At 62.3% G+C, this 46,691-nt stretch carries 38 protein-coding genes and 6 pseudogenes (1 of these 44 cut by a window edge); 26 read left to right on the top strand and 18 right to left on the bottom strand.

What is annotated here, in order from left to right; genetic code table 11:
- The coding region (locus tag VSR34_RS14525) for a hypothetical protein (protein WP_342962754.1) at positions 1–198 on the top strand (198 nt) is incomplete at its 5' end.
- Positions 199–607: 409 nt separating this feature from the next.
- Here the strand turns inward: VSR34_RS14525 and VSR34_RS14520 are convergent.
- Together VSR34_RS14520 and VSR34_RS14515 are read right to left on the bottom strand one after the other, a co-directional pair.
- Positions 608–1,933, bottom strand: coding sequence for an epoxide hydrolase family protein (locus VSR34_RS14520; protein WP_028210850.1), 1,326 nt, complete (start codon positions 1,931–1,933; stop codon positions 608–610).
- A gap of 465 nt (positions 1,934–2,398) precedes the next feature.
- Positions 2,399–2,563, bottom strand: a pseudogene (locus VSR34_RS14515) (integrase); the annotation flags it as partial.
- A 142-nt stretch (positions 2,564–2,705) separates the two neighbouring features.
- Between VSR34_RS14515 and VSR34_RS14510 the strand changes: the two are divergent.
- Complete coding sequence (locus VSR34_RS14510; protein WP_028210852.1) at positions 2,706–3,296, top strand: TetR/AcrR family transcriptional regulator; 591 nt, start codon at positions 2,706–2,708, stop codon at positions 3,294–3,296.
- On the top strand, positions 3,293–4,204 hold the full coding sequence (locus tag VSR34_RS14505; protein WP_342962753.1) for a haloalkane dehalogenase: 912 nt from the start codon (positions 3,293–3,295) through the stop codon (positions 4,202–4,204). The genes VSR34_RS14510 and VSR34_RS14505 overlap by 4 nt, the downstream gene beginning before the upstream one ends.
- Before the next feature lie 605 nt (positions 4,205–4,809).
- Here the strand turns inward: VSR34_RS14505 and VSR34_RS14500 are convergent.
- Entirely contained in the window at positions 4,810–5,733 is a 924-nt protein-coding gene (locus VSR34_RS14500; RefSeq protein WP_342962752.1) for an AraC family transcriptional regulator, read from the bottom strand.
- Positions 5,734–5,856: 123 nt separating this feature from the next.
- Between VSR34_RS14500 and VSR34_RS14495 the strand changes: the two genes are divergently transcribed.
- Complete coding sequence (locus VSR34_RS14495) at positions 5,857–6,408, top strand: DUF4863 family protein (protein WP_028210855.1); 552 nt, start codon at positions 5,857–5,859, stop codon at positions 6,406–6,408.
- 228 nt (positions 6,409–6,636) lie between these two features.
- Entirely contained in the window at positions 6,637–7,074 is a 438-nt protein-coding gene (locus VSR34_RS14490) for a carboxymuconolactone decarboxylase family protein (protein WP_028210856.1), read from the top strand.
- A 561-nt stretch (positions 7,075–7,635) separates the two neighbouring features.
- Here the strand turns inward: VSR34_RS14490 and VSR34_RS14485 are convergent.
- From VSR34_RS14485 to VSR34_RS14465, 5 genes are all read right to left on the bottom strand, one after another.
- On the bottom strand, positions 7,636–8,322 hold the full coding sequence (locus tag VSR34_RS14485) for a type 1 glutamine amidotransferase domain-containing protein (protein WP_028210857.1): 687 nt from the start codon (positions 8,320–8,322) through the stop codon (positions 7,636–7,638).
- 87 nt (positions 8,323–8,409) lie between these two features.
- A complete protein-coding gene (locus VSR34_RS14480; RefSeq protein ID WP_155836798.1) occupies positions 8,410–8,916 on the bottom strand; it encodes a DUF3331 domain-containing protein in 507 nt (168 codons plus the stop codon).
- An 87-nt stretch (positions 8,917–9,003) separates the two neighbouring features.
- Entirely contained in the window at positions 9,004–9,237 is a 234-nt protein-coding gene (locus tag VSR34_RS14475; RefSeq protein ID WP_018442101.1) for a 4-oxalocrotonate tautomerase family protein, read from the bottom strand.
- 36 nt (positions 9,238–9,273) lie between these two features.
- On the bottom strand, positions 9,274–9,984 hold the full coding sequence (locus tag VSR34_RS14470; RefSeq protein ID WP_028210858.1) for an SDR family oxidoreductase: 711 nt from the start codon (positions 9,982–9,984) through the stop codon (positions 9,274–9,276).
- 257 nt (positions 9,985–10,241) lie between these two features.
- Positions 10,242–10,664 (bottom strand): VOC family protein, encoded by a 423-nt coding sequence (locus tag VSR34_RS14465; RefSeq protein WP_028210859.1) that lies wholly within the window; start codon positions 10,662–10,664, stop codon positions 10,242–10,244.
- Between the two features lie 268 nt (positions 10,665–10,932).
- On the opposite strand from VSR34_RS14465, the gene VSR34_RS14460 reads away from it, so the two are divergent.
- The 5 genes from VSR34_RS14460 to VSR34_RS14440 all read left to right on the top strand — a co-directional run bounded on the left by VSR34_RS14460 (position 10,933) and on the right by VSR34_RS14440 (position 16,472).
- Positions 10,933–11,370 carry a MarR family transcriptional regulator gene (locus tag VSR34_RS14460; RefSeq protein WP_028210860.1) on the top strand — a complete coding sequence of 146 codons (438 nt, stop codon included), beginning with the start codon at positions 10,933–10,935 and terminating at the stop codon, positions 11,368–11,370.
- Positions 11,371–11,456: 86 nt separating this feature from the next.
- The gene (locus VSR34_RS14455) at positions 11,457–13,019 is read left to right on the top strand and encodes a DHA2 family efflux MFS transporter permease subunit (RefSeq protein ID WP_028210861.1); all 1,563 of its coding nucleotides are present in this window, start codon (positions 11,457–11,459) and stop codon (positions 13,017–13,019) included.
- Between the two features lie 106 nt (positions 13,020–13,125).
- On the top strand, positions 13,126–13,563 hold the full coding sequence (locus VSR34_RS14450) for a MarR family transcriptional regulator (protein ID WP_028210862.1): 438 nt from the start codon (positions 13,126–13,128) through the stop codon (positions 13,561–13,563).
- A 56-nt stretch (positions 13,564–13,619) separates the two neighbouring features.
- On the top strand, positions 13,620–15,143 hold the full coding sequence (locus tag VSR34_RS14445) for an efflux transporter outer membrane subunit (RefSeq protein ID WP_342962751.1): 1,524 nt from the start codon (positions 13,620–13,622) through the stop codon (positions 15,141–15,143).
- Positions 15,144–15,176: 33 nt separating this feature from the next.
- A complete protein-coding gene (locus VSR34_RS14440; RefSeq protein WP_028210864.1) occupies positions 15,177–16,472 on the top strand; it encodes an HlyD family efflux transporter periplasmic adaptor subunit in 1,296 nt (431 codons plus the stop codon).
- Here VSR34_RS14440 and VSR34_RS14435 read toward each other — a convergent pair.
- The 4 genes and pseudogenes from VSR34_RS14435 to VSR34_RS14420 form a co-directional block, all read right to left on the bottom strand.
- Positions 16,469–16,654, bottom strand: a pseudogene (locus VSR34_RS14435) (LysR family transcriptional regulator); the annotation flags it as partial. The gene VSR34_RS14440 and the pseudogene VSR34_RS14435 overlap by 4 nt on opposite strands.
- 115 nt (positions 16,655–16,769) lie before the next feature.
- Positions 16,770–17,069, bottom strand: coding sequence for a helix-turn-helix domain-containing protein (locus VSR34_RS14430; protein WP_342962750.1), 300 nt, complete (start codon positions 17,067–17,069; stop codon positions 16,770–16,772).
- Positions 17,070–17,095: 26 nt separating this feature from the next.
- Entirely contained in the window at positions 17,096–17,662 is a 567-nt protein-coding gene (locus VSR34_RS14425; RefSeq protein ID WP_238327695.1) for an AraC family transcriptional regulator, read from the bottom strand.
- An 18-nt stretch (positions 17,663–17,680) separates the two neighbouring features.
- Positions 17,681–20,506 carry a 2-oxoglutarate dehydrogenase E1 component gene (locus tag VSR34_RS14420; RefSeq protein ID WP_342962749.1) on the bottom strand — a complete coding sequence of 942 codons (2,826 nt, stop codon included), beginning with the start codon at positions 20,504–20,506 and terminating at the stop codon, positions 17,681–17,683.
- A gap of 309 nt (positions 20,507–20,815) precedes the next feature.
- Between VSR34_RS14420 and VSR34_RS14415 the strand changes: the two genes are divergently transcribed.
- Both VSR34_RS14415 and mug read left to right on the top strand, forming a co-directional pair.
- Complete coding sequence (locus VSR34_RS14415) at positions 20,816–21,781, top strand: GlxA family transcriptional regulator (RefSeq protein WP_028210869.1); 966 nt, start codon at positions 20,816–20,818, stop codon at positions 21,779–21,781.
- Entirely contained in the window at positions 21,774–22,340 is a 567-nt protein-coding gene (gene mug, locus VSR34_RS14410) for a G/U mismatch-specific DNA glycosylase (protein ID WP_028210870.1), read from the top strand. The genes VSR34_RS14415 and mug overlap by 8 nt, the downstream gene beginning before the upstream one ends.
- On the opposite strand, the gene VSR34_RS14405 is transcribed toward mug, so the two are convergent.
- Together VSR34_RS14405 and VSR34_RS14400 are read right to left on the bottom strand one after the other, a co-directional pair.
- Entirely contained in the window at positions 22,326–23,096 is a 771-nt protein-coding gene (locus tag VSR34_RS14405; RefSeq protein WP_342962761.1) for a LysR substrate-binding domain-containing protein, read from the bottom strand. The two genes, mug and VSR34_RS14405, sit on opposite strands and share 15 nt — an antisense overlap.
- A gap of 78 nt (positions 23,097–23,174) precedes the next feature.
- A pseudogene (locus VSR34_RS14400) lies at positions 23,175–23,330 on the bottom strand (LysR family transcriptional regulator); the annotation flags it as partial.
- A gap of 525 nt (positions 23,331–23,855) precedes the next feature.
- Between VSR34_RS14400 and VSR34_RS14395 the strand changes: the two are divergent.
- The 9 genes and pseudogenes from VSR34_RS14395 to VSR34_RS14355 all read left to right on the top strand — a co-directional run bounded on the left by VSR34_RS14395 (position 23,856) and on the right by VSR34_RS14355 (position 39,624).
- The gene (locus tag VSR34_RS14395; RefSeq protein ID WP_028210871.1) at positions 23,856–25,481 is read left to right on the top strand and encodes an MFS transporter; all 1,626 of its coding nucleotides are present in this window, start codon (positions 23,856–23,858) and stop codon (positions 25,479–25,481) included.
- A 12-nt stretch (positions 25,482–25,493) separates the two neighbouring features.
- Positions 25,494–26,582: an HlyD family secretion protein gene (locus tag VSR34_RS14390; protein ID WP_028210872.1), complete on the top strand. Its 1,089-nt coding sequence runs from the start codon at positions 25,494–25,496 to the stop codon at positions 26,580–26,582.
- A complete protein-coding gene (locus tag VSR34_RS14385; protein WP_028210873.1) occupies positions 26,579–28,102 on the top strand; it encodes an efflux transporter outer membrane subunit in 1,524 nt (507 codons plus the stop codon). The genes VSR34_RS14390 and VSR34_RS14385 overlap by 4 nt, the downstream gene beginning before the upstream one ends.
- Before the next feature lie 321 nt (positions 28,103–28,423).
- The gene (locus tag VSR34_RS14380) at positions 28,424–33,934 is read left to right on the top strand and encodes an AAA family ATPase (protein WP_342962748.1); all 5,511 of its coding nucleotides are present in this window, start codon (positions 28,424–28,426) and stop codon (positions 33,932–33,934) included.
- A gap of 264 nt (positions 33,935–34,198) precedes the next feature.
- Entirely contained in the window at positions 34,199–35,677 is a 1,479-nt protein-coding gene (locus VSR34_RS14375) for a CoA-acylating methylmalonate-semialdehyde dehydrogenase (protein ID WP_036018439.1), read from the top strand.
- Between the two features lie 149 nt (positions 35,678–35,826).
- Positions 35,827–36,006: pseudogene (locus VSR34_RS14370) on the top strand (MFS transporter); the annotation flags it as partial.
- Entirely contained in the window at positions 36,003–37,283 is a 1,281-nt protein-coding gene (locus tag VSR34_RS14365) for an MFS transporter (protein ID WP_342962747.1), read from the top strand. The pseudogene VSR34_RS14370 and the gene VSR34_RS14365, both read left to right, overlap by 4 nt.
- Positions 37,284–37,312: 29 nt before the next feature.
- On the top strand, positions 37,313–38,413 hold the full coding sequence (locus VSR34_RS14360; protein ID WP_342962746.1) for a nitronate monooxygenase: 1,101 nt from the start codon (positions 37,313–37,315) through the stop codon (positions 38,411–38,413).
- A gap of 263 nt (positions 38,414–38,676) precedes the next feature.
- Complete coding sequence (locus VSR34_RS14355) at positions 38,677–39,624, top strand: LysR substrate-binding domain-containing protein (protein WP_342962745.1); 948 nt, start codon at positions 38,677–38,679, stop codon at positions 39,622–39,624.
- Between the two features lie 46 nt (positions 39,625–39,670).
- Here VSR34_RS14355 and VSR34_RS14350 read toward each other — a convergent pair whose 3' ends face one another.
- From VSR34_RS14350 to VSR34_RS14335, 4 genes and pseudogenes are all read right to left on the bottom strand, one after another.
- Positions 39,671–40,060 (bottom strand): nuclear transport factor 2 family protein, encoded by a 390-nt coding sequence (locus tag VSR34_RS14350; protein ID WP_028210879.1) that lies wholly within the window; start codon positions 40,058–40,060, stop codon positions 39,671–39,673.
- Positions 40,038–41,066, bottom strand: a complete 1,029-nt coding sequence (locus tag VSR34_RS14345) for an LLM class oxidoreductase (protein ID WP_342962760.1) — start codon at positions 41,064–41,066, stop codon at positions 40,038–40,040. The genes VSR34_RS14350 and VSR34_RS14345 overlap by 23 nt, the downstream gene beginning before the upstream one ends.
- Positions 41,067–41,186: 120 nt before the next feature.
- Positions 41,187–41,297 (bottom strand): annotated as a pseudogene (locus VSR34_RS14340) (LysR family transcriptional regulator); the annotation flags it as partial.
- A 49-nt stretch (positions 41,298–41,346) separates the two neighbouring features.
- Positions 41,347–42,267 (bottom strand): LysR family transcriptional regulator, encoded by a 921-nt coding sequence (locus VSR34_RS14335; RefSeq protein WP_028210881.1) that lies wholly within the window; start codon positions 42,265–42,267, stop codon positions 41,347–41,349.
- Between the two features lie 142 nt (positions 42,268–42,409).
- Here VSR34_RS14335 and VSR34_RS14330 point away from each other — a divergent pair, with 142 nt between their 5' ends.
- The 5 genes and pseudogenes from VSR34_RS14330 to ilvB form a co-directional block, all read left to right on the top strand.
- The gene (locus tag VSR34_RS14330) at positions 42,410–43,639 is read left to right on the top strand and encodes an MFS transporter (RefSeq protein WP_028210882.1); all 1,230 of its coding nucleotides are present in this window, start codon (positions 42,410–42,412) and stop codon (positions 43,637–43,639) included.
- Positions 43,640–43,660: 21 nt separating this feature from the next.
- Positions 43,661–43,813 carry a hypothetical protein gene (locus VSR34_RS14325; RefSeq protein WP_342962744.1) on the top strand — a complete coding sequence of 51 codons (153 nt, stop codon included), beginning with the start codon at positions 43,661–43,663 and terminating at the stop codon, positions 43,811–43,813.
- A gap of 27 nt (positions 43,814–43,840) precedes the next feature.
- Positions 43,841–44,816, top strand: a pseudogene (locus VSR34_RS14320) (1-deoxy-D-xylulose-5-phosphate synthase N-terminal domain-containing protein).
- Positions 44,817–44,939: 123 nt separating this feature from the next.
- A complete protein-coding gene (locus VSR34_RS14315; RefSeq protein WP_028210886.1) occupies positions 44,940–45,140 on the top strand; it encodes a hypothetical protein in 201 nt (66 codons plus the stop codon).
- Positions 45,141–45,436: 296 nt separating this feature from the next.
- Positions 45,437–46,691: the 5' portion of a biosynthetic-type acetolactate synthase large subunit gene (ilvB, locus tag VSR34_RS14310; RefSeq protein ID WP_342962743.1), read on the top strand. It continues 611 nt past the right edge of the window; only the first 1,255 of its 1,866 coding nucleotides appear in the window; its start codon is at positions 45,437–45,439; its stop codon lies beyond the right edge, outside the window.

Here is a 46,691-nt window from a genome sequence, read left to right as displayed (position 1 = left end):
ATGTCATGCGCAACGCCAATCCTGCCGTCCGGTCCGCTCGGTCACGTTCCCGAAATGACCGGTCACGTTGCCGAAATCGCCGGTCACGATCCCGAAACGGCCGGTCACGTTCATCCGAAATACGCACACAGCAGAGACAACCCGACATTCGCGGTCGTGGACGTCCGAATAGCAGCAACGGAACTCAGAGCCGTCTAACAAACGTCGAACCGTGAGTGTCGGCCCAAGCCGAGTTGTACGCGTAGCAAGTCCGTCAGGTTCCAGAGTGCTCCGGCCATTTCAACGGCAGAAGTCCTCGCTCGCTGAAGAATGGTAGTGGCCGCTCTGAGACGGCGGCTAGCGAAAGCCATCAGACGAAGCAAAGAAGGCGCCGCGGTATAGGGATCGGTTGGCTCGTGGCACAGAGCACGGCATTTTAGGCAAGCGAGGTGGCATGGGCTGCTATCAACACAAGAATAGTTATCTTTCTAGATGCGTTGAAGTCATGTCTTGGTCGAGATCCTGAAAGTTGCTGCCGGCGGTTTCCTGTTCTGCCGTAAGTGGAGACCTCCGATTCATGCTCGCTGGCTGCGGGCGGCACTCGACGGCGCCGCCCGCGCCTTTGCGTTCAACGCAGCGAACGGAAGCTCACGCGAACCTCTTCCGAGAAGGCTTGCGGCTGCTCCCAGGCCGCAAAGTGTCCGCCTTTGGGGAGACGGTTGTAGTGAACCAGCTTGGGATACGCTTTCGCGGTCCAGCTTCGCGGGGCGGCATAGATCTCATCCGGAAAGACGCTGACGGCGACCGGGATGGCGACGTGCTTCGGGGCAAAAAAGTTGAGCTTGTTTTCCCAATACAGACGCGCCGAAGAAATTCCCGTGTTCGTGAGCCAATAGAGCGTGACGTTGTCGAGGATGTCGTCTCGCGTAAGCCCCTCGGACTGACCGTGAAACACGCGTGCGATGAGTGCCTGGCTGCTGGCATCGTGGTCGAGCATCCACGCCGCAAGGCCCACAGGCGAATCGTCAATCCCATACAGTGTCTGCGGACGATTTGCCATCTCCAATGCGTAGCCAAGGCCGTGCTTATAGAAATAGTCGAGTTGATCGTACGCGTGCTTCTCGTCGGCTGAGAGCACTGCTGGCGCCGGCTCGCCAAACTTGAGTGCCTCCGCAATGTTGTCCGGTACGGTAGCTGGCATGTTGGTGTGAATGCCGAGCAGTTCCGGCGGCGCCAGCAGGGCCATCTGCTCCGTGACCGCATTTCCCCAATCGCCGCCCTGCGCGACATATCGCGTGTAGCCGAGGCGCTTCATCAGTACGACCCAGGCCCGTGCGATACGAACAGGATCCCAGCCAGTCGTTGTCGGCTTGCCTGAAAACCCGTAGCCCGGGAGCGACGGAATCACTACGTCGAAGGCGTCCGATGCAGTCGCGCCATGGGCCGTCGGATTGGTCAGCGGATCGACAATCTTCAACTGCTCGATGATCGAGCCGGGCCACCCGTGCGTGACGATGATCGGCAACGCATCCTTTTCTTTCGAACGAACGTGAATGAAATGAATGTCAAGGCCATCGATCTCGGTGACGAACTGCGGCAGCGCGTTCAGCCTCGCTTCGAGTTTGCGCCAGTCATAATCTGTCACCCAATAACGTGCGAGGTTCTGCATCGTCGAGAGCTGCACGCCTTGCGACGCGTCAGTAACCGTTTCCCGCTCAGGCCACCTGGTTGCCTTGATACGCCTTTTCAACTCGCTGAGTTGGGATTCCGGCGCATGTACGCGAAGGGGACGAATAGCGGTCTTGTCACCGCCGATCGGCTGTGCAACTTCAGTGATGGCTCGATTCGTTTCTGCGAAAGCAAACTGACTCAATGAGCCCGCAACAGCGGCCGCCGCTGCTACACCAAGAAAACGACGGCGCGACGGAGTTTGGGGAAGGATATCGTTTTGCATACAAGCTCCAATCTGCAATAGGTACGAATAGCCGGGAGCGATGAATGCCGCAGCAAAGCAATATACGGGCAAACACTTTCACAATTGCCCAATTGAGCCGCCTATGCAGCCCCGCAGTTGGCGAGCCTCACATCGTTACCGCCTTGACCGACCGAAAACCGTAGTTCGCGGTAGTTGAAGCGATTGTGTGGAAGCAAGGCATTTGGGTAAACGCCTCCAACAGAAGAACACTTGTGTCCGGCGGGAACAAATCCGTCGCGTTGCTTCCAACGGGAAGCGCCAAGCGGCCCGGCTAGTTAGCGAGGCCGTCCTCGTCGCTAAACGCCAAGGTTGGGTAGGTGTTGTCGACGATCACTTCCACGCGCATATCGGCCCTTCAGTCCGACGTCGTGAACGCGCGCTCTTGGCCGGGTCCTGCCTGCTGGCGAATTCTAGCCGGCAAGCGACCGCTCGCCGACCATCATTTCATCCAACTTCTGTCTGCTCCGCCATCTCGAGGGCATCGTCGACTTCAAGGCCGAGGTAGCGCACTGTCCTTTCCAACCTGGAATGTCCGAGCAGCAGTTGCACCGCCCGCAGCTTCGTGGTCCGCCGGTAGATCAGCGAAGCCTTCGTCCGGCGCATGGTATGTGGTTCCGTACGCCGTATTGACGCGCTCGATCGTTAAATGGGCGAACATGAGCCGACGTCTCGGGTCGTCCGCAAATGCAACTTGACATCAGAATACGCACGACTATAGTTTGACTTCAATACGCACGACTGTATTGCCGACATGAGCAAACCATCATTTCGTGAAGACATTCTGAATGCAGGCCTCAAAGTCATGCTCCGGACGGGATACGAGGGGGCGAGCGTGCGCGACATCTGCGCAGCGGCGGGGGCTCCGCACGGCTCCTTCACCAATCACTTTCGCTCCAAGGAGGCATTTGCAGAAGAGGTGCTCAACCGCTACTTCGCGCATACAAAAGAGCTCGTCAAGCAAGCTTTATGCGACGTAGCCCTGACACCTCGAAAGCGGCTGCAACGGTATCTCGACATCATCAGCGGCGTTCTAGCGGACGACGATTGGAATCGCGGCTGTCTGATCGGCGACTTCAGCCTTGAGACCGTTTCACGGAGCGAACTTTTGCGCGGAAGGCTGGAGGCAATATTCCAGGAGTGGCGCGGTCCGTTTGCGTCGTGCATCGCAGAAGCTCAAGTTGAAGGCGAGATTGATTCAGCATTTGATCCGGTCGATCTCGCGGAATTTCTTCTTGCCTCATGGGAAGGTGCGATTCTCCGTATGAAGGTCGAACGTGGACCTGCCGCACTCGACCGCTTCAAGAACATCGTATTTCAGACCATATTCAAGGAGCACAAATGACAACGCTTTTTGATGTTGAACTGCCCCATGTGAATGTCCTCGGTTCCACCATGGCCTATCGGGAAGCGGGAAACCCGGATGCAGCGGTCGCGCTTTTTCTGCACGGCAACCCAACCTCGTCGTACATATGGCGGAAAATCATCCCGCTGGTTGCCCCCGTCGCGCACTGCATCGCACCGGACCTCATTGGATTCGGTCAATCGGGAAAGCCAGACATCGAGTATCGATTTGCGGATCATGTCAGATACCTGGACGCGTTTCTCGCCAACGTGGGAATCTCATCAGCATTTGTAATGGCGCAGGACTGGGGGACCGCCTTGGCCTTTCACCTTGCAGATCGGCGGCCGGAGTTCATGCGCGGGCTTGCCTTCATGGAGTTCATTTGGCCAATGCCGACATGGGATGATTTCCACCCGGATGCACGGGAGACTTTCCAGAAATTCAGGACACCGGGAGTGGGCGAGCAGATGATCCTGGAAGACAACGCTTTTGTGGAGAAGATTCTTCCCGGAGCAACGATGCGCAAACTCACGGATCAAGAGATGTCTGTTTATCGCGCACCATTCCCCACTGCCGAGTCACGCCGACCCACCTGGCGTTTTCCGAACGAGCTACCGATCGCGGGGCAACCAGCAGATGTGTACTCGACCCTGGAAACCGCACACCGTGCGCTAGCGCAGTCTTCTTACCCGAAGCTGCTTTTTACAGCGACACCGGGCGCCTTGGTATCGCCTTCTGTGACCAAACGTTTTGCAAAAAACATTAAGGATTGCAAAATTGTTGATCTTGGAGCGGGAATTCACTACTTCCAGGAAGACCATCCGGAATTAATCGGTGCCACGGTGAAAGAGTGGCTGATTGGACTGGGAGCAGATTCTTCCAGCGCGAAACAAACGCTAACGCCGTAAGGATATCATCCCATGTCGCGACCGAAAGCCGACGTGCCAGTAAGCGCCATCGCCTCCGGGCGTCCGTATGTGGATGCTCAGCGGACAACTATCACCAGTAGGTGCATGACTGGTGCAGTTTCATGACTGCGAGTTCGCTGATGCGAGAAGCTACCGCTTGGCGGTCGCGTGCCTCCACCGTCGGCAGTCCGCTACATTCCTGACGTAAATCCCAGTCCGCTTCACTGCTCTGGCCGAGTTGCGCGCGTAGCAAGTCGGTCAGGTTCCATAGTGTTCCGGCCTTTCAACGGCAGAAGTCCTCGCTCGCGGAAGAAGGGTAGTAGCAGCTGCGAGATGGATGCTTGCGAAAGCCACCAGAGCAAGCAAAGAAGGCGCCGCGGCGTAGAGATCGGTTGGCTCATGGCACATTAGTACGGCGTTTTCGGCAAGCGAGGTGGCATGGGCTGCTATCAACACAAGAACCTCGACACGATGTGTGCACCGCATTGGCTTCGAACTCAAACGGCGGACATGCGTGCCTTGAAGCGCGGCGACATGAATTTGATGTTGCCATCCCAAAGATTCTCGAAGAGGTCTGCAGGCTCACGTAGAACTGCCCGAGGAATTCAAATCTTGCTTCGCGCTCCCGAGCGAAACCGGCTGGGTCTCTGACCAAACCTTCTTTTGAAGGTCGAACTGAAGGTGGTCTCGGATGCATAGCCGACGGCCGCGGCGATGCTCGCTAGATTGTCGTTGCCCGTCTTCAAGGTGTCCATCGCAATCGTCATGCGCCAGCGGATCAGATATTCCAGTGGGGGCAATCCGACGAGATCCTTGAAGCGCTCAATGAACGCAGTCCGTGACATGCCGACTTTCGACGCCAGTTCGTCCACCTTCCACCGATGAGCAATGTCTTCATGCACCATCCTGAGCGCGGAGCCGATCCTTGGATCCGACAACGCGCCTAGCCAGCCAGTTGGCCGCGGGTTCGCGGCAAGATGCGCCCTCAGGATGTTCACCAGCACAATATTCGCGAGGCTGCCGGCCATTGCTGCTGCTCCTGGCCGGACTGATTCCGTCTCTGTCCTGATCAATTCGAGGGCTGCACTCAACGACCTGGCATCCGGGGAGGCCGCAGAAATGAGAACAAGCGGAGGCAAGGAATTGAGCAGCAGACCGCTCATTTCTCCGTCGAATTCGAACTGCCCTCCAACGCTAATCGTGCACATGTCGCCCCGTCCATAGCGAACAATCCCGTCCGCACCGCGGTGACTGGCAAACACCTTCTCCCCGTCTTGCAATTGCACGCCGGGATCGCTCGCGAAACAGTGGGGCAATCCGTCGGTGAGGAGGCAGAAGTCTCCCTCCTCCATTTTCGCGAGCTCAGTGACGCCTTCGATCCATACCCATCGAGCGCCCTTGATGACGCCCCCAAATTTCACATGGCGATAGGCGGGAAATCGCAAGGCCCATGGCCCAGCAGCCTCAAGGCGGCCCGACAGTACGCTCTTGACCTTCAGCAGAGACAGCACATCGGAAAGCGGGTCCATGGAATTTTGTACGATGCAATAGAAAATGCGGTCGATTGATTATGGATTGACCGGGCGCGGTGAGCAAGAATGGCTGCTCCAAATCGTTGCCGCCCCTCGGCGCACTTAGGAGCGATATCCACAATGTCTCAGACCCAGTCTGCAACCAGCCGGGACGAACTTGTCGCCTGTTTTATTCCCTTGCTGCAGGAGGTCCAGAACATGACCACGGGCAGTGAGGTCGAGCAATGGCTGAATACGAAATATGCCGTTGATAGCGGGTTGTACAGGGACCTGTCGCGACTGATTGCCCTCGGCGTGAAGGAGGGTTGGGCGGCCGACACTGAGGTCGCTGGTTCGCGTTATCGTCGCTCACAAATCGTCATGCCCAGCGCGGAGACGCTATTCTTCAGCGCCACAGCGGTGCTGATGGACAGCACGGATAACACCCAGAACAACCCGGAAGGCAGTTTCCGAGCCAACTATCATTTGCACCCGTATGGCGAGATCAATCTGGTGGTGCCGCTCAATGAAGGCGCGGCGCTTGCAGGTCCGAACGGGTGGTGCTATGGCGGCTGGACAGCGCCAGCACCCGGGAGCCACCACTTTCCCGAGGTCAAGGGCGGAGCGGTCATCTCGCTCACTTTTCTGCCTGCGGGCCGGATTGCCATGGATGTCAAACCACCGCAGCACTGAGACGCTCTGGATGCCCGTATGCAGGCTTGACGATCCGACGCGCCTTACGAAGAAGCCAGCCAGCAATGTTCGCGCAATTCGACACCGACCGCGTGAAATTGTGTGAAGAAATTTTGCCCCCAACAAAGTCGACAAGGAAGCACCGCGTGAGTTTTACGAGGAGTCGCCGATTAATTCGTCAGGATGCGTAATTCGTATTCCGTATTAAATATTCTCAAGGAGCACTTCATGAAACAACGTCTCGACTTTTATAAGGCCAACCCGAACGCAATCAAGGCCCTGCTCGCACTGGAAGAGCAGATCGGAAAGTCGTCGCTTGACAAGTCCCTTGTCGAACTGGTTCGCTTGCGCGCGTCGCAGATCAACGGATGCGCTTTTTGCGTGGACATGCACGCAACTGATGCGCGCAAGGGTGGGGAAACCGATCGCCGACTGGCTGCCGTGATCGTATGGCGCGAGACGCCGTTCTTCACGGACCGCGAGCGCGCCGCCCTGGAATGGACGGAAGCGGTCACGCTCGTCTCGGAAGACCACGTGCCCGAAGTGGTTTGGGAGGCCGTCAAGCCACATTTCAGCGATGAGGAGATGGTCGACCTGACGCTGCTCATTTCGGTGATCAACAGTTGGAATCGGTTTGCGATTTCCTTTCGCAAGATGCCGGCTTGAAGGGTGCGCACTAACCCAGTCTTGTTCAAGCGCCATGGGCGCTTGATTCCGACGCATCATTCACGGCAGGATTGGGGCCGCCAGTGGCCGATAATCCGCGTCGACAAGATTTCCCTGCTTCGCGCCAAGTGATCGGTGAACAGGTGACCGAATGGCGTGTTGGCAAGGCTCGCGGTGATCCGATCGTGTGGGGTAGGTGTAGGCACGACCACGCGACGAGCTGGTTCCGCGATTCGCTCGATCATTTCGGCTGACAGGGCACACGTACATTCTGCAATGTGGATGTTGCCTTTTTGCCAGTTACGGAGAGCCTCTTAAGGAGTTCGTGGAACCCCGGCGCCACCACGGCGCGACGCCTCTCCCGGTGACGATGACAGGCTGATGTCAATCGAGTCTTCGACGGGCATGCGCAGCCATGTTCAATATTCTCCTCGTTCCACTGGACGGTTCGCCCCAGAGCGTCCACGTCATCGATCTGGCCAACCGCGTGGCCGTGCCAAATACGGCAACCGGGCGGCCCCCGCGCCGGGTAGCCGCCACTTTCCGGCGCGAGGGCAGAACTCAGTGACGCTTGCTCAACATCTGCAGCAATGCCTTTGCGGCCGGCCCCGACGACGCGGGATTCTGACCGGTGAGCAGCAGCCCGTCTTCGAGCACATACGGCTGCCAGTCGGGCCCCTTCGAATAGTTGCCGCCTTTTGCCTTGAGTTCGTCTTCAACGAGGAACGGCACCACCTTGGTCAGCCCAACCGCTTCCTCTTCGCTATTCGTAAAGCCCGTCACTGACTTGCCGTTGACGAGCGGCTTGCCATCGGGACCCTTCACGTGCCGCAGTACCCCGGGCGCGTGGCAGACGAGATCGACGGGCTTGCCGGCTGCGATCGTGCGCTCGATCAGGCCAATGGAGTCCCGGTCTTCAGCGAGATCCCACATCGGCCCGTGGCCGCCGGGGTAGAAGACGGCGTCGAATGTGTCGTGGGCGACATCCTTGAGCTTCGCCGTGTTGCCCAGATCCGCCAACGCTGCCGGGTCGCCTTCGAAGCGGCGTGTCAGGTCGGTCTGAAAGTCCGGCTCGTTGCTCTTGGGGTCTAGCGGAGGTTTGCCCCCCTTGGGCGACGCGAGCACGATCTGAACGCCTGCGTCCTTGAACACGTAGTACGGTGCGGCGAGTTCCTCGAGCCAGAACCCGGTCTTGCGTCCCGTATTGCCCAGCTCGTCGTGCGAAGTCAAAACCATCAGAATCTTCATGACGTTCTCCTTGAAAGCGTTTACGCAAGGTTGTAGAGAATTCCGGTCAACGCCCATGGCGTGCCGAATCAGTCTTCTGGACTTCCATCAAGCCAAAGCAGCAAGGTGAATCATGGCGTTCACGTTCACGGGAAAGACTGGTGTGCGGGTATAGGGCCGGTAGATGATATCGCCGCGGCGGATCGCTTTGCCGCTCACTGCGCACACGCCGGCCCGGCGTGCTTTTGCGCAGACCCAGATTTGATAGCCGTAGTGGCATGACGCGGAGCACCAGCGCAGCGCAACGGTTCGGGGGGAGAGTCGGTCGAGGAGCGTGACGACGGCTGCGCTGGATACAGCGTCTGTCGCATCGCGAGCTGGCCGGATTTTGCGGCACCTTCCGTCGTAGCGGTGGGGCTCGGCAATGCGCGGGCCGGGTATGAGTTCGGCAGGGGTCGTGTTCTGTGCGTGGGGTTCCGCCGCGCACAGCCTGTCGAGCAACAGGAGTGTCTGCTCCCATGGGTCCGGGCGCGCGGCGCGTTTGTTGCCCGCCGCTGCGCCGGCGTTCGCGCTGCGATTGCGCGAGCGTGTTCGAAGTCCTTCGTCCGTGTTCATGCGAGGCCTCAGATGAAGATTGATAGCGCCACCATGCAACCGGTGCATTGGCGCGCGAAAGCCCGCTCTCGAGCGGGCCGCGCGCGTTTACTTGATGAGTCCCTTCTGTCTTCGATAGACGTCGGTAGGCAGGCCGCCCCATCCCCAGTTTTCCGTTGGCACTTCTTCGATGACGACGAAAGTCGCCTCCAGCGGTTTGTTCAGCACGTCGAGCAGGAGCTGGCTCACACCCTTGATGAGCTGGGCCTTTTCTTCCGCCGTGACGGAATCCGTGCCGGGGCGCGTCCCCTCGCGTGTAACCTGAATTGTGACGATCGGCATTTCGCTTTCCTCGATGGTGGTCGTTACAGTGCGCACTTAGTGGCCGGCGACCTGGCCGCCGTCGACGTGGAGGATTTCGCCCGTCACGAACGGTGCCGAGTCGAGATAGAGGATGGCGTTGACGATGTCGCTCATCTCGCCCATATGCCCCATCGGATGCAGCGCGCCGAGCGCGGCGTGGGTGTCGGGCGCGTGCATCGGCGACTTGATGATGCCGGGCGAGACCGCGTTGGCGCGAATGCCGCGCTTGGCATACTCGATCGCCAGCGAGCGCGTTGCAGCGGCGAGACCACCCTTGCTCAGCGAGGCCAGCACCGACGGTACGCCGTCGATTGCATGATCGACGAGCGTCGTCGTGATCGTGACGACGTGGCCGCTTTCGTGCTTTTCCATTTCTGCAATGGCGAGCTGCGTGATATGGAAGAAACCGTCGAGGTTGGTGGCCTTGATCGCAGCGTAGTCTTGCGCAGTGTATTGCGTAAACGGCTTCGCGATGAAAATGCCCGCGTTGTTGATGAGCGTATCGACACGGCCAAAGCGCGAGACCGCTGTTTCGATGACGCGGCGCGCCGTAGCCGGATCGGCGATATCGCCCGCCACCGCGACGAGATCGCTATCGTCACTCTGTTTGATGTTGCGCGACGTCGCGACCACCTTGTGGCCGAGTGCGCGGAATGCCTTGGCGGTTTCGGCGCCAATGCCTTGCGATGCGCCGGTGATCACGATGACTTTGGGGGCTTGACTCATATGAACCTCGAAGTAAGTTGGACTCTGTTTCTGATCGGGCTTGCTGCTCCGATGACGACCAATTTACGCATCCACGCCGCCCGTTTGAATACAGGACGCGGACAAACAGTTGTGAGTCGCAGGAACAAATGAGAGCAAGCGGCGGGCGACGGCGCACGGCGGGAAAGGTCATTCGAATGGCGTTTTTGTCGATTTGGATAACTGAGTAATTTTGGCAGGCCTTACCGCGTGAACTCTCATCGCGGTTGTCTGCGAAGCTAGGAGGCTTGCATGCGCGGATCGTGGTCGAATTCGAGCCTGATCCCCCCGGGCTCGTACACCATGGTATGGCGTTTCGGCCCCGGCCCGAGGTTTTCCGGCGCAAATTCGATTTTCACGCCGGGCCACGCGGACACGCGCGAAAAGATATCGTTGAGTGCTTCTTCGCTGCCTACCCGCAAGGCAAGATGATGCAGGCCCACATGGGTCTTGCGGTCGAACTCGACCAGGCGGCTCGGATCGGTCACTTGCCAGAGGGTCAACATGACGTGACCGTCCGAAACGAACGCCGCCGGATAACTGGGTCTTTCGCCGACCTGTCTCCAGCCCAGGCAATTCACGAAGAAGTCGCGCGTGAGATTCAGGTCGCGCACAGTCAGTCCGACATGATCGATGCCCAGTGTAAGTGGTTTGTCAGTCATGCTTCGATTCTCCTGAGTAAAGAGTGCGTCGATCCTGCGTTCCGCACTTCACGGATCAAAACGCTGCCGAAACAATATAGCTGTGAAGATCGGCGTCGATTATCGCTTGCCGGTCACATCACTTTTTACGCGGTGTATCGCGTTGCGCTCAGAAGGCGGTTGGGCGTTGCATCGAGGCGCCGGCCCGTCTCGTGCAGCCTCGGAAACTTCCTTGCACACATCTGCAATGTCAGATATATTCGCCATCAGATATCCAGGAGGGCAATCGATGAGCGGTCCCGTCAATGAAGATTTCGAGCGGACTCAAAAGCTGGTGTCCGTGCTCGGTCAGGCGCACCACCTGATGGCCACCGAACTCAGGGCAGGACTGAAGGACGCCGGACTGAACCTGCAGGAACGCGGCATTCTGCTGACGCTGGCCGGCGGGAGCGCGAAAACGCCGGCGGCATTGGCGAAGCTGCTTGGCGTCCACCCCGCTCGGATGACCCGTGTACTGGACAAGCTCGAAACCAGCGGGCTCGTGGAGCGCACGCGCAATGGCACCGACCGGCGCCTCGTGGACGTTTCACTGACGCGGGAGGGCCGCTCGGTCGCGGCCCGCAACGCAGACGTTGCCCCCGGCGCCTGGAGCGAGCGGCTCTCGCTCTTCTCGAAGTCGGACTTCGACGCGTTGAGCACGCTGCTTTCCAGACTGCTCCATGGCTAGGGCGGTTTTTTTTGCCCAATTATCAGACATGTCAGATAACGACCCGTGCTTGACGGGCCATTCGCATCCAGACGAGAAAACCTAACATGAATCCATCGACCAACCCAGGCGGGCCGGCCACGCTGACCGGCGCGAAATTCGCACTCGGCACTTTCGCCGTGGCGCTCGCCACCTTCATGAACGTGCTGGATTCGTCGATTGCAAACGTCGCGATTCCCACGCTCTCCGGCAACCTCGGCGTGTCGATCGACGAAGGCACGTGGGTCATCACGCTCTTCGCCGCGGCCAATGCAGTGTCCATTCCGTTGACCGGGTGGCTGACGCAGCGCGTCGGCCAGGTCAAGCTGTTCGTCTGGGCGATCCTGCTGTTCGTGCTCTCGTCGGCGGCGTGTGGTATGGCCCCGAACCTGCTGACGCTGCTCGTCGCCCGGATCGTTCAGGGCGCTGTGGCGGGGCCTCTGGTGCCCTTATCGCAAGCCTTGCTGCTCGCTTCCTTCCCGAAGGAGAAGAGTTCGAACGCGCTCGCGCTATGGGCGATGACCGCAACGGTCGGACCGATCGCGGGCCCCGCGCTCGGCGGCTGGATCACCGACAGCTACAGCTGGTCGTGGATCTTCTATATCAACGTGCCGGTCGGCCTCTTCGCCGCCGCTGTGATCTGGGCGGTCTATCGCGACCGCGAGTCGCCGGCACGTAAACTGCCCATCGACAAGGTTGGGCTGATTTCGCTCATCGCCTGGGTCGCGCCGTTGCAGATCATGCTCGACAAAGGCAAGGACCTCGACTGGTTCAGCTCGCCAGTCATCTGGGCGCTCACCATCGTCGCCGCCGTCAGCTTCGCATTTTTCCTCATCTGGGAATTGACTGAAGAAAAACCGATCGTGAATTTGCGGCTGTTCGCCAAACGCAACTTCCTCGGCGGCACGGTTGCGATTTCCGTCGCGTATGCGATCTTCTTTGCAAACCTCGTGATCCTGCCGCAGTGGATCCAGGGCTTTCTCGGCTATCGCGCGGTTGATGCGGGGCTCGTTACCGCGCCTCTGGGCATATTCGCCGTGATCCTTGCCCCCGTGATGGGCAAGGTCATGCCGCGCTCCGACCTGCGGGTGCTCGCCACCCTGGCGTTCGCCGGCTTCGCCGCCGTGTTCTTCATGCGCTCCAACTACACGACCGGCGTCGATGCGTGGACGCTGATGCTGCCGACGCTGCTCCAGGGCATTCCAACGGCGCTCTTCTTCACGCCGCTCACCGGCATCATCCTCTCGGGTCTGCGGCCCGACGAGATTCCGGCCGCCGCGGGCCTGTCCAATTTCGTGCGCATTTTCGCGGGCGCGGTCGGCACATCGCTCATGAGCAATGCCTGGAACGACCGCACGATCCTCCATCATGCGCGGCTGGCCGAGCAAACGAGCGTGGAGAATCCGGCTTTCACCGGCGCCATTGCGCACCTTCAGGCAACGCTGGGCGGCGGCATTCCCAAGGCCACGGCCTTTTACGCGAACTCGCTCAACGAGCAGGCGACGATGCTCGGGCTGAACGACATCTTCTGGATATCGGCGGTGATCTTCGTCGTCATCATCCCGCTGATCTGGGTAACGAGACCGGTCAAAGGCGCTGGCGCTGGCGCCGCAGGCGCTGGCGGACACTGAATTCTGCAGTTCAACCGGGTTCAGAGGGCAAATGAGTCTCGCGTGTTTTTTCTTGACAGTATCTGATAATGCAGATATTGTGGCGTTCAACACGGAGGATGTCTCGATGGACCATTACACGACGAGGAATTTCATGCTCACGGAGAGTGTCGGCTTCAGGATCGTCAAGGCGCGCAATCTGGTCGTCGCGGAAATGGACGCGGCGCTGAAAGACCTTGATATCACGGGCCAGCAAATGGGTATTCTGCTTTCGCTGGAGCAGGGTGTGGCCACCACGCCGTTCGAACTGTCGAAGCTGCTCGGCATCGATACGGGCCTCATGACGCGCATGCTGGACAAGCTGGAGACCAAGGGCCTGCTGGCGCGCTCGCGCGACGCAGACGACCGCCGCGTGGTCAATCTGAACCTCACTGCGAAGGGACTGGAAACGGCGGCGCAGATTCCGGAAATCGCCCCGCATGTGCTGAACGCGCGCCTGCGCAAATTCACGAAGGCGGAGTTTGCCGAACTGAACCGCCTGCTTCGCAAGTTCACGGACGACTGAACGGTGCGGCGGTAGTGCCGCACTTTTTTTTGCCAATTAATCTGACAGGTCAGAAAATGAAATCGCAGATTTATAAAGCAAGCATCGGTGCCCATACGCTGAAGCGGGGTGTATCGGCGATCGCATTGGCCACGCTGGCGGCTTGCGCCAACTACGCGGGCATCCACAGCGACAAGCAGATGGCCCAGCCGCAACAGTACGAGACGACGCAGAGCCTGCCGCAAGAGCAGGGGCACTGGCCGTCCGCCGATTGGGTCGACCAGTTCGGCGACGCGCAGCTGAAGGCGCTGATTGCGGAAGCATTGCTGGGCAGCCCTACGGTAGAGCAGGCCAAAGCGCGCGTGGCGCAGGCGCAGGCCTATAGCGAAACCGCAAAGGCAGGCACGCTGCCGCGCGTGGATGCGAGCTACACGCTCACACGCCAGCAGTACAGCAGCACGGCGCTGATTCCGCCACCGTATGCCGGCTCGTGGCAGACCGAAAACAAGGGCCTGCTCACGGCTTCCTACGATCTCGACCTGTGGGGGAAGAATCGCGAGGCGCTGCGCGCGGCCGTTTCGGAGACGGCAGCGGCCGAAGCCGACGAGGAAGTGGTCAAGCTCACGCTGGATACCTCGATCGCGCGCACCTACAACCAGCTGGCGCGGCTCTACGTCTTGCGCGACATCGCGCAGGAAGAAGTCGCGCGCCGCGAGCAGATCGACCGCATCACGGCGGGCCGCATCGCAACGGGCCTCGACACGCAGGTGGAACGCAAGACCGCGCAGGCGAACCTGGCGACAAGCCGCTCGCGGGTGAGCGCGCTCGACGGCAGCATTCTCACGACGCGCTACCAGTTGGCCGCGCTGATGGGCAAGGGCCCCGACCGCGGGCTCGCGATCACGCGCCCGACGCTCGGCGTGGGCGACGAGGTGCGTTTGCCGGACAACCTGCCCGCCGATCTCGTGAGCCGGCGCCCCGATATCGTCGCGGCGCGCTGGCGCGTGGACGCGATCACGCACGAGGTCAAGGAGGCGAAGGCCGAGTTCTATCCGGACATCAACCTGAGCGCCGCGATCGGTCTGGACGCGTTCGGCTTCGGCCGCTTCCTGAGCGCCGCGAGCCGCACGGCGTCGGTCGGCCCTGCGATCCATCTGCCGATCTTCGACGGCGGCGAACTGCGTGCGCAGCTGAAGGGCCGCTACGCCGAGTTCGACTACGCGGTGGCTGCCTATGACCAGACGCTCATCGGCGCGCTGAGCGGCGTGGCCACGGACCTGGCGCAGATCCGCTCGAGCGACGCGCAGCTCGTCGATGCTCAAGCCGCGCAGCAGGCGGCACGCGACGCCGACCAGCTCGCGCTCACGCAATACAAGGGCGGCCTGACCAGTCAGCTCACGGTGCTCAACGCCGACGTCACGGCGCTGAACGCCGACGAAACCATCGCGAACCTGAAGATGGATCGCCGCGATCAGCAGATCGCTCTGGCATCCGCGCTGGGGGGCGGCTATGTCGACATTTCAGCCGATACGGGCCGCCCCGCGGGCGTTGCCGCCCAACCCAACCCTCAAGCCAGGTCCGTCATTGCCGCCGCGCGTTGAACGGCATGGTTGCAACCCATCAGGAGAACTGAAATGAGCGAAACGACCACGACCGACCGCAAGCCGGCGGAGCAACTCGACGAGAAGAAAGGCGGCGCGCAAGCTGCCCCGGCCGACAACGACCAGCGGGCCACGCCCCCGGGCCGCCGCAAGCGCCTGATCGCGCTGCTCGGCGCCGTGACGTTGATCGCGGGCGCAGCCTATGGCGCGTACTACTTCACGGAAGGCCGCTTTCACGAAACCACCGATGACGCCTATGTGAGCGGCAACCTCGTGCAACTCACGCCGCAGGTTACGGGCACGGTGGTGGCCGTCAACGCAGACGACACGCAGATCGTGAAGGCGGGTGACCCCGTCGTGACACTCGATCCGGCCGACGCAAGAATCGCACTGGCCGATGCCGAAGCGTCGCTCGGGCAGACCGTGCGCCGGGTGAGCGGCCTCTATGTCAACAACGACTTTTATGCGGCGAACGTGGCGCAACGCGAATCGGACCTGGCCCGCGCCAACGACGATCTGCGCCGCCGCATGGCCGTCGCGGACTCGGGCGCCGTTTCCGCCGAAGACATTGCCCACGCGCGCGATGCCGTGCAGGCCGCGCAGGCCGCGCTCGACGCCGCGCGTCAGCAAGGGGCGGCGAATCACGCGCTGACCGATCGCACGTCGGTCGAACAGCATCCGGACGTGCAGGCGGCCGCCTCGAAAGTGCGCGCGGCGTGGCTCGCGTATGCACGCGATACCTTGCCCGCGCCGGTCACCGGTTATGTGGCGCAGCGTCAGGTGCAGGTGGGCGAGCGCGTGTCGCCCGGCACGCCGCTGATGGCGATCGTGCCGCTCGACGGCGTGTGGGTGGACGCGAACTTCAAGGAAGTGCAGCTCAAGCAGATGCGCATCGGCCAGCCGGTGACGCTCACTGCCGATGTGTACGGCTCGAGCGTGAAGTATCACGGTCGTATCGAAGGCTTTTCCGCAGGCACGGGCAGCGCTTTCGCGACGCTGCCGGCGCAGAACGCAACGGGGAACTGGATCAAGATCGTCCAGCGCCTGCCGGTACGTATTGCACTCGATCCACGCGAACTCGCAGCGCGTCCGTTGCGCATCGGCCTTTCGATGACGGTGGATGCCGATACGCGCGACGACTCAGGCTCGCAGCTCGGCGCGGCGAAAAATACGCGTTATCGCACCGACGTCTTCGCGCAATACGACGCGCAGGCCGATGGTGTGATCGAAACGATCATCAAGCAAAACGAAATGACTGCGGCTGCGACAGCATCACAACCCTCGCCGCAACGTCTGGCGGCGCGCGATCATAAGGGGAACGCGGGCTAAGGGAATCTCGCGGCCTGGCGAAGCGCTTGCCCATCCGCGGCAAGCGCTTTGGGCACCGCCTCGCGCAGGTAATCCGTGAATGTCTTGATCCTGGCGTCGAGGTACTTTCGCGAGGCATGCACTGCATAGGCCGTCAGCCTCTGCAGACGATACTCTGGCAATACACGCACCAGCGCACCGCTATCGAGGATGCGGACGAAAATCCGCATCATGTCCAGCTTGTCCATTACGCGTTTTCCGCGGATCGATCTGCCTCGCAAGCAGCTACGACGCAAGCTCGCGCCATGCCAGATTCTCCTATAAATGCAGCCGAATCTGTTCGGCAAAGGTCCGTATCACTTCTTCGTTACGCGAAAGAAACATCCATTGTCCGACTCGCGTCGAAACGAGCAGTCGCGCTTCGACCAGTACGGCAAGATGCGCCGATACAGTGGACTGCGAGAGCCCGCTGCGAGCCTGGATGGCGTGTGCGGGCACGCCGCGGCCCAGATCGCCAGGGCTTTCGGGAAAGGCATCGGCGGGCACCTTCAGCCACGCGAGGATGTCGCGCCGCAGTGGATTGGCGAGGGCCTTGTGAATCCGGTTCGCGTCTATCATGTCGTTCCTTGCGCGCTCGCCGTGCTTCAACGAGGCTGCATCAACAGCGTTCTGGCGATGGTTCCCGCCGCACTTTCCCCAAGGTCTTCCCGCACCATCGACAGCGCCAGATGAATGCCGGCGCTTGCGCCTCCCGATGAATAGAGGTTGCCGTCCTTCAGACATCCGGGATTGGACATGACGTGTACGCGTGGATGTTCGGCCGCGAGGCGGTGGGCGTCTCGCCAATGCGTGGTTAGCCAGCGGCGATCGGCAACGCCGGCGCGCGCCAGCAGAAACGCGCCATTGGAAATGCAGGCCAGCCTTTGGGTGCCGGGCCCGGCGTCGCCGAGCCACGTGACGAGTTCGCGATGCTCACGCGACGAACTGACCATGGGCGATCCGGGCACCACGACGACGTCGAATGGCGTGCGCGTTTCGAACAGGCATTCTGTGATCCCCACCGCCGTGCCGTTGGAAGACAGCACGGGCCCGGGTGAAGTTCCGACGAGGTGCGGTTCATAAAACGCGCTGCCATTCAGGCGATTCGCTGCATGAAACACATCCATCGGGCCGCTTACCTCGAGCATTTGAAACCCCGCATAGAGCATCATCGCGACACGCATGCGCCGTTACCCCGTGAACGCCTGCTCGACCAGCGCGGATTGCCGCGCGACGTGCGCCGAATGGTGGCCCGGCGCAGTCGATGCACCGGCATCAGGACCGGCGTAGACGAGTTTCGCACCCGTTGGCAGGAGCTCGCGCAACTGTGGCTCGACGAAACTCCATGCGCCCTGATTACGCGACTCCTCCTGACACCAGACGACCTTCTTCAGGTTGGGATAGCGCGCGAGTTCAGCGGCCAACTGCTGCGCGGGAAAAGGATACAGCTGTTCGACGCGGATGATCGGCGTGTCGCTCGCATGCGCGCGGCGACGCTCGAGCAACTCGAAGTACACCTTGCCCGTCGCCACGATGACGCGCTCGACGCTGGAGGTCTGCCAGGTCTCGATCTGGTTGTCCGGCAGAACTTCGTGAAACCGGCCCGCGCTCAACTCCTCGAACGTGCTGACGGCTTCCGGGTGCCGCAACAGCGACTTGGGCGTCATGACGACAAGCGGGCGGCGATCGGAGGCGAGTGCCTGCGTGCGCAGCAAATGGAACAGCTGCGCAGGCGTAGTCGGCTGGACGACGCGCATATTGTCCTGTGCGCTCAGCTGCAGATAGCGTTCGAGCCTCGCCGATGCATGCTCGGGTCCCGCGCCTTCCTGCCCGTGAGGAAGGAAAAGCGTCAGGCCGCTGCGTTGCCCCCACTTGGCGGCGGCCGCCGCGATGAACTGGTCGATCACCACTTGCGCGCCGTTTGCGAAGTCTCCGAATTGCGCTTCCCAGATGACCAGCGCATCGCGGTTCACCGTCGTATAGCCGTACTCGAACGCGAGGACCGCCGCTTCGGAGAGGATGGAGTTCGTCACGCTGAAGCGGCCCGGCGCATTGCCACTCGCATCACCGAGATGATCGAGTGGAATATAAACACCATCCGGCCGGTTGATGCGCGTTTGATCGTGCAACACCGCGTGACGATGATTGAACGTCCCGCGTGCGCTATCCTGCCCGCTCAATCGAACGCTGGTCCCCGCGCCGAGCAGCGAAGCGAAGGCCAGATGCTCACCCATGCCCCAGTCGAGCGGCCGTTTTCCCGAAGCCATTTCCTGGCGCCCGGTCATCATCTTCTTGACGAGCGGATGCAGCGCCACGCTTTCGGGAACGGTCGATATCTGCTGCGCGAGACTGCGCAGCGTTTCCGCCGAAGGGGCCGAGTGGGAAAGCGGACTCGCCGCATCCTCGCATGAAGCGGAAGCCTCTGAGCTGTCGGCATCGTTCGCACGCTTGAGCAGTGCATGCCGCTCGCTGACATATCCCTCTGCTTCTTCGGCTGTCAATACGCCTTGCCCAATCAGCTTCTGCGCGTAGCGTGTTCTCACGCCGGGATGACTGGCGATTGCGCGATACATCAGCGGCTGCGTGATACCCGGCGTGTCCTGTTCCTGGTGCCCGTGTTTGCGGAAGCAGACGAGATCGATGACCACGCTCCGCTTGAACGCGGTGCGATAGTCGAGGGCAAGCCGCACCGCCATCGCGACGGTTTCGGGGTCGTCGCCATTCACATGCAGGATCGGCGCCTCGATCATCTTCGCGACGTCCGTGGTGTAGAACGACGAACGCGTGTCGCGCGGATCGGAGGTCGTGAAGCCGATCTGGTTGTTGACAACGATGTGGACGGTGCCACCCGTGCCGTGGCCGCGCGTATAGGAGAGGCTCAAGGTTTCCATCACGACACCTTGACCGGACATCGCGGCGTCGCCGTGAATCTCGACTGGCAGAACCTCGACGCCGTCGGCGCTGCCCAGGAGCTCGCCCTTGGCGCGCGCCATGCCCTGCACGACCGGGTTGACGATTTCCAGATGCGAAGGGTTGAACGCGAGCATCACTTCGACCGGCCCTTCAGGGGTTTCCACCGAACTCGTAAAGCCCTTGTGATATTTCACGTCGCCCGCGGGCAGTCTTTCGGAAGCCTTATCATCGAATTCGTCGAACAGCGCACGCAATGGCTTGCCCACGATATTCACCAGAACGTTCAGGCGTCCGCGGTGCGCCATGCCCATCACCACTGCGCGCAGCTTTTTCGAAGCCCCGTAGCGCACGACTTCGTCGAGCATCGGAATCAGCGATTCCGCGCCCTCGAGCGAGAAGCGCTTTTGCCCGACATAGCGCGCGTGAAGGTACTTCTCGAGGCCTTCCGCTGCGCTCAGTCGTTCCAGCAGTCGACGCTTTTCCGTGGCCTGGAGCGACGGTCTCGCTCGCGTGGATTCGAGTTGCATCTGCCACCAGCGCCGCTGCTCCGCGTCGGTCAGGTGCATGAACTCGGTGCCGAGCGTGCCCGTGTAGGTTTGCTTCAGCGCCGCGACGAGTTCCTCCAAACTGGCGTCGTCGTCGAACAGGAAAGTGTCGGCGGTGCTGAATGTCGTCGCCATGTCTGCGGCCGTCAGGCCGTAGTAAGCCGGGGTCAACTCGGCGTAGGCGCGTGGCGGCGTCCACGACAGCGGATCGAGATTGGCCGCGCGCGTGCCGATCATGCGGAACGCGGCGATCAGCGACTGTACCGCGACCTGCTTGCGCGCAAGGCCGAGACCGGCGTCATTCGCGAGGGTAGTGTCGGCATGAACGATCGCGCGCGGCGGGCGCTTCGCAAGCTCGACAAAGCTGGAAATGACGGGGGCGTGCGGCTCGTCGTCGCGATCACTGCCGTCGATAGCGGGCGTTTCGCGCAGTGCATCGAACCACGCCCGCCATTCACTGGTGACCGCATCCGGGTCAGACAGGTAAGTTTCATATTGCTCTTCGACGTAAGGGGCGTTGCCCCCGAAGAGGAAAGAGCTCTGACGTTCTTTCAACATGATGAATCTGCCTTTGGTCGGTGTGCGGTCCAATGTCGGGGGCAACACGTGGAGTGACGGCGATAGCGCCTTCCGGTCCGCCCGGGTTGTTACCCAGCCGCAGTCGTGAACACAGTCTAGTGATGCGGGGCAGCGGGCGAAATGCGCGCGTGGTGCCGCAGCATGCCAAGTAGTGGGCGTTTTGGGCCACGCTGCCGATTTGTTACACCGACGCAAAATACTTTTTCCGGGGAAGACTGCACCCGCTAACGGCGATGCGTTAAGCTGCGCCACGGTCCTGGTTGGGACACCACCTCTGAAGGTCACGGCATGAAAGTCGCCATTGTTGTATTCGATGGTGTGCAGGCGCTAGATGTTGCAGGCCCCCTCGATGTGTTCGCCGAGGCGAACACGTTCCTCTCCGAGCATCAGCGCTACGAGGTGACGCTCGTCGGGCGCGAGGCGGGCGCCGTGACCTGCTCGAACGGGATGCAACTGGCGGTCTCGCGCGGCTATGCCGACAGCGATGTGCAATGGGACCTGCTCCTCGTGGCCGGCGGGCCGCAGTTGCCCGACGTGCATCCGTCGAATGAGTTTCTGGCCTGGCTGCAAAATCAGGCGCGCAGTGCAAGCCGCTTTGGTTCGGTGTGCAACGGCGCATTCGTGCTCGCACATGCGGGGTTGCTCGACGGCAAGGAGGTGACGACGCACTGGTCGGATGCCGGGCGCCTGTCCAATGAATTCCCGCACGCCAATGTGCAGCCGGACCGGATTTTCGTTCGTGACGGGCGGCTGTTCACATCGGCGGGCGTGACCGCGGGGATCGATCTGTGCCTCGCGCTCGTGGCGGAAGACTGGGGACATGAACTGGCGGTGCGAGTGGCGAAGCGGCTGGTGGTGTATATCCAGCGCGAAGGCGGGCAGTCTCAGTACAGTCCGTATATCGGTGCCGGCAAGGACGACGATCCCATACTCAGCAAGGTGTATCGCTACGTGAGCGAACATATCACCGATACGCTTTCTATCGAGGCGCTGGCGAGTGCGGCTGCCGTGAGCCGGCGCACCTTGTCGCGCATCTTCGCCAAAAACGCCAAGGTCACGCCCTCCGTATTCGTCGAGCAGGTTCGCGTCGACACGGCGAGGAAACTGCTGGAGGACACAGATGCGCCGCTCAAGACGGTCGCATTCAAATGCGGCTTTCATAGCGCCACGCATATGCGTACGACGTTTTCGCGGCGCCTGAACGTCACGCCAAAACAATATCGTCTGCGATTCCGCGGAGAGGCGAGTGCATAGCGGCGATTCCCTGGCGGAACCGGCGAACCCCAATTCCGCGCCATTCCTTCCCGATATCATCGAACCTGGGTTGTCCGTATTGTTTTGCGGGATCAATCCAGGCATGCGTGCGGCGGCCACTGGGCGCCACTTCGATGGCAGAGGGAACCGCTTCTGGCGAGTGCTCCATCTCGCTGGTTTTACGCCGGAGGAGTTTCGCCCCGAGAACGACCGTGAGCTGCTGCAGCATGGCTTTGGTCTGACTACGGCGGTCTCGCGCGCGACGGCACGCGCGGACGAGTTGTCGAGAGCGGAGATTCAGGACGCTGCGGCGCAATTCGAGCTCAAGGTGCAGCACTACGCGCCGCGGTTTATCGCCTTTCTTGGCAAGATGGCGCTTGCCGAAATGTCCGGCAAGCGCGATATCCAGTGGGGTTTGCAACCCAGCAGATTCGGCGGCGCGCGCGCCTGGGTTCTGCCGAACCCGAGCGGCTTGAATCGTGCTTTCAGCCTCGACGCGCTCGTGAGCGCGTACCGCGAGCTTCGTATGGCGGCTCAGTCGTTCTCAGTTGCCGAGTGAATGAACAAGCGCCTGTCGATATTGGGCATGCACTTCGGAAGGCCTCCTTGCGAGTTCGTGACTGCCTTGATCCGGCGTACATTTGCCGACGGCTGCCAATCCGCTCGCGCATTGAAGATACGTGTTGTTTCGCAGTGTATCGGTCACGAATTCCACGAAGGACCGGATCTTTCCACTTGTTCCGCGCCGTTCGACATGAAGCAGGCTGACCGGCGTCGATTCCGGTTCGTAGGCCCGCAAAATGGGTACCAGATTTCCGGAAGAAACTTCGGTTGCCGCTTGATAAGACAGCAGCTGCGTGATACCCACGCCGTCTTCCGCGGCCGAAATGGCAGCCGGTGCCAGATTGACGATCAAGCGCGGCTGCAGCCGCACAGGAATCTTTACGTTATGTTCGTAAAACATCCACTCGTGCGGTTGGGAAACGCCGGTAAAGGAAACGCAATGGTGGCCGACCAGGTCTCGCGGATGCATGGGCTCTCCGTGCCTGGCGAGATAAGCGGGGGACGCGAAGGTTTGCCGCCGCACGGATCCCAGGCGCACCGCGAATGTCGACGAATCTTCGAGATGGCCAATGCGTATGGCGATATCCACGCCTTCTTCCAGCAGTCGCGTGGGACGATCGAGGTAGACGGCGTTCACGCTGACGTCGGGATAGCGCAGGGTGTAAGCGTTGACGAGCGGGGCGATGAACCGCTGGCCGAGTTGAACCGGCGCCGTAATCGTGAGAGTGCCGACAGGGTTTGCGGGATCCACGGCGATATGCGACTCCGCGTCGGTGATGCCATCGAGCAGCTTGCGGCAGGCCTCGAAGTAAGCGACGCCTGCGTCCGTGGGCCGCACCGAGCGTGTCGTGCGCGCGAGCAACTGGGCACCCAGGCGCGTTTCGAGCGAGTTGACCGCCCGCGAAACCGCCGCTCGCGACAAGCCGAATTTATCGGATGCGGCGCTAAAGCTGCCGCGTTCGACGATGGCTACGAACACCTCCATCTCACGTAATCTGTCCATCTTGACTTCCCCATCTGAATCTCTTGCAAACGGATGACAAAAGTAAAAGCCGTTTGGGGGTCTACCGCTGCCGGTTCGTTTTCAAACCTTCGTTAATCGCCCCCAGCGTGATTAACGCGCGGCCTGAGTGCCTACGCCGCGATTCTAGGCATCGTGCGCCGATCGGTATCGCCTCCCAAGCTGGATTGGCTCAAAACAGCGCAGAAATGACCCATGCGTAACCAGTCAGGTTTGCGTTGGCGCCGCGCACATCACGCGTTGGGCGAATCATGACCGGACGACCTGGCAAAATTCTCGTACTAGATGGCCCAAAATCAGACCAGGCAAGACTTTAAGAAATTGGGCTCATCTCTGACAATAAAGCCGTCAGTGAACAGCAACAATGCGCGGCGACACCGATGGTGTGGTCATCGTATCGCGTGAGGATGCAGGGCGCTGAATTGCCTCACAGTGCAATAGCCACATCAAACAGTACAGCTAACGAAACCCGGGAAGTTTCTGATCGCCATGACAACTGCGAACCTTTTGACGAGTGGAACGGAAGCGGCAACAGCCCCGCAGGCGCTGGAACCGCGCCCTGTGCGTGAAGCCGGGTCGTCGGCTCAGCCTGCCCCCGCGCAAATGGCGTTTACCGGACGCATCGTGGTGGGGCTGCTCGGCATGTTGTTCGCTTCGTTGCTGGCCATCCTCAACGAACAGGTGACCGCGGCAGCGATGGCCGATATCCAGGGCGCGTTCCTGATCGGGCACGACGACGGGACGTGGCTCACGTCGCTTTTCGAAGCCGCCAACGTCGCGACGATGGTATTCGCCCCCTGGTTCGGCATCACCTTTACGCTCAAGCGCTTCACGATCGGCGCCGTGCTCGCCACGATGTTTTTCGGATTGCTGTGCCCGTTTGCGCCGAACCTGGCGACGCTCTACGTCTTGCGTATCTTCCAGGGAATCGCGGGCGGCTGCCTGCCCCCCATGCTGATCATCGTGGCGCTGCGTTATCTGCCGCCCAAATTCAAGCTCTACGGGCTCGCCGGCTATGCGCTCACGGCAACCTTCGGGCCGGCGCTCGGCACCCCGCTCGCCGCGTTGTGGACGGAGTTCGTGAGCTGGCGCATGGCGTTCTGGCAAATCATTCCGCTCGGCGTGCTGTGCTGTATCGCGATTCAGCAGGGGCTGCCCGCCGATCCGGTCAAGCTCGAGCGCTTTGGTACGTTCAACTGGATCGGCTTGATTACGGGCTTCCCCGCGTTCGCCATGCTCGTGACCGGGCTTTTGCAAGGCGACCGGCTCGACTGGTTCGAATCGGAGTTTATTCGCATGATGTTTGGCGGCGGCGGCCTGTTGCTCGTGATCTTCCTGGTCAACGAGTGGTTTCAGCCTGTGCCTTTCTTCAAGCTCCAGTTACTCGAGCGCAGAAACTTCACGCACGGACTTTCGACCTTGCTCGGCACCGTGATCCTGCTCGTGGGCGTCGCGGCAATACCCGGGCAGTTTCTCGCCAAAGTTCACGCGTACCGGCCGCTGCAGACGGCGCCGCTCTCGCTGTTGCTCGCCATTCCGCTGCTGATTACGCTCCCTTTGACGGCGGCTTTGTTGAATACGCGGCGCGCCGATCACCGCTGGGTGATCGCAATCGGACTGTCGCTCATGTTCACGACGTGCGCACTCGGCAGCTTCATGACGTCCGAGTGGATTCGCGACAACTTTTATGTGCTCCAGGCGCTGCAGATCATCGCACAACCCTTGGTGATCATGTCGATCCTCATGGGTGTCACGACGGGGCTGCCGCCAACGGAGGGCCCGTTCGCCTCGGCCATGTTCAATACGGTCAAGACGTTCGCCGCGGCCATCGCGACGGGTCTGATCGAGGGTGTAGGCACCGCGCGCGAACATTTCCATTCGAGCATGCTCGTCGACCAGCTGGGCAACCGCGCGCTGGTGGCAGGCCCGGGCCTCGACACCCCTTACGCGCTGGGGCAACTCGCGCACCGTATTCATGAGCAGGCCGTCGTGCTGACTTCCGCCGATCTCTACCGGGTGATGACGTGCGTTGCGCTCGTTCTGCTTCTTCTTGTTCCGGTGCTGCCGGTGCGGATCTATCCGCCGTGGAGCACTACGCCGCCCGCTTCGAAATGAGGTCCGTTTTCCATGTCATCGACTAAACCCACCCCCGCACCGTCCAGGTTGAAATGGCTTCCTGTCGCAGCAGTCGTCGCCGTTGTCGGCGTCGCTGCATGGGCCGGCACGAAGCTCCTGTCTCACTCGAGTTCGGAATCCACGAACGACGCCTACGTCACCGCAGACTTCACGCTCGTCGCGCCGCGCGTCCCGGGGCAGATCACGGACGTACTGGTGAACGACAACGAGGACGTGAAGGCGGGTCAGCTGCTGGTGCGCATCGACGACCGCGACTATCGCGCCGCGTTGATGAGCGCCGAGGCGGAGGTGGTGGCCGCAAAGGCGTCGGTGGCGAACTTTGACGCGCAGATCGCGCGCCAGCCCTCGCTCGTCGATCAGGCGCGCGCTACGCTGCGCTCCGACGATGCATCGATCGGCTTCGCGCGGGCCAACGCGGCGCGCTACCAGAATCTTTCCACGGCGGGGGCGGGGACCGCGCAGGAGCAGCAACAGGCTTCGAGCACGCTCGCCGAGCAGCTTGCGCAACAGTCACACGATCAGGCGGTGCTGTCTGCCACCCAGCAGAATCTGGACGTCCTGCGCACGGAGCGCGACAAGGCCGCTGGCGCGCTTCAACACGCGCAAGCGGTGCTCGAACAGGCGAAGCTCAACCTCTCCTATACGGAAATCCGCGCGCCCGTCGACGGCAAGGTGGGACGCCGCTCGGCGCGGGTCGGCGCCTTCGTGACGCCCGGCGCCCCTGTGCTGGCAATCGTCCCGCTTTCGGATGCATATGTCGTCGCCAACTTCCAGGAGAGCCAGATCACCAACATGCGGCCCGGCGAAAGCGTGCGCGTGACCGTCGACAGCCTTCCCGGCGTCGTGATCCATGGCCGCATCGACAGCCTTGCGCCGGCGACCGGCGTGAGCTTCGCGCCGATCGCACCCGACAACGCAACGGGCAATTTCACGAAGGTGGTGCAGCGCGTGCCCGTCAAGATCACGATCGATCGCGGGCAGCCTGCTGCGGCGGAATTGAGCGTCGGGCTCTCGGTGGAAGCCGAAGTGGCCGTTGGCCGGGGCGCTGAAGCGATGGCTGAAGGAGCCGAAAGGAAATGAACACGAGCCAAACTTCTAGCCGGGCGATCCTGCTCACGGTTCTCGCATGTCTCGCAATGGCTGCTTGCACGGTGGGTCCGAACTTCGAACCGCCAAAGTCGCCTACACCGGAGGTTTTCAACCGTACGCAGACGGCGCAGGCGCCGAGCAAAGCTGTGGAAGGCCAGTTCGGTCCGGAATGGTGGACGCTGTTCAACGACCCGGTATTGAACGGCCTGGAGAAGCAACTCGCCGACGCGAACCTGGACGTTGCAGCCGCTTCTGCGCGGCTGCTGCAAAGCCGGGCCGAGCGCCGCGTGGCCGGCGCAGCCGAATATCCGACGCTGGATGGCGCAGCATCGTATAACCGCGAACGCGGCAGTGAAAACGGCATTCTCTCGCTGCTTGGCGTGACGCCGACGCAAAGTCAGCCGCAGTCGGCCTCCGGCAGCGCGCCGCTCGGCGTGGCGGCCATGCCGGGCTCGAAGGGTTCGCCCGCCTATAACCTGTATCAGGTCGGTTTCGACGCCTCATGGGAGATCGATATCTGGGGCCGCGTGCGGCGCAGTGTGGAAGCGGCGACGGCGCTTTCGGAAGCTTCGTATGAGGACCGGAACGCAGTCTTGCTCAGCGCGCGAGCGGAGCTTGCGCGCGACTATATCGAGCTGCGCGACACACAGGAACTGCTGCAGATCGCGCATCAAAACCTGGACATCGCCAACGACGCGCTGAAGCTTACCCAGGTGCGTGCGCATGAAGGCGTCACGACGGATCTCGATGTTTCGAACGCTTCGGCGCAGGTGGAGAACATCGAAAGTCTGATTCCCACCCTCGAATCGCACTCCGAAACGACGATCAATGCAATCGGCCTGCTGCTCGGCGAGGAACCGGGCGCACTGCGCCAGACGCTCGCTGCAACGCAGGAGGTGCCCGTCCTGCCGGCGCAGGTGCCGATCGGCTTTCCTTCCGAACTCGTGCAGCGCCGGCCGGATATCCGCAAGGCGGAAGCCGAACTGCACGCGGCGACGGCGTCGATTGGCGTGGCGAAGGCCGATTTCTATCCGCGCATCATGCTCAATGGCAGCGCGGGATTTCAGAGTCTTCAGCTTTCGAGTCTGGCCAGTTGGGCGTCCGGGCAGTTCGTCGTTGGCCCTTCCATTACATTTCCCATCTTCGAAGGCGGTCGCTTGAAGGGAACGCTCCAGCTGCGTGAAGCGCAACAGCAGGAGGCTGCGATTGCGTACAAGGAAACGGTGCTGCGCGCGTGGCAGGAGGTGGACGACGCGCTGGTCACCTACGACGCCGAACAGCGCCGCCGCGACCGGCTGGCCCAGGCCGTGACCATGAACGAGCGCGCGCTTTCAGTCGCGCGGGAGCGGTACAAGGCCGGGGCGCTCGACTATCTCGACGTATTGAATGTGCAGAAGCAGCTGCTCGAAGCACAAAGCAATCTCGAGCAAAGCAGAGCCACGGCGGCCACGAATCTCATTACGCTTTGTAAAGCGCTGGGCGGGGGATGGGAGTCGACGTATGGGGGGTAATCCATAGCCCGAATGTGCGCTTGTCATTCTGAAAGCGCGCCGTTTCCAACTAGTCGGGGCTCTTGTTCTGCGCCTCGCCGGCCTGTCTCGCACAACACGGCGCGCCGCTTGCCATCGACGATCTGCTGCCGCACAGGCTGATCCTGCAGAGAGACGCAGTGACGCCCAGGTTGCCTTGCGTCGAGGCTTCGCAGGCGCCTTGTATCCGCTCATCATTGTTCAGGACAATCGGTGATGCTGCGGCGCTCGCATGGCGTAAAGACAGTCGCGCGTGCAAAATCATAACCGGATGAAGATCGCATCATGACAGGAGCGTCCGTCGTGGATCTCGCTGGATATGAGCTTGAGCCGCTGCGCGACGACGGCGATTTTTCACTGTATCGCGCGCGCAAACGCAGCCTTCCAGTTTCGGTGCTCGCGCTGGTCGCCACGCGGGCGGACGCGGTGGGCGTGAAGCGACTCGAGCGCGAATACGGGCTCGCCGCGCTGCTCGATTCCAGCTGGGCGGCGCGGCCGCTTGCGCTCTACCGGCACAGAGAGCCGCCCATGCTCGTGCTCGACGACGACGGCGGCGAACCCCTCGATCGAACGCTTGCCGTCCCGTTCGAACTCACGCGCCTGTTGCGCATTGCCGTCAATCTGGCGAAGGTGGTCGGTCACGTGCATCGTTGCGGTCTCGTTCACAAGGACATCAAGCCAGCGAACGTGCTCGTCGACAGCAGCGGCAACGTGCGGCTTACGGGCTTCGGCATCGCTACGCAACTGCCGCACGAACATCAGCCGCCCGCGCCGCCCGAGATCGTTGCGGGCAGCTTTGCGTACATGGCGCCCGAGCAGACCGGCCGCATGAACCGTTCGATTGATACGCGCAGCGATCTCTATTCGTTCGGTGTGACGCTGTACGAGATGCTCACAGGGGCGCTGCCGTTCCATGCCTCGGACGCGATGGAGTGGATTCATTGCCATATCGCGCGCAAGCCCACGCCGCCCCGGGCGCGCCGTGACGCGATTCCGCCGGCGCTCGAGGGCATCGTGCTGAAACTGCTCGCGAAGGCCGCCGAGGACCGCTATCAAACTGCGGCGGGACTCGAGGCCGATCTGCGTTCTTGCCTCGCGGCATGGGAAACGCACCATCGCATCGACGCCTTCCCGCTGGGGGAGCACGACGCGTCCGACCGGTTGCTGATTCCGGAGAAGCTGTACGGGCGCGAGGCGCAAATCGAAGCACTGACCAGCGCGTTCGACCGCGTGGTGCACAGCGGGTCGGTCGAACTGGTGCTGATCTCGGGCTATCCGGGCATCGGCAAATCGTCGGTCGTGAACGAGTTGCATAGGGTGCTGGTGCCGCCGCGCGGTCTCTTCGCTTCCGGCAAGTTCGACCAGTACCGGCGCGGCATTCCGTACGTCCCATTTGCGCAAGCTTTCCAGACCCTCGTGCGCAATCTGCTGAGCATGCGGGAAGCCGAGATCGAGCCGTGGCGGCACGCGTTGATGGAAGCACTCGGGTCCAACGGGCAGCTCATCGTCAACCTGATTCCTGAGCTTGCGCTGATTATCGGCGAGCAGCCGGCTGCGCCGATGCTGCCTCCACAAGACGCGCAGAATCGCTTTCAGATCGTATTTCGACGCTTTCTCGGTGTGTTTGCGCGGCCGGAGCATCCGCTCGCCTTGTTTATCGACGATCTGCAGTGGGTGGATACGGCGACGCTCGATCTGCTCGCGCATCTCGCCACGCATCCTGACGTCAGGCACCTTCTGCTGGTGGGCGCCTATCGGGACAATGAGGTTGACGCTACGCACCCGTTTGCACGCACGCGCGAATCGATTGTCCGCGCCGAAGGCAAAGTACGGCGATTCGAGCTTGCGCCGCTCACGAAGGACAGCGTGACGCAACTCGTGGCGGATGCGCTGCACTGTGGCCGTGCGAGCGCCGCCCCGCTCGCGCAACTGGTGCATGAGAAAAGCGGCGGTAATCCGTTCTTCACGATCCAGTTTCTGACCGCGCTCGCCGATGAAAATCTGCTCACGTTCGACCCGCGCGCCACGAAGTGGGTCTGGGACCTGCCGCGCATTCGCGCGAAGGGCTACACCGAGAATGTCGCTGATCTGATGGCGGCAAGGTTGCGCCGGTTGCCGCCCGCGGTGTGCGACGCGCTGGGTCAACTGGCGTGTCTTGGCAACGTTGCCGAAGTCGCCGCGCTGACCTGGGTTCAGGGCGGCTCCGAAGAGAAGATGCACGCGGATCTGTGGGAAGCCGTGCGGACAGGCCTGGTCTTTCGCGACGCCAAGGTCTACGAATTCGCACACGATCGCGTGCAGGAGGCAGCGTACGCGCTGATTCCCGCTGACGAGCGAGCTGCCGCGCACCTGCGCATCGGGCGGGCACTCGTGTCGCGCACGCCGCCAGACGCGCTCGAAGCTGCGATTTTCGACATCGTGAACCATCTCAATCGCGGCGCGGCGCTGATCGCGGACGCAACGGAGCGTGAGCAGGCCGTTGCCCTGAACCTCGTCGCGGGAAGGCGGGCCATGGGCTCGACGGCCTACGTGGCCGCGCGCGGCTATCTGGCGCAAGGCGTGGCGTTGCTGTCGCCCGATGCGTGGACGCTGCGTTACGAGAGCACGTTCGAACTCTTTCTCGCGCTTTCGGAGTGCGAATATCTGGTGGGCGATTTTGCAAAAGCGGATGCCCTGGCGGACATGATGCTCGCGCGAGCCCACTCCAGTCTCGATCGCGCCACGGTCTACAGCTTGCGCATCGAGTTATATCAGCTTGCCGGAAGATATGACGAAAGCTTCGCGGTCGCGCTCATTGCCCTGCGCGGCTTCGATATCCGTTTTCCCGAGACCGATGAGGACATCCGAGCGGCGTTCGATGCCGCCCTGCGCGACGTCCACGTCAATCAAGCGGGCCGCCCCATCGGCGAGCTCGTCGAGGCGCCGGTGGCGACGGACCCCGCGATCCACGCGATCGTCAATCTGCTCCTTCAGGCGATGAACTGCGCGTTTGCCGCGCGGCCCGCGTTTTATCCGCTCATCACGCTCGAGGCGGTCAATCTCTCCTTGCAGCACGGCATGACCGAAAACTCGAGTTTTGCGTTCGGCAATTACGCGCTCATGCTGGTTTCGCTGATCGGCGATATTCCCACGGCGGTTGAAGTGTCGGAGATGTCACTGAAGCTCAACGAGAAATTCGGTAGTCGGCACCTGAATGGCAAGCTGCTTCATCTGTATGGCGCCCACGTCAACTTTTGGCGACGCCATATCGCCGCAAACCTCCCGGTGCTGGAGCGGGCGACAGCCGAGTGCATGGAGGTGGGCGATTTTGTTTTTGCGGGCAACGTGGCGTTCAATGCCGTCTGGCAGTCGCTCGAGAGCGGGGCCGCGCTCGAAGACGTGCAGGCGTTAGCCGAAAAGTACGCGGCGCTCATGCGACAGAACCACAACGACGCGGTCTACGAACTGATTCGGGTCGAACGGCAATGCGTTATCAGCCTGCGCGGCGAGACGCCCAAACCGTTCGACTTGAATGACGAGACGTTCGACGAAACCGCCTGTTTCGAGGCGATCGTCAAGTCGAATTTCGGTTGCGCCATTGGCGTGTATCGAATCATCAAGGTCATCCTCGCGTTTCTCGATGGCCGCTATTTCGACGCGCTGGCGGCGGTGCAGCAGGCGCAGGCAGTGCTGAGTTCGGTGATGGCGCTGGCGATTGAACCGACCTTTCATTTTTTTCACATGCTCACGTTGACGGCACTTTATCCTGGGTCATCTCCCGAGCAGCAGGAAATCCACAAACGGATGCTCGCAGAGACTGTCGAGAAATTTGAAATGTGGGCGGCACACTGTCCCGAGAACTATCAGAACCGCCACGCATTGCTCGGGGCAGAACTCGCGCGTCTGGAGGGACGAGAGCTCGACGCCATGCGTCTGTACGAGGAAGCCATTCGCTCGGCCCGCGAGAACGGCTTTGCGCATCACGAAGGCATCGCCAGCGAACTGGCTGGCCGCTTCTATTTGCGCATCGGCCTTGCGACGAGCGCCGAAGGCCATTTGCGTAATGCGCGCCGGTGCTTCGCTGCCTGGGGCGCGCAAAGCAAGATCATGCAGCTCGACAGCGAATTTCCGCGCCTCGCCGATCTGGAAGGGAGCATGCTGACGTCGACGCACAGCTTCGATTGGCGCCAGTTCGACGCAGAAACGCTACTCAAGGCCTCTCACGCGCTCTCCAGCGAGATCGAACTGAAGCGCCTGATCGACCGCCTGATGACGATCGCGCTGGAAACCGCGGGCGCAGACCGTGGTCTGCTGATCGCACCCGAGCCGCCGGACGGCTACCGCATCGAGGCGGAGGCGCGTATCGACGGCAACGGGATCGAGGTGAAGCGTTTGCCGGACACCGGCTCGGCCACCCCCGCCGCGCTGCTGCGTTATGTCATACATACGGGCAAGCGCGTCATCATCGACGATGCGATGACATCGAATCTCTTTCCCGAAGACGAGTATCTGGCGAGCGGCGCCACGCGGTCCGTGTTCTGCCTGCCGCTCGTCAGGCAGGGAAAGCTCAATGGATTGCTGTACCTGGAGAACACTGAGACCTCGCACGTGTTCACCGCGCGCCGCTCGGCACTGCTCGATTTGCTAGCGTCCCAGGCCGCCATTTCTCTGGAGAATACCCGTCTGTATGCCGATCTTCAGGAACGCGAAGCAAAGGTGCGGCGCCTCGTGGACTCCAATATCATCGGCATCCACATATGGGACTTCGAAGGCAATGTCGTCGAGGCCAACGATGCGTTTCTGCGCATCGTGGGTTACACCCGCGAAGATCTCCGTTCGGGGCAGATTCGCTGGCCCGACCTGACGCCGCCGGAATGGCATGAGCGCGACGAACGTGTGAAAGCCGAATTGCAGGCCACTGGAAGCGCCAAACCGTTCGAGAAGGAATATGTTCGCAAGGACGGCAGCCGCGTGTCCGTCATGGTCGGCGCGGCGGCATTCGGCGACCGTGAGGGGCAGGGCGTCGCGTTCATACTCGACCTGACTGAGCAGAAGCGCGCGCAACAGGATGTGCGCGACAGCGAGCGACGCTACCGTGAACTCCAGACGGTGCTGGCGCATTCGAACCGCGTGGCGACGATGGGGCAGCTATCGGCGTCAATCGCCCACGAAGTGAAGCAGCCGATCACCGCCATCGCAGCGTACGCGAGCGCCGCCTTGCGCTGGCTCGCGCTCTGCCCGCCAAACTTCGACGAAGCGCGTCTCGCACTCACCAGGATCGTCGCGGATAGCGACCGCGCCAATGGCATTGTCGACAGGACCCGCGCCTACTTCAAAAAAGAGCCGCTGCGTACAGACGGGCTCGATGTCAACGACATGATTCGGGAGCTGATCGCGCTCATGCGCGGCGAAGCCAGCAAGTCCGGTGTCGAACTCACGGTGGAGCTTGCGGAGGGGTTACCGCGCGTTCAGGGCGACCGGGTGCAACTGCAGCAGGTCATGCTCAATCTGATGATCAACGCCCTCGAAGCGATGAGCGACATGAAAGCCGGCAAGCGCAAGCTGCTGATCCGGACGGGCAGGACCGACGATACCGAGCTTTGCATTACCGTGCAGGATTCCGGGCCGGGACTCGCCGCCGGCTACCTCGAGTGCATATTCGAGGCCTTTTTCACTACCAAGCCCGATGGTCTCGGCATGGGGTTGCCCATCTGCCGCTCGATCGTGCAAAGCCACGGCGGGCAGTTATGGGTGACGGCAAACGTCCCTGTCGGCGCCAGCTTCCATTTCACGCTCCCCGCACAACGTCAAGCTTCGTTGCCAGCGCGCATTTAGCGCTGCGTCCCATTCGACCCTTCAGATCGCGGCGACTTCCGCTTTGCCGCGATGGCCGGAAATGAGCCCGGAATGTCCCCAAACCGGCGCAGCTAGCCCATCAGCCGGGAGCCGTAATACGTAGACTGTTCTCGTCGGCGGCCAATGACTGCCGGTCCTGGCGGGGAGTCATGGAGATGCCCGGCCACTTGACTTGATGCGCGCTGCAATGCGGACTCTCTTCTATCCGCGGGCAGCGCCCAAATCCCCTTAAAGGAAGGACGTATGAGCGAAGCAAACCAGGGCGCGGTGCGCCAACTGAATCATTTCATCGACGGTCAAAGCGCCGCTGGAACGAGCGGGCGATTCAACGACGTGTACGATCCGGCGCAGGGCCGTATTACTGCACGCGTACCGGTTGCTAACGCCGATCAGGTTGCCGCAGCCGTGGCGGCTGCCAAGGCTGCATTCCCGGCGTGGAGCGACACCCCACCCCTCAAGCGCGCGCGCTTGATGTTCAAGTTCAAGGAACTGCTCGAGGCGCACCTCGACGACATTGCCGAACTCATTACGCTCGATCATGGCAAGCTTTTTTCGGACGCAAAGGGCGAGGTCATGCGCGGTATCGAAATCGTCGAATTCGCGTGCGGGATTCCGAACCTGCTCAAGACCGGTTTCACCGATCAAAGCAGCAGCGGCGTCGACAGCTGGAATCTGCGCCAGCCCCTGGGCGTGATTGCCGGCGTCACACCGTTCAATTTCCCGGTGGTGGTGCCATGCTGGATGTTCGTCATGGCTGCCGCGACCGGCAACACGTTCATCCTCAAGCCTTCGGAGCGCACGCCGTCGTCGTCGATCCGGCTGGCGGAACTCTTTGTCGAGGCGGGCTTTCCCAAAGGTGTCTTCAACGTGGTGAACGGCGACAAGGGCACCGTCGATGCGCTGATTCAGCATCCCGACGTGGCCGCGATGTCCGTCGTCGCCTCCACGCCGGTGGCCGAATATATCTACGCAGAGGGCGCCAAACGCGGCAAGCGTGTGCAGGCGTTGGGCAGTGCGAAGAATCATCTCGTCGTCTTGCCCGACGCGAATCTCGATCAGGCCGTCGATGCGCTGATCAATTCGGCATACGGCTCGGCGGGCGAACGCTGCATGGCGACTTCGGTGGCGGTGGCGGTGGGGAGCATTGGCGATGAGTTGATCGAGCGTCTCGCGCCGCGCGTGCGCGCGCTGCGCATCGGTGCGGGTATGCAGCCAGATCTGGATATGGGGCCTCTCATCAGCGCCGCGCATCGCACCAAGGTGCTGGGTTATATCGACGCGGGTGTCGCCGCTGGCGCGAAGCTCGTGGTGGACGGGCGTGGTCATACCGTGGCGGGGCACGAAGAGGGCTTCTTCCTCGGCGGCTCGCTCTTCGACGGCGTGCAGCCGGATATGAAGATCTACCGGGAAGAGATTTTCGGGCCGGTGCTTTCTGTGGTGCGCGTGCCGGATCTCGCCAGTGCGATTGAACTCGTCAATGCGCATGAACTGGGCAATTGCGTCACGCTGTTCACGGCCGATGGCGCGGCAGCACGTACGTTTACCCGGCAGATTCAAATCGGCATGGTGGGCATCAACGTGCCGAGTCCGGTGCCGTCGGCGTGGCATTCGTTCGGGGGCTGGAAGCGTTCGCTGTTCGGCGATCATCATGCATATGGCGAGGAAGCGGTGCGCTTCTACACGCGCTACAAGAGCGTGACGCAGCGCTGGCCCGACGCGTGAATTCGCCGTGCGCTCCAGGATAGCCGGCGCGGGTTTGGCCGGCTATCAGCGCGACGCCATGGCGCAGGCAATAAACCGCTAATATCGACGCGGGGTTCACAGAACAAAGCCACCACCACGCCGGAAACACGCAATGGACCGAATCGGTGAAGAACGCGTGGACCCGCGCCACGACGAGCTTCGCCGTGATGCAGGCGGTTGCGGCCTACGGCCTGTCGTTCGTGTTCTCGTCGAGCGGCGGCAATTACCTCGTGCTGTTCGCGATCGGCGCCGCGGCGCTCGTGCTCGCGCTCTTTGTCGATCTCTTCTCCGCGTTGAGGGCCAAGTGAATACCACCGTATCTTCCCCGGCGGCTGCGCTACGGCAGACGAGGCCGCAGCCGCGCGGCTACGCCGAGCGCAACGTCCAGTACTGGCGGCGCAACCTCGTCGTGTGCGTGATCGGCTCGTTCACGACGCTCGTGAGCCTCAGCATGCTGCTGCCGTTCCTGCCGCTCTATGTGCGGCAGCTCGGCGTGACCTCGCAATCGGCCGTCATTCAGTGGTCGGGCATCGCGTTTGGCGCGACCTTTCTCGGCACGGCGCTCACCGCGCCGCTCTGGGGGCGCCTTGCGGATCGTTATGGGCGCAAGCCCATGCTCGTGCGCGCGGCCATCGGCATGGCCGTGGTGATGTCGTTGATCGGCGTGGCGCACAATGTGCACGAGCTCGTCGCGCTGCGTCTGATCGCCGGCCTCGTAGGTGGCTACGCGTCGGCTTCCACGGTGATGGTCGGCACCCAGGCGCCGCGCGAGCGCGCCGGCTGGGCGCTCGGCATACTTTCGACCGGAGCGCTCGCGGGCAATCTCATCGGCCCGCTGGTGGGCGGCGTGCTGCCCGGCTGGATCGGCATTCGCGGCACGTTTTTCGCGGGTGGCGCGATGATCGCCGTGGCGGCGCTGCTGACCATCTTCGTGGTGAAGGAAGAGTTTCATCCGGAAAGCGACGCGAAACCGCACGCAGGCAACGCCACGGCCGGTTCGGGCAGTAGCACGCGCCGGCCCGACTATGCGGTGGTGGCCGCGCTGCTCTTGACCGCGATGATGGTGCTGCTCGCCAACATGTCGATCGAGCCCGTCGTCACGGTTTATATCGGCAGTCTGGGCGTGGGCGCGGCGCATCTCGCGCGCGTGGCGGGCGTGGTCATGGCATGCTCGGCGCTTGGCAGCATGCTCACGGCGGCGCGCCTGGGCGCACTGGCCGACCGCTTCGGGAGCTGGCGCGTGATCGTCGCCTGCCTCGTGCTCACGGGGCTTGCGATGGTGCCGCAAGCCTTCGTTACGCAGTGGTGGCAGCTCGCGGTCCTGCGCGTGGTGATGGGCATGACACTCGCGGGGCTCTTACCTTCCATCGGCAAGCTCGCGCGGCAGTCGGTAGACGAAAGCAAAACGGGCCGCATGCTCGGTTATCTGCAGTCGGCGCAATTCAGCGGGCAGGTGGTGGGCCCCGTGATCGGCGGCGTGATCGGCGTTCACTTCGGCCTGCACGCCGTGTTCTTCGCGACCGGCGCGCTGCTGGTCGCATGCGGTGGACTCGCGCGCTGGGCCCAGCGTCGCGCACACGCTTGAAACTGGAACGCATCCGGAGGGAACGCAACATGAGCACTCAAGCGAACGACCGGGCATTGCTGCGCTCGCTCGGCATTCAGAAGCCGATCATTCAGGCGCCCATGGCGGGCACCACCACGCCGGCGCTGGCCGCCGCCGTGTCGAACGCCGGTGCGCTCGGCTCGCTGGGCGTGGCCGCGATGAGCGCGGAGAACGCGCGCAAGGCCATTCATCAAACGCGCGAGCTGACGGCGAAACCGTTCAACGTCAATGTGTTCTGCCATCGCCCGGCCACGCCCGACGCGGCCGTGGAGCGTGCGTGGCTCGACTGGCTCGCGCCGGTGTTCCGGCATTACGGCGCGACGCCGCCACGGTCGCTTACCGAGATCTACACGAGCTTCGTCGAGGACAAGGCCATGCAGGGCATGCTGCTGCAAGAAAAGCCGGCGATCGTGAGCTTTCATTTCGGCCTGCCGCCCGATGCGGTGACCGCCGAACTCAAGCACGCGGGCATCCGTTTGCTTGCGAGCGCAACGAATCTCGACGAAGCCGCCGCGGCGGTCGAGGCGGGTGTGGATGCGATCGTCGCGCAGGGCGTCGAGGCGGGCGGCCATCGCGGTGTGTTCGATCAGCAGGCGCGCGACGATGGCCTCGGCACCTTCGCGCTCACGCGCCTTCTGGTGAGCGAATTCGATGTGCCCGTGATCGCGGCGGGCGGCATCATGGACGGCGCGGGCATCGCCGCCGCGCTCGCGCTGGGCGCGCAGGCGGCGCAACTGGGCACGGCGTTCGTGGCCTGCCCGGAGTCCGCCGCCGACGAAGGCTACCGCGCCGCCCTGCTCGGCGACGCGGCGCGCCACACCACCTTCACCGCGGCTATCTCGGGGCGCGTGGCGCGCAGCCTCGTCAACCGTTTCACGGCGCTAGGCGAGGATCCGAACGCCCCGCGCATTCCGTCGTATCCGATCACCTACGATGCGGGGAAGTCGCTCAATGCGGCCGCGAAGGCCAAAGGCGAATTCGGCTATGGCGCGCAATGGGCGGGGCAGGCCGCACCGCTCGCGCGAGCGCTGCCCGCCGCCGAGCTGGTGGCGCAACTGGAGCGCGAGACGCGCGAGAGCATCGCAAGGTTGCAGTCGGTGTGGGCTTGAGCGGGGTAACGCCCGCACGCTGAAATAACTTCGGCACACGCGACGGATGCGTGTGCCGATGTTCCGTTGCGTGGCGATTAACACGCATTCAGGCAGTCACAATCTGCGCGACAGCGGGCAAGGCGAGACCGGGATCAGGCAAGTTTTTGTTGGACCGACACGAGGTTCTCCTCCAATGGTAATGAGCATTCGCCTCATATTGGAACCTTCCGGATACAGCGAAAACAACAAGAGCAAACAGAAGCAAGCAGGAGAGAGCGGGCATGCAACGCAAATTCGATGATCTGCAGCTGGGCAGCATTGAACTGTTTTGCCAGGCGGCGGAGCTGGGCAGCTTCACGCTGGCGGCCAATGCCGCGAGCGTCACGCCCGCTGCGGTGAGCCGCTCCGTGGCGCGGCTCGAAGAGCGGCTCGGCGTGCGCCTGTTCGTGCGCACGACGCGCCAGATCCGCCTGACCGATGCGGGGCGGCGCTACTTCGAGCAGTGCCGCCAGGCGCTCTCGCAACTCGTGGACGCCGAGCGCGAAGTCACGGGCGAGCAGACCACGCCGGCTGGCGTGCTGCGCATCAGCATGCCCACGCCCTATGGACACTATCGCGTGCTGCCGCTCTTGCCGGCATTTCGCGAGCGCTATCCCGAGGTGCGGGTCGACACGCATCTGAGCAACCGCAACATCGACTTTGCCGACGAAGGCTTCGACCTGGCGATTCGCGGGCGCGCGCCCGCCGATTCGAACCTGGTCGCGCGCAAGCTGGAAGACGCGGAGATGGTGGTGGTGGCCGCGCCCGCTTATCTGAAGCGCGCGGGCGTGCCCAGGACCGTGGCGGATCTGCGGTCGCTCGAATGCATACAATTCGAACTGCCAAGTAGTGGGCGTCACCTTGCGTGGACCTTCGCCGGCAATGCCAGTGAAGATAGCGATGTGATCACGAGCGGAAGTTACGGCACTTCGGGCGACGCGCTCGCCGGCGTGACGCTCGCGCGTGCGGGGGCGGGGCTGTTCCAGACGTATCGCTTCGTGGTGGCCGATGATCTGCGCGAAGGCAGGCTCGTGGAGGTGTTGCGCGAGGAGGGGGGGCGTACCCGGCCGTTCATCCTGCTGTATCCGCACGCACGTTATTTGACGTCGCGCGTACGGGCGTTCGTGGATTTTCTGGTGGAGCAGCTGGCGGCGCCTGCGGTTGCGCCGCGCGCGAAGCGAGCGCGGTGAGGGGCTCCTACGAGCACGACCAATGCAATAGCCTTCCCGTTGGTCGCTAACTGGTCGTGATCTTCTGAACCCATTGGCTGCGCCAGGCGGGTGCTTCAAAGGAATCCGAAAAATATTGTGTCTCGTGAACGACCTTGCCGTCCCGGAATTCCATGATGCTCACGGTGAAAGAAGACCGCCCCTGGTAAGCGATGGTGTATTCGGTCACCCACAGATTGCCTTCGCCATGCATGCGTCTGACTTCGAAACCCGACGGCTTGCCGGGATGATGTCCGCGCAGGGCCTGCAGATTCCTGCGCCCGAGAATGCGTTCGCCCGATTGGGGGTAGTCGCAGATGGCGTCGTCGGCGTAGATGTCGTGCTCGGCGTCGAGATTGCCGGCTGCGGACGCCTGCCAGTGCGCATTGAGCGCTTCACGTAGGTTCGCGTGTTGCATGAATAACCTCCGGGCTAAAGTACGGCAGCACTTCGCTGTGCAACTCGTCGAGTACGTCGGCGTACGGGCGCGGCGTGACCTTTGGATTCAGCGCGACGTGACTCACGCCCGCGTCGCGCGCCTGCTCGAGATAAAGCCTGAGCGACCGGCTGCCGATGGCGAAGCCGCCCTTGATGCCGCGAAACGGGTAGTCGGACCGCGGGTGCAGATAGAGGTAGCCGCCAAAGGCAACAGGCTTAAAGGCGTCGCGGCCCATCGACTGGGCGACCTCGTCTTTCCAGCTGCGCACGAAAGCATCGAGCTCGGCGGGGCCGGGCACGAAGCCGAGGTAGCCGTCCATGTGCGCCGCGATCCATTCGAGAGTTTGCTGCGCACGGCCAACTGCAATGGCTGGGGTGCGCCCATAAGGCGGCTTGGGCAGCATGTCGAGCCTGCCGTCCGATTTGCCGAAGCGGGGTGAGGAGAACACGGGAAAGGTCTGCTCGCTGACTGTGCGGTAGGTCTGGAACGCGTCGCGAAACCGCTCGCCGCGCGTATCGAAGTCGATGCCGAAGACGGGGTACTCGGAGGGTCTATCGCCAGAAGACATTCCTAACAGGAGCCTTCCATTCGTCAACTGGTCGAGCGAATTCACCTGCTTGGCCAGCAAAAGCGGCTCGCGCATCGGCAGGACGATGCCTGTCGTGCCGAGCGCGATTTCGCTCGTCACGGCCGCGAGGCTGGCGATATATACCAGCGGTTCAAAGATCTGGCCCGCATCGCCGTACGCGGGATCGTAGAACGGGATGTCGCGCATCCACAGCGCGGCCACGCCCATCGACTCGGCGCGCTGCGCCATGGCGACGTGGTTGCGCATGGTCGGGACGGGCGAGTCCGGGTGGGTTTCGAGCGGCAGGATGAGGCCGACCGTGAGCGCGCCCTCGCGAAACACGCGCCGCCACGCGGGCTGCTCCGAAAACACATGTTCGGCGGGCGCTGCAGTCTTCATGGCGGTGATTGCTGACATATCCATTGCGTTTCGCCTTGCGTTTTCCCATTTGCAAGCCAAGCGTACGCACGAACGGCGCTGACAAAAACCACCTGCGATGAATAACAGTTGATACTCGCGCTCAATAACGCGGGGAATTCAAACGGCGGACAGGCGCGCTTTGAGGCGCGGTGACATGAAGTCGAGAAACGCGCGCAGCTTGAGCGGGAGCGGCGTCTGGCCGGCATGGACGAGATGGATCGGTAACGGATTATCTTCCGGCGCGAGCGCCAAGCGCCTTTGCGGGCGCCTCAGGCCGTCATGCGCTCTCGGCGTTGACCAGTTCGCCCACGGTGCGCTCGCGCAGGCGCGGCGATGCGAAGTCGAGGAACGCGCGCAGCTTTAGCGGCAGGGGCGCTTGCCCTGCATGCACGAGATTGACGGGCAGCGGCGCGGCTTCAAATGTGTCGAGCACGACGCGCAGCTCGTTGGCGCGAACGGCGCGTGCGACCTGGTAGGACAGCACGCGTATCAAACCCACGCCAAGGATCGCGGCTTCGATGGCGGCGTCCGCCGTGTTCACGGCAAGCCGCGAATGAACGGGCACCGACTGCTCCGACTTGCCGGAGCCAAAAGACCATGCGCGCAGCGACGCGAGCGCCTCGAAGGTAATGCATTGATGGCCGGCGAGGTCCGCGGGTTCGACAGGCATGCCGTGCTTCGCCAGATAGGCGGGGCTGGCGCAAATGACCCGGCGCACCGTGCCCACGCGCGTCGCGATCAACGTGCTGTCGGGCAGCTCGCCAATGCGGACCGCGACGTCCGCGTGTTCATCCATCAGATGAACGACGCGATCGGTCAGCAGGAGATTGATATCGATCTCCGGATAGTGCGCGAGGAATTCCGCCACCACCGGCACCACGTGCAAGCGGCCAAACGCAACGGGCGCGGTAACTACGAGTTCGCCTTTGGGCGCGGCGTATTCGCCCGTTGCGGCGCGCTCGGCTTCGCTGATGTCTTCGAGAATGCGCCGGCAGGCGGCCACATATGCGGCGCCGGCTTCCGTCAATGAAAGCTTTCGCGTCGTGCGGTGAAAGAGGCGCGTCTTCAGGTGCGATTCGAGTTCTCCAACCTTGCGGCTCACCGTGGCGAGCGGCATGTCGAGATGCCGCGCCGCAGCCGAGAGGCTGCCCGCGTCGGCGACCGAAACGAGGATGGCCATGGCTTCGAGGCGATTCATGGACCCTATCAAATAGTGGAAGGATGAATCTTGATCGTGGGGGATTCTCTTCGCAAATGCAAGCGCGTAACGTTCGACCTCAATCTGGATCGCGGCAAATCGCTGCAACGACCGGAGAAATTCAACGAATAAGGAGGTTGTCGTGAGCGGCTTACCCAGCACCCGAGAAAGTGCAGCTACGCCCGCCGTCGCATCGCGCGGCAAGATCGTCATGATGGCGATCATCGCAGGAGCAGTGATCACCAACATTTACTGCACCCAACCGATTCTGCCGCTGATCGCAGCGGGTCTGCGGGTCAACATCACGGCCGTCGATTTCGTCGCTGGCGCCGCGTTGCTCGGCTTCTCGACCGGTCTCGCGCTGCTGTTGCCGCTTGGCGATCGCTTCGACCGGCGCAAGCTCGTGCTCACGCAAATCGCGCTCGCTTTTGTTTTTGCGGCGACCTCGGCGGTCGCGCCCGGCATCTGGGCGCTGATCGCGGCCTCGTTTGCACTCGGCATCGTGAGTTGCGTGCCACAGCAGCTTGTTCCGTTTGCCGCCGTCATGTCGCTGCCGGGCGAGCGCGGGCGTAACGTCGGCACCGTCGTAAGCGGCATCATGATCGGCATCCTGGTCGGCCGCACGATCGCGGGGGTGATCGGCGCGGCGTGGGGGTGGCGCGCGGTGTACGGCGCGGAAGCCGCGTTCATGGTGCCCGTCTTCATCGCGGCCGCTGCGCTGCTGCCGAAGGGCGTGCCTTCCACGAATCTTTCGTATGGGCGTCTGCTCGCTTCGCTCTGGCCGCTCGTTCGCGACAATCGTCCGATTCGCGAATCGATGATCATCCAGGCGTTGCTGTGGGCCTGTTTCAACGCCTTCTGGGTCAATCTTGCCGCGCTGCTCAAGAGCGGACCGTGGCATCTCGGCAGCGCTTGGGCGGGCGGCTTCGGCATCATCGGCGCGGCCGGTGCATTCGCCGCCTCGCTGGGCGGCAATGCGACCGACCGCGTGGGCTTCCGCAAGGTCATCGGCGCCAGTATCGGCATTGCGACGCTTGCGTACGTGCTTCTCTCCGGCGCGGCCACGTCGCTCGCGCTGCTGATCGTGGGCGTGATCGTGCTCGATATCGGCGTGCAGTCCGGTCTTGTTTCGAACCAGACCCGCGCCTTCTCGGTCGATCCGAAAGCGCAAGGGCGCATCAACAGCCTCTATATGACGGCCACCTTTTTCGGCGGCGCAGTCGGTGCGACCGTCAGCGGCTGGCTCATGAGCCGCTTTGGCTGGTCGGGCATCGTGGCCTTCGGTGTCGCACTTGGGATCGTGGCTGCCGCCATCCACTGGATCGGCGCGCCTCGCGAGTCCGCGGGCCGGATCCCATCAAACGCAGATTGATTCAAGGCATCGAGCATCTGCTTGCTGGAGCCCACCGCGGTTAGGGGCGATGCCAGCTTCAAAGAAGCGCGACGCAGTGTCATCTCGCTGCGCACGCGGCAACTCGATGCGAATGTCGACCTCATTCACGCGCTCGGCGACGGCTGGACCACGGATGACCTGAAGGCCGGTTGAACCCAACACATCAAGGAGAGCAACGTCATGAACCTGCTTGACATGATCGATTTCCCGAGCAATCTGCGCGAGCTGGATGAGCGCGAGCTTCAGCGCGTCGTGGACGAGGTTCGGGAGTTCGTGATCGAAAGCGTTTCGAGTACCGGCGGGCACCTGGCATCGAACCTCGGTGTCGTGGAGTTGTCGGTTGCCCTTCACTATGTATTCGACACGCCGCACGATCGACTGGTGTGGGACGTGGGGCATCAATGCTACCCGCGGGGTCCTGCGCAGCGCTGCCGCTGGCGATCATTCTGAATGACAACCGCATGTCGATTTCACCGGCGGTAGGCGGACTGAATGCATCACGCCCGCAATGAGCGAAGGGTCCTGCTTGACCGGATTCGAACGTCGTTATCCCGATCGCTACATCGACGTGGGCATTGCGGAACAGCACGCCGTCACGCTGGCGGCCGGCCTCGCCGTCGAGGGAATGAGGCCCGTCGTCGCCATCTACTCGACGTTTCTTCAGCGCGGCTACGACCAGCTGATTCACGACGTCGCGCTGCAGAATCTGCCAGTGTTGTTCGCGCTCGATCGCGCGGGAATTGCCGGGGGGCGATGGTGCCACGCATCTCGGTGCGTTCGACATCGCGGCCCTGCGTTGCGTGCCGAATAGGGTGGTGATGACCCCGTCCGACGAAAGGGAATGCTATCGCATGCTGAACACCGGCCTTGCGTGGCCTGGACCGTGCGCCGTGCGCTGACGGTTGCCAACGAGCACGAGGTGATCGTGACACTCGAAGAAGGCACCGTGCTCGGCGGAGCGGGGGCCGCATGCGCCGAACGGATCGCGGCGGAAGGGTGGGCCGTACGCATGCTGCGGCTCGGACTTCCTGACTCATTCGTCCCGCACGGCGACCGTGAAGAACTGCTCCGGTTGAATGGTCTGGGAGTCGCTGGTGTGCGGGAATCGGTCCGGGCGTTTACCGAAGCGGTAGACCTGCTCGACCCGGTTGAATGACCGCCTCGTGCCGCAGGTATGGGTTACGCGATGTAAAGAGTGAATTGAGGCGCACCTGGTTGGTGGCATGGGACGTTGATCCTATAGTTATCGAGACTGGTTATCCAGACAGAGAGGTGGAAAATGAAGTTCGCCATGAAAACTGAAATCCGCACGGAGGATCTCGCGACGATCGTGCATGCGATGAAGTCCGTGGACGCCGACGCGAAAGTCGATGTCGATGTTGGCGCGCAAACCGTGAGCGTCGATTCGTGGTTGATGCCCGAGGAGTTTCTCGTTGCGTTCTACGACGAGGACATGGACGTGGGCATTGCCGAATGGTAGGAACGGTCAGCCGTCAGCCGCGGTGTCCTGGATGTGACGCATCCTGGCCCACAAACAACCAGATTGCTGACGCGCGCCGGTTCGATCGTTGTCAGAATCCTTGGAACCCTTTCTCACGGTTTTTCCAGACGCACGTCAAAAGAGTGCCGGGTGGACTGTGCTTCATGCGGAGAACCCGCTGAAGCCGTCGTCCACGAGCTGGTAGGGGACATACGCTGTTCTTGAGTCGGAAGGGAAATGATTTCCGTTGTGTTGGCCGCTGATCGCATCAGCGCCCGTTTCCGTGCGAATCAGGTATGACCCAGAATCCGAAGATTGCTCCAGAAAGCTCCCGGAAAGCGCCGCTTCCCGGCGAGCCGATGTCGGGCGCCGACATCATCTTGCACGTACTTAGCGAACAGGGTGTCGATACCGTGTTCGGCTATAGCGGCGGCGCGATCCTGCCGACCTACGACGCGGTGTTTCGTTTCAACGAACTGCACGCCGACGAGCCCGAGCGTCAGATCAACCTTGTCGTACCCGCCAACGAACAGACCGCGGGTTTCATGGCTGCGGGGTACGCACGCGCGAGCGGAAGGGTCGGCGTGTTCATGGTGACGTCGGGTCCCGGCGCGACCAATGCGGTCACGCCGATTGCCGACTGCAATGGTGATTCAGTCCCGGTGGTCCTCGTCTGCGGGCAGGTGCCGCGCGCCGCGATTGGCAGCGACGCGTTCCAGGAAGCGCCCGTGTTCAACATCATGTCGGCGTGCGCCAAACAGGTCTTTCTGGTGACCGATCCGGACAAGCTCGAACAGACGCTGCGCACGGCCTTCGAAGTCGCGCGCACCGGCCGCCCCGGGCCGGTGGTGGTGGATGTGCCCAAAGACATCCAGAACTGGACTGGCACCTGGCAGGGGCACGGAACCTTGGCATTTCGCGGCTACTCCGAGCGTCTTCGCAAGGTGGCGAAGGGCGCGCGTCTCGAAGCAAGCAAGCGCGATGAATTCTTCGAACTGCTGGCGCAAAGCAAGCGCCCGCTGCTGTATGCAGGCGGGGGCATCATGACGGCCGGCGCAACGGCGGAGTTGCGCCAGTTCGCCGAGCGCTACCGCATTCCCGTGGTGAACACGTTGATGGGGCTCGGCACGATATCCGTGAAGCACGAACTGGGACTCGGCATGCTGGGCATGCACGGCGCGGCCTGCGCGAATTATGCAGTGGAAGATTGCGACTTCCTGATTGCCGTGGGCGCGCGATTCGACGATCGCGTCGCCGGCGGCCGCCCGCACGCCTTTGCGCCGCGAGCGCGCCATGTCGCGCACATCGATATCGACGAAGCGGAGATCAACAAGGTGAAGCGCGCGCACTGGACTCACGTGGGCGACGCGAAGGACGCGTTGCTTTCGCTGATGCAGCACGAAGCGCACATACAGGCACCCCTGGCGTGGCTCGATCACATCAAGGAGTTGAAGCAGCGCTACGGCATGAATTATGACCGTGCCAGCCCGCTCATCCAGCCACAGTTCGTGGTGGAAAAGCTGAGCGAGATTACCGGCGGCCGGGCTATCG

Source organism: Paraburkholderia sp. JHI2823 (genome assembly GCF_038900695.1).
GTDB classification, from domain to species: Bacteria; Pseudomonadota; Gammaproteobacteria; order Burkholderiales; family Burkholderiaceae; genus Paraburkholderia; species Paraburkholderia mimosarum.
The sequence above is the reverse complement of the archived record's forward strand: the minus strand, read 5'-3'. Positions and strand labels throughout refer to the sequence as shown.

Bases quoted from the DNA above. Each gene is read 5' to 3' on its own strand.
- VSR34_RS14520 (WP_028210850.1), bottom strand. From the start codon at position 1,933: ATGCAAAACGATATCCTTCCCCAAACTCCGTCGCGCCGTCGTTTTCTT.
- VSR34_RS14510 (WP_028210852.1), top strand. From the start codon at position 2,706: ATGAGCAAACCATCATTTCGTGAAGACATTCTGAATGCAGGCCTCAAA.
- VSR34_RS14505 (WP_342962753.1), top strand. From the start codon at position 3,293: ATGACAACGCTTTTTGATGTTGAACTGCCCCATGTGAATGTCCTCGGT.
- VSR34_RS14500 (WP_342962752.1), bottom strand. From the start codon at position 5,733: ATGGACCCGCTTTCCGATGTGCTGTCTCTGCTGAAGGTCAAGAGCGTA.
- VSR34_RS14495 (WP_028210855.1), top strand. From the start codon at position 5,857: ATGTCTCAGACCCAGTCTGCAACCAGCCGGGACGAACTTGTCGCCTGT.
- VSR34_RS14490 (WP_028210856.1), top strand. From the start codon at position 6,637: ATGAAACAACGTCTCGACTTTTATAAGGCCAACCCGAACGCAATCAAG.
- VSR34_RS14485 (WP_028210857.1), bottom strand. From the start codon at position 8,322: ATGAAGATTCTGATGGTTTTGACTTCGCACGACGAGCTGGGCAATACG.
- VSR34_RS14480 (WP_155836798.1), bottom strand. From the start codon at position 8,916: ATGAACACGGACGAAGGACTTCGAACACGCTCGCGCAATCGCAGCGCG.
- VSR34_RS14475 (WP_018442101.1), bottom strand. From the start codon at position 9,237: ATGCCGATCGTCACAATTCAGGTTACACGCGAGGGGACGCGCCCCGGC.
- VSR34_RS14470 (WP_028210858.1), bottom strand. From the start codon at position 9,984: ATGAGTCAAGCCCCCAAAGTCATCGTGATCACCGGCGCATCGCAAGGC.
- VSR34_RS14465 (WP_028210859.1), bottom strand. From the start codon at position 10,664: ATGACTGACAAACCACTTACACTGGGCATCGATCATGTCGGACTGACT.
- VSR34_RS14460 (WP_028210860.1), top strand. From the start codon at position 10,933: ATGAGCGGTCCCGTCAATGAAGATTTCGAGCGGACTCAAAAGCTGGTG.
- VSR34_RS14455 (WP_028210861.1), top strand. From the start codon at position 11,457: ATGAATCCATCGACCAACCCAGGCGGGCCGGCCACGCTGACCGGCGCG.
- VSR34_RS14450 (WP_028210862.1), top strand. From the start codon at position 13,126: ATGGACCATTACACGACGAGGAATTTCATGCTCACGGAGAGTGTCGGC.
- VSR34_RS14445 (WP_342962751.1), top strand. From the start codon at position 13,620: ATGAAATCGCAGATTTATAAAGCAAGCATCGGTGCCCATACGCTGAAG.
- VSR34_RS14440 (WP_028210864.1), top strand. From the start codon at position 15,177: ATGAGCGAAACGACCACGACCGACCGCAAGCCGGCGGAGCAACTCGAC.
- VSR34_RS14430 (WP_342962750.1), bottom strand. From the start codon at position 17,069: ATGATAGACGCGAACCGGATTCACAAGGCCCTCGCCAATCCACTGCGG.
- VSR34_RS14425 (WP_238327695.1), bottom strand. From the start codon at position 17,662: ATGATGCTCTATGCGGGGTTTCAAATGCTCGAGGTAAGCGGCCCGATG.
- VSR34_RS14420 (WP_342962749.1), bottom strand. From the start codon at position 20,506: ATGTTGAAAGAACGTCAGAGCTCTTTCCTCTTCGGGGGCAACGCCCCT.
- VSR34_RS14415 (WP_028210869.1), top strand. From the start codon at position 20,816: ATGAAAGTCGCCATTGTTGTATTCGATGGTGTGCAGGCGCTAGATGTT.
- VSR34_RS14395 (WP_028210871.1), top strand. From the start codon at position 23,856: ATGACAACTGCGAACCTTTTGACGAGTGGAACGGAAGCGGCAACAGCC.
- VSR34_RS14390 (WP_028210872.1), top strand. From the start codon at position 25,494: ATGTCATCGACTAAACCCACCCCCGCACCGTCCAGGTTGAAATGGCTT.
- VSR34_RS14385 (WP_028210873.1), top strand. From the start codon at position 26,579: ATGAACACGAGCCAAACTTCTAGCCGGGCGATCCTGCTCACGGTTCTC.
- VSR34_RS14375 (WP_036018439.1), top strand. From the start codon at position 34,199: ATGAGCGAAGCAAACCAGGGCGCGGTGCGCCAACTGAATCATTTCATC.
- VSR34_RS14360 (WP_342962746.1), top strand. From the start codon at position 37,313: ATGAGCACTCAAGCGAACGACCGGGCATTGCTGCGCTCGCTCGGCATT.
- VSR34_RS14355 (WP_342962745.1), top strand. From the start codon at position 38,677: ATGCAACGCAAATTCGATGATCTGCAGCTGGGCAGCATTGAACTGTTT.
- VSR34_RS14350 (WP_028210879.1), bottom strand. From the start codon at position 40,060: ATGCAACACGCGAACCTACGTGAAGCGCTCAATGCGCACTGGCAGGCG.
- VSR34_RS14345 (WP_342962760.1), bottom strand. From the start codon at position 41,066: ATGTCAGCAATCACCGCCATGAAGACTGCAGCGCCCGCCGAACATGTG.
- VSR34_RS14335 (WP_028210881.1), bottom strand. From the start codon at position 42,267: ATGAATCGCCTCGAAGCCATGGCCATCCTCGTTTCGGTCGCCGACGCG.
- VSR34_RS14315 (WP_028210886.1), top strand. From the start codon at position 44,940: ATGAAGTTCGCCATGAAAACTGAAATCCGCACGGAGGATCTCGCGACG.